Genomic DNA, 55,171 nt, shown 5'->3' on the forward strand with positions numbered 1-55,171 from the left:
TGACCTTCAATCATTCGGCTACGACACGCCGGCGCTACTAATCAGGTCCGACTCGTACACCACTCTGCTGGACGCAACCCCGCGGCGGCGATCGAACCGCCGGGTGGGTTCGATCCCCTCCGACGGGGTAACCGACTACCCACCGACGAAAGGAGCCGCAGATATGCCGAACGAACTCAATGACCGCACGATCGCGTTCCTTGCCACCGACGGTGTCGAGAAAGTCGAACTCGAGCAGCCCCGTGAGGCGGTGACGAGCGCCGGTGGCCGGGTAGAACTGCTGTCGGTGAAGTCCGGCGAGATCGACGCGCGCAACCACGACCTCGAACCCGCGGGAACGGTCCCGGTCGACCGGGAGGTCTCCTCCGCGCAGGTCGACGAGTTCGACGGACTAGTCCTGCCCGGAGGGACGGTCAACGGAGACAAATTACGCCTCGACAAGGCCGCAGTGGCATTCGTGCGCGACTTCGTGCGATCCGGAAAACCGGTAGCCGCGATCTGCCACGGACCGTGGGCCTTGGTGGAAGCCGACGTCGTCCGGGACCGGACGCTGACGTCCTACCCGAGCCTGCGAACCGATCTGCGCAACGCCGGAGCGACCGTCGTCGATCAGGAGGTGTGCATGGACGGCAATCTGATCACCAGCCGGTCACCCGCCGACCTGCCCGCGTTCTGCCAGGCCATCACGGATCAATTCGCAAACACCCCGGCGCACACCTGAATTCGAGACGGCGCGGGCCTGTTCACCTGCGCTGTGTATAACCGACGGTTATCGGGAGATGACAACCAGGCGAACAGCCAGCAGCCTAGGAGTGGCGATGAGTGCTATTTCAACGGTCTTTCGAGGCCTGACGAAGGTGGCCGATGCCACAACCGCCACCGCCGGGGCGGTGGGTGGCGCCGCGATCAACGGCGTGGTCGGCGGCGCGCAGGGTGCCGCCAACGGCGTTCGCAATGGACTGTCCAGCGGTAGCCGATCTCCGGCGGCGGCCGCTCTGACGATCGGGGCGATCGGCGCCGCCGGTCTGGTCGAGTGGCCCCTGCTGGTGACCGTCGGCGGCGCTGCGCTGGTCGTGCACAAGCTCGGTCAGCGCGCTGGCGAGGCCGTTGCCCCGGCCGCGCCCGCGAAGAAGTCCGCGCCCGCCGTCACCACCTCGCCGCAACAGAGCGCCCCCGCTCCGGCGAAAAAGGCTCCGGCCAAGAAAGCAGCGGCGAAGAAGGCACCCGCCAAGAAAGCGTCCACCCGGCCCGCCCGCAAGGCGACTTCGTCGCGGCGCACTGCCGGGAAGTGAGCTCACTGCTAGGACGCTTGGCGGGGACCGCAACCAACATCGCGGTCGCCCCTGTCACGCTCACCGTCGGAGTCGCCGCGTCCGGGCTGAGATTCGGCACGAAGGTGACGACGACCGTCGCGCGGGGGCTGGCAGGTGCTGTGCCGCCCGACGCGCGGGCGGCGGTGTCGAGCGCGACCCGTGAGCTTGTCGGAGGCACTCCGGTCCGCCGGCGGTGGCGCCACGAGGACCGCTGCTGGATCGAGGTCCGCGGCCTGACCACCGAGACCGGACCCGATCTCGACGCGGCACTGCTGCTCGATTCGGTACGAGCCGTGCCCGGGGTCCGTTGGGCTGTCCTGAATCGTCCGACCTCGAGACTGGTCGTGTCAGTGGATGCAGCCGGCCCGTCCCTGGACGAGTTGTGCCGGCTCGTCGCCGACGTCGAGGCGCAGACCGGTGACGACAACAACGACAACGACAGCGTCAGCGAGCCGACCGACCTGCCGGGTGACGGCGTGGTGTTGGGCGGTCTGCTGATCGCGACGGCGGCGAACGGCGTCGGTTTCCTCACCGCGGCGGCCGGGCGCACCCTGTTCTGGCCGGCGCTGCCCACCGGCCTGGTCGCGGCGGTGACCGCGGTCGACTACCAGCCCCGGCTGCGTGCCGTGGTCGAGAATCGGCTCGGGGGTGCCGCGGCCGACACCGCGATCGCCCTCACCGCTGCATCTGTCTACACGCTCACCCAGGCCCCGGCCTCCCTGGCCGTCGATTTCCTCAGGAACCTCAGTCAGCTCGGCGAACTCGTCGCGTCCGCCCAGGCCTGGCAGCGGCACGAGGCCGTCCTCGGCGAGGATGCGGATTCGTCGGGCGCCGGCGACGACGTCCTCCGACCGTGCCCGATCCCGCCCGGACCGATCGAGCGCCATGCACAGCGCAGCGGGGTGGCGCAAGGCCTCGCCGCCTCATCGGTCGGCCTGTTGACCGGCAGCCTCAACGCCGCCGCCACCGCCGCGGTGGTCACCGCACCCAAAGCCGCCCGCAACACGCGTGAGGCGTTCGCGTCGACGTTGGGGCGTGGGCTGGCCAAGCAACACGATGTGCTGACGTTGCGTCCGGATGCGTTGCGCCGCCTCGACCGCACCGACGCCGTTGTGGTCGATCCGCGGGTACTGCTCACCGATCGGTTACGGGTCAGCGGGCTGCGTGCAGTTCCCGAGCACGACCGGACCGCGATCTGGCAGTGGGCGCAGGAACAGGTCCACAGCGGTGTGCTGGGTGCCGGCTGGCACGACGTCCCCCGGATCGCCGGGGGTGCCCGCAACGGCCAAGTCTCACAGGTCCACGTCGGCCGTACACCGGACGCGTTGGCGGCGAACGTGGTCGCCGCAATCCGACGCGCCGACATCGAGGCGGTGTCGGTGACGTGTGAGGAACTCGGCGACCTGCGTTCGTCATTCGACGAGTTGCGCCCGGTCGCCGGATCCATCGATGCCGCGCTGCTGGCCACCGTGCAGGCGCTGCAAGCCGACGGGCGCACCGTCGCCGTGCTCTCCGGGGCCGCCGGTCAAGCGCTGGCGGCTGCGGACGTGGCCGTCGGTGTGGCCTGCCCGGGATGTCCGCCACCGCGGCAGGCCGACCTGCTGGTCTCCGAACTCGCCTCGGCATGGCGGATTCTGCACGCCCTCCCGGCCGCGCGGCACGCCAGCCGCCGTGGCGTCGAACTCGCCACCAGCGCAACGCTTCTGGGCTCCATTCTGATGATTCCCGGGGTCCGCGGTCGCGGCCCCGGCCCGGTGACCGCCGGTGCCGCCGCCGGCCTGGCCACCGGCATGTGGCTGGCCCGGGGGGTGTTCACCGACCCGGTCCCGACCCCGGCCCCGGCCCCGATCCAGGAGTGGCATGCGATGTCGGTGGACCAGGTTCGGGAGGCGCTGCCAGAGCCCAGGATCGAGGTGCGGCCACCGCGGTCGCGGCTGGCGGCATCGGCGAGTGCATCGTCCACCCTGGTCGGCAACGTGACGGGGCCGGCGATCCGACTGGTGGCGGAGTTGGGATCCGCTGTGCGTCAGGAACTGTCCGACCCGTTGACGCCGGTGCTGGCCGTCGGCTCGGCGGCCAGCGCCCTGCTGGGGTCACCGGTCGACGCGATCCTGGTCGGGTCGGTGCTCACCGGCAACGCCGTGCTGGCGGCCTCCCAGCAGGTACGCGCCGAGCGACTGTTGCGGCGGCTGCTCGCGGTCCAGGATCCGCCGGCCCGGTTGCTGCTCGACGACGACTACGAGAGCGTCAACGCGGCTCGGTTGCTTCCCGGTCAGCTGATCGAGGTCCGTTCCGGTGAAGTGATTCCGGCCGACTGCCGGATCGTGGAGGCGACCGACCTCGAGGTCGACGAGGCCGCTCTCACCGGCGAATCACTGCCAGTGCCGAAACAGGCCGAGGCCACGCCGGGCGCGGCGGTCGCCGAACGCAGCTGCATGCTGTTCGCGACGACCACGGTCGTGGCCGGAACCGCCGTAGCGGTGGTGACGACGGTCGGGTCGCAGACCCAGGTGCGCCGGGCAGCCGAGGTGGCTCCGGCACAGGGCTCAGCGGTCGGGCTGCAGTCGCAACTTCGGGAGTTGACCAATCGGGCCTTGCCGTTCAGCCTCGCCGGAGGTGCGCTCGTCAGCGGTCTCGGTCTGCTGCGGCTGGCGCCGCTGCGGCAGGCGGTGTCCAGTGGCGTGGCTGTCGCCGTCGCGGCCGTGCCGGAGGGCCTGCCGCTGGTGGCCACCCTCGCCCAGCAGGCCTCGGCGCGCCGGCTCTCCCGGGCCGGCGCCCTGGTTCGAAGTCCGAAGTCCGTCGAGGCGCTCGGCCGCATCGACGTGGTGTGCTTCGACAAGACCGGCACCCTCAGTGAGAACCGGCTCCGGGTGTCCCGCGTGCACCGCGCCGCCGATTTCAGCGACGAGCAGGTGCTGGCGTTCGCCGCGGCGGCGACCGCCCCGAAGAACGGCACCCGGCACGAGCACGCCACCGACGCCGCGGTGATCGCCGCGGCGCCGGCCGGGCTAACGGAGCACAACGGGGACACCGTGCACCTGCCGTTCAGGTCCGGCAGACCGTTCTCGGCTTCGCTCGTCGGTAGCGAGCTCGTCCTCAAGGGTGCGCCGGAAGTGTTGCTCGCCGCGAGCGTCGACCACGACGGGTCCCTCGCCGAGGCGATACACGAGATGGCCGAATCCGGCCTGCGCGTGATCGCGGTGGCACGCCGCACCGTGACCGCAGCGCAGCTCGAGGCCGCGCGCGAGCGCGACGAGGCCTTCGCGGAACTGTGTGGCGCGGACCTTCAGGTGGCGGGCCTGCTGGGCATCTCGGACACCCCGCGGCAGGAGGCTGCGGGGCTGTTGAAGGCTCTCCATGATCAGGGCATCGGCGTTCGGCTGGCCACCGGGGACCACCCGGTCACCGCCGCGGCGATCGCCGCCGAGCTGGGGCTGCCGGTGACGCTCGACGAGGTGATCAGCGGCTCCGAATGGGAGGCGTTGTCGCGCCGGGGCCAGGAAGCCGCGGTGCGTGACAAAGTGGTGTTCGCTCGGATGACACCCGAACACAAGGTCCAGGTGGTGCAGACACTGGAACGCATCGGGATGGTCTGCGCGATGGTCGGCGACGGCGCCAATGACGCGGCGGCGATCCGCTCGGCCACGGTGGGCATCGGGGTGGCGGGCCACGGCACCGACCCCGCGCGCACGGCCGCCGACGTGATGCTGCTCGACGGTCGCATCGGTTCCCTTCTGGACGCGATCGATGAGGGCCGTCAGTTGTGGCGCCGGGTGCAAGCCGCGGTGGCGGTGCTGCTCGGCGGCAACGCCGGGGAGGTCGCGTTCGCCATCGTCGGGTCCGCACTGACGGGCCGGTCGCCGCTGAACACCCGGCAGCTGTTGCTCGTCAACATGATGACCGATGCCCTGCCGGCAGCGGCCCTGGCAGTCAGTCCGGCGGTGGGCACCGATGACGGAGCAGGCCGGGGACCGGACCAGGCAGCGTTGTGGCGCACGGTGGCGATCCGCGGCACCACAACCGCGGCCGCGGCGACTTCGGCATGGTTGATGGCCGGGTTCACCCTGCAGCCGCGGCGGGCGTCGACGGTGGCGCTGGTCGCGCTCGTCTCCACCCAGCTGGGTCAAACGCTCATCGATTCGCACAGCCCCCTGGTGGTCACCACCGCAACCGGTTCGCTGGTCGCGCTCGGTGCGCTCATCAGCACGCCGGGGGTCAGCCAGCTGCTGGGATGTACGCCGCTGGGCCCCATCGGCTGGACACAGGCGCTCGGTACGGCGGGTGTGGCCACCGCGGCGGCCGCAATCGCCCCGCGGGTGCTCAGCCGGGTTCAGTCCTCGATGTCGAGCACTCCCAGCCGCCATAACACGGCGTACATTTCACGAAGCGGCATTGCGATGAAATGGGACACCACAGAGATCGGGTCCGAGGAGGCGCCGGCACCAGTGTTGGACACGCCATCCACGGTCCAGATGACCGGCGTCTAGAAAGCGAACACGCCATGACCGAAAGGCGACAAATGGCCGAATCCTCGCGGCGGACAACACCACAACGAGAAGCCGTCCAGGCGATCCGCGAAGCACAGTCGTTCGCGGTGGATCTGCCGGTCCTCGGGCGGGTCCGTCTCCCCCGGCCGGAGCAGCTGGCCTTCTACGGGGCGCTCGGCGTCCTCGCCGCCGTCGAGATCATCGAGTGGCCGGTGGCGCTGGTGTTGGCCACCGGGCACCTGCTCATCCAGGACGAGCACAACCGGGTCGCCCAGGAGATCGGTGAGGCACTCGCTGACGCATAGGCCCCGGCCTCACACTTGGGGCGGCTTCTTGGTCAGCCCCTCGATCCAGCGCTGCACACTCCGGCCGACCGATTTGGGCACGTGGTCGGGATCCATCAGGTCGTTCTCGGCCAACAGACTGGCCTCGCCGGCAATGGTCTCTTCGGTGAACCGCTGCAGCGTCCGGCCCTCTCCGCGCAACGCTTCCACCGCCTGAAGGAACGAGCCCCGGTGTTGCACGGCGTCCTGGAAGTCCTCGACCGACACCCCGAGGTGCTCGGTCACCAGGTGGTTGCGCACCGACGTGATCGTCTGGCAGAGCTGGTCGAACTCCGCGGAGTCGGGGTCGGCTTCCACGGCCACATCGCACTCACTGTCGAATCCCATCGACCGGTTGTTCAGGTTCGAGGAACCGACCCGCAACAGCCGGTCATCGATGACCATGATCTTGGAGTGGACGTAGATCGGCATGCCTTCGTCGGTCACCGGCCAGTACACGGCCAGGCGCTGGTGGGTGTCTATCGCCCAGAGCTCGTGCAGGAGACGGTATCTCGCGCTGTCCATGGCCTGTTCCTCGAGGCGACTCTCGGAGCTGCGAGGGATGACGATGACGATCTCGGGGCCGTCGGGCTCTTGCAGCCGTCGGGCGAGCGCATCGGCGAGCGTGCGGGAGGCCAGGTACTGGTTCTCGAGGTAGATCGTGTGGCGCGCCGCGGCTATCGCCGCCAGGTTCAACGCCTCGACCTCGCGGACCTCGCTGTGTTGGTCCATCTCCGGCAGGGTGCGCATGATCCCGACATCGACGTGGCGCATGATCGGTTCGAGTCCGTCCGGCCAGATCTCGTGGTCGACGACCACCTGAGCCACGTACTCGCCCGTCGCCGTCCGCCAGCGTTCCCGGGCCTGGTCGCCGAGAGCACGCGCGGCGGCGCCACTGACCACGACGGCAGCTTCGTGCCTGGGTCCGTAGGCACTGCCGCTCTCGACGCGAAACTCGCTGTTCTGCAGATGCTCTCGGGTGTCCCAACGGCCATGGGTGAGATCGATGCCGCCACAGAACGCCAGCACGTCGTCGATGACGACGATCTTCTGGTGATGCACCGCACCGGTCGGATGCGCACCGTCGATGGCGAACTGCAGCCGATCGCGGGTGAGCCAGTTCAGCAGCGCCACAGGCGTGAAGTCACCCCACATCCCCTCGAATGCCGGGAGCAGCCGCAGATTCGACCTGAGCAGGTAGACATCGAGGCCGGGCCGGACCCGCACCAGCCAGCGCAGGAAGGTCCCCAGCTGGTTCGGCCCGGCAAGGGTCTTGCCACCACGCTCGAAAGTCATCCGGGTGTCGAAGTCCCAGCCGATGAGCAGCACCCGGCGCTGGGCCTGCAGCAGCGCGGCCTTGCACTGGTAGAAGTAGTCGGCACCGTCGATGATGCACGCCAGCTGATCGGCACGCTCCACCCGCCAGCACGTCTCCCCCGGCGTCAGCAGGCGGTCGCTACTCATGGCAGTCCGTCGACGAGACTTGGCTGCTCACGGCGGTCATAGCGCAGTGTCTATCACATCGGTCCCGCGCCGACCGATGACACAAATCTGACTCACCCGCCGTCGACCGCAGAAATATGTATGTGCTATGCATATATAGTGACACAAGCCCGCTACGACCGACTCGACGACCTGCTCACCCGGATTCACCTCGCGCGGCAGCGCCCGGCCTGGCGCCGTCGCCTGCTCGACGGGGCGGATTCGGTGACGAACGTGTCGACGTTGCGTGTGCTGCGTGCGGTCGAGGAGTGCCAGCGGAGCGGGGCCGGCGCGTCGATCCGCGACGTCGCCGAGTTCATGGCAGTCGAGCAGTCCACCGCGAGCCGCACCGTGGCCGCCTCCGTCGCGGCCGGCCTGCTGACCAAGACCTCCGCCCCCGACGATCAACGGAGGTGCGCGCTGGTGCTGACCGACGTCGGCCGCAAGGCGCTGGCCACCGTGACGGACCGGCGCCGCGATCTGGTCGCCGAGACGATCGCCGACTGGCCCGACACCGATGTCGACACCCTGGTCGGCCTGCTGGACCGGCTGACCGAACGTTTCGAAGGCGCGGGGACCGAATGACCTCCGGGACCACAGAAACCACCGCGCCACCGCGGTCGCGGGGGGCGCTCGGGTTGATGTTCGACCCGGTCTTCGGTGTGCTCTTCTGGGGCAAGATGTTCTCCGTCGTCGCGGTGTGGACCCACGGCATCGTCGCGGCGATCGTGATGTACGACGCGACCCGGTCGGCGCTGATGGTCGGACTGGTCGGCGTCGTGCAGTTCGCACCGCAGCTGATCTTGAGCCCCACCAGCGGTAAATGGGCCGACACCGGCAACCCGGCGCGTCAGATCCTGCTCGGCAGGGTGTTGTGCATCGCCGGGTCCGGGTTCGTGGCGACGTGGCTGTTCCTCGAACCCGGGCTGCAGGGGACCGCCACCGCGATTCCGATACTGCTCGGCACCGGCCTGGTCGGGTTCGGCTTCGTCGTGGGCGGCCCGGCGATGCAGTCGATCGTGCCCAACCTGATCCGCCCCGGTGAGCTCTCCACGGCCATGGCGCTCAACAGCATTCCGATGACGATCGGCCGCATCGCCGGTCCGGCCACCGGCGCCTATCTGGCCGCGCACTTCGGTTCGGCCACCGGATTCGCCGTCAGCGCTGCCCTGCACCTCGTGTTCGCCGTCTTCCTGGTCGCCGTGCGGTTCCCGGCGCCGCCGGTGCGACGCTCCGGGGCCGATTACCGCGTGCGCGCGGCACTCAGGTACGTCTGGGCCGACCGTCCGCTGTTGCTGGCGCTGATCGGGGTGACGACCGTCGGCTTCGCATCGGATCCGTCGATCACGTTGACTCCCTCGTTGGCCGATGAGCTCGGGGGCGGTGCCCGCCTGGTCGGAGAGTTGTCGGCGGTGTTCGGCATCGGTGCGGCGGTCGGGATGGTGGCCCTGGCCCTGATGCGGGGGCGGATGGCCTCGGCACGGGTGTCGAGCATCGGTCTGGCGGGGCTGGCCGCGGGGTCTGGGGTGCTGGCCATCGCCGCGGGACCCGCGCTCGCGCTGGCGGGATTCGCGCTGGCAGGGCTGGGGTTCGGCTGGGCGATGACCGGGCTGAGCACGGTCGTGCAGGAGCGCGCGCCCGAGGAACTGCGCGGCCGCATCATGGCGCTGTGGCTTGTCGGCTTCCTCGGCTCACGGCCGATCGCGGCGGCGCTGCTCGGCGGGACGGCCGACCTGGTCAGCGTCCAGGTGGCGTTCGCGGTGGCCGCGGCGCTCACCCTGGCGGTGACGCTGTGGTGCCGGCCGTCGAACCTGACCGGCCCGCTGCCCGCGCAGCTGTAGCGGCGCGGCACAGGGATTCAGCGGCGCAGCACCGCCGTGAGGGCGTCCTCGCCGCAGGGCAGGATCGGTTCGACCAGGCAGCGTCGCGCACAGTTTTCGGGCGAGGTCCGGCGTGCTGAGCATTCCGCTGTACAGGTGATCAAGGGTGGCGATCGCCGAGGCGACTGTGGACACGATGTCGGGATGTGAATGCCCGAGAACCGAACTCATCTGACCGGAAGCGAAGGCGAGGATTCGCGGATCCGGTTTGGTCGTAGACGCGGCTTCCCTCCGCCCGGGTGATGATGCCTGGGACGAACGATCCCCCGTAGCGCACCAAGCGCCGGTCAGCGTCCTTCCAGAAGTGATCGGCGCTCGCCATCGGTCAGGGCTGGATGATCGTTTCGGTGTCGATGACCGACATCGCCTCCAGCAGCGCCTGCTGCTGATCCGCGGTCCCCTGCGCGTCGAGGGCCAGCAGGTAGATCCCGTCTGAACCCGGTATCACCACTGTCTTGCGCGCCACGAACACCGGCTGGCCGTCGCGGTCCAGAGTCCCGGCGATCTGGACCGAGTCAAAACCGGAAAGTTTTCCCGGGCTGCCTTCCTCGGGGCCGTCGTAGCCCGGCTGGTTCCGGACAGCGTTCGGCGCAAGCTCCAGGATTCTGGCTTGATCGACCTCGCCACCGCTGAGACGCGCCATGCTTGCGACGATCACGGGTGGGTTCGGCGAACCGGCAGCGCTTTCGAGCATGATGGCCCCGTAAGCGTCCTCGGGTGTATTCGGACCGACATCCATCCAGCCGGGCGGTACGGGCAAATTGAGCTCGGGCGCGGTGGCGTCGGCGCGAGTCACCGCGATCTGGGTGACGCCGTTGTCCTTCAGGTAATCACCGACCGTGACTGCGGACTGCTGCGCCTGCGTAGGTGTGCTCGTTGGGGCGCTGCTCGTCTCGGCCGATGACGACGTCGTGGTCTGCTCCGAAGTCGTTGCCTCCGTGCCGCTGTCCGCACCACACCCGACAACGCCCAGGCCGAGCGCCATCGCCGCAGTACCGAGAGCCACTTTTGCCGTCTGCGTTCTGATGAGCTCGTCCCCTTACCGTGTGCGGATCTTGACTAGAGCTGACGGTAGTGCATGAGAGCGCGAATGGAAGGCACCATGCGAGGTCGGGCCCCGGCGCTCACTGTCGCCCGTGGCAGCCCCATCGTCAACAGTTTGTTGCGCAGGGTTGCCCGCCGGGAACACGACTCGGTGTCCGCCGACGCCAACCGGCACCCGGTGGATGAGAACGAACTGGGGATAACCCGTGCGATTCGGGGGTCGCTACTCGGCGCCGTCGGCGTCGGCTGGCTGGTCATCTCGGCCCCCAGGCGCAGTCGTTGACGCACAACCTGTCTCGGCCGTGCGTAGGTGTCCTACCCGAGAGCCGACGCGGCAACCGTCGTCGCGTCGGGAAGTTTCCCACGTGTTTCGACGCCCAGGGTGCGGGCATCCTGCAGCATGGCATTCAAACTCACATACACCGATGGCGAAGAAGCCGAGTACGACGACAGCACAGTTTGGGAAGTGGACGACGGCGTTCTGAAAATGGGTCGTACAGAAGGGGAATGGTCGGTACTCGTCTCCCCCAGCCACTGGGCCGTCATCGAGATGGGCAGTGCGGCAGCGCGGGCAGGCAACGACACCGATGACGACCAAGAAGACAAAGAGAACAAGAAAGACGACGACGACGACGACGAATGAGCGCGACCTGGTCGCCGTCCACAGTCAAATGAGCTCTTCAGGAGGAACAAGCGTGGATCACGAGTGTGAGGGCAGCGGCCGCGAGTTGCCCGACGGCCCGCCCCCCGATCGGGCAACAGCATGCCCGGTGTGCGGACGCGAGATACGGGTCGACACCGAAGAGACCGCCAACGGCTCGAGTTTCGTCATCGGCCGGCACCAGAAGGTGACCCAGGAATCTCCCTGATACCGGAGCCCTGGTGTCACCGCCGCCGGACGTGAGGCACTCTGGTCCTCACGATGACCCCAGCCCAACCGCTGCTCGACGACCCCGGTGACCTCTCGGCCCTGCGCGCGACAGGCACCGACGCCGACGAGCTTTTCACCGCCTTCGCCGCATGGGCCGAGGGCAACGGGACCTCGCTGTACCCCGCGCAGGAAGAAGCGCTGATCGAGCTGGTCAGCGGCGCGAACGTCATTCTTGCGACGCCCACAGGTTCGGGCAAGTCGCTGGTGGCGACCGGTGCGCTGTACGCCACCTTGGCCGCCGGTCGGCGCAGCTACTACACCGCGCCCATCAAGGCGTTGGTCAGCGAGAAGTTCTTCGCGTTGTGCGAGGTGTTCGGCGCGGTGAACGTCGGCATGCTCACCGGCGACGCCTCGGTCAACGCGGACGCTCCGATCATCGCCTGCACCGCGGAGGTGCTGGCCAACATCGCGCTGCGCGAGGGAGCACAGGCCGATATCGCGCTGGTGGTGATGGACGAGTTCCATTTCTACGGCGACCCGGACCGGGGGTGGGCCTGGCAGGTACCACTCCTGGAACTGCCCCACGCCCAATTCCTGCTGATGTCAGCCACCCTCGGCGACGTCACCTTCCTGCGGGAGGACCTGACCCGGCGCACCGGCCGGCCGACAGCGCTGGTGGCCAACGCCGAGCGGCCGGTGCCGCTGTTCTACAGCTACGCGACGACGCCGATGCACGAGACGATCGGCGACCTCCTCGACACCAGACAGGCGCCGATCTACGTCGTGCACTTCACCCAGGCATCGGCGCTGGAGCGGGCGCAGGCCCTGATGAGCATCAACGTCAGCACCAAGCAGGAGAAGGCCGCGATCGCCGATCTGATCGGCGCGTTCCGGTTCTCCACGGCTTTCGGATCGACGCTGTCACGCCTGGTCCGGCACGGCATCGGTGTCCATCATGCCGGGATGCTCCCGAAGTACCGACGGCTGGTCGAACAGTTGGCGCAGGCCGGCTTGCTCAAGGTCATCTGCGGCACCGACACCCTCGGCGTCGGCATCAACGTCCCGATCCGGACGGTCGTCTTCTCGGCGCTGTCGAAGTACGACGGCACCCGTACCCGGCTGCTGAGCGCCCGCGAGTTCCACCAGATCGCCGGACGGGCCGGGCGGGCCGGCTACGACACCGCCGGCACCGTGGTCGTCGAAGCACCCGAGCACGAGGTGGAGAACCTCAAACAGTTCGCCAAGGTGGCCGACGACCCGAAGAAGCGCCGGAAGCTGGTGCGCCGAAAGGTACCCGAGGGCATGGTGCCGTGGAGCGAGAAGACCATGACCCGGCTGGTCGAGGCCGCACCAGAGCCGTTGACCAGCAACATGCGGGTGTCGACGGCGATGCTGCTCGATGTCGTCGATCGTCCCGGTGACCCGTTCGCCGCGATGCGCCGCCTGCTCACCGAGAACCACGAGCCACGCAAGCGACAACTGCAGCACATCCGTGAGGCGATCGGCATCGCTCGATCCCTGCTGCAGGCCGGTGTCGTGCAGCGGCTGGCCGCGCCCGATGCCGATGGACGCCGCTACCGACTCACCGTCGACCTGCCACCCGACTTCGCTCTCAACCAGCCGCTGTCGACGTTCGCGCTGGCTGCGGTCGGGGTGCTCGACCCGGACGCTGAAACCTATGCGCTCGACGTTGTTTCGGTGATCGAGGCGACGCTGGAGGACCCCCGCCAGATCCTGGCGGCGCAGCTGAACAAGGCCAGGGGCGAGGCCGTCGCCGCGATGAAGGCCGAGGGTATCGAGTACGACGAGCGCATCGAGTTGCTCGACGACGTGACGTATCCCAAGCCGCTCGACGAACTGCTGTCCCACACCTACGAGCTTTACCTGCAAAGCAATCCGTGGGCCGCCGACGCGCGTCTCTCGCCCAAGTCCGTAGTGCGCGAGATGTGGGAGCGGGCTTTCACGTTCAGGGAGTACATCAGCGTCTACGGGTTGACCCGGTCCGAGGGCGCGGTGCTGCGCTACCTGTCCGACGCGTTCAAGGCCTTGCGGTCCGGGGTGGCCTCCGCCGCCCGGACGGAGGAGGTCACCGACATCGTGGAGTGGCTCGGTGAGCTTGTGCGACAGGTGGATTCGAGCCTGCTCGACGAATGGGAGCAGCTCACCAGCCCCGACCAGCCCCTCGACGCGCCGGTGACGGTGCCGGCCCGTCCGCGTCCGCTGACGGGCAACGAGCGGGCGTTCACCGCGATGGTGCGCAATGCGTTGTTCCGGCGGGTGGAGTTGTTCGCGCGGCAGCGTTGGTATGACCTCGGCGAGTTGGACGGCGGTTCGGGTTGGACGTCCGAGCGGTGGGAGGAAGTCGTGCGCGCGTATTTCGACGAGCACGACGACGTGGGCACCGGCGCGGACGCCCGGGGGCCGGCACTGCTGCTCATCGACCGGCAGCCTGATCTCTGGCGGGTGCGGCAGATTCTCGACGACCCGGCCGGCGACCACGACTGGGGGTTCGACGTGGAGGTGGACCTGGAAGCCTCCGACGAGGAGGGCGCCGCGGTGCTACGCGTGGTCGACGCGGGCCGGATGGACTGAAACGCCCTACGGACCAACGCGGAGGACACACTGATATGGGTACCGTGGCTCGCGGTCATTTTGCCCTGGCCAGCAACCCGCCGGTGTCGACGAGTTCGATTCCGGCGTAGTGGATGGCGATAAGCCCCTTGCGCTCAAAGTCTTTCAGTATTTTGTTGAGCGAGGGCCGCTGGACGCCGAGCATCGCGGCCAGGGTGCGCTGCGCCAACGGGACAGCCCCGTCCAGTGACTCGTCGAGCAGCAACTGGGCGACCTGTGCCGGCAGGGGCCGACCGAGCATCGCGACCAGTCGCTCCTGTCCGGCGGAGACACGCTGCGCGACCGAGGACAGCCAGCGGCGGGCGATGTTGGGGCGAGTGGCCAGCAGGTGCTCGAATGCCGGGCGGTCCAGGTACAGGCAGGTGCAGTCGCCGAGAGCACGGGCCGTGTAGGCCATCGGCATCGCCAGCAACAGCGGGATGTCGCCATCCACATCTCCGGGGCGCAGCACATCGACCACCACCCGCCGCCGCCCCGAACCCACCGCGAGTTCAATGCGCCCCTGGCGCACGATCCAGACTCCCGCAGGCTGTTCTCCGGCGGCGAAGAGCACCTCGCCGGAGGCGAATTCTCTGGCGGCCAGCGTTCCGGCAAGCGCACTGACATCCTCGCGCAGCAGGGGGGCGGCCGGACCGCGTCCCACGCATCGGGCAACCCAGGCGGCGTGACGAATCTGCAGATCCTGTGGGCTCTCACCACCGGCGATGGCGCGCATGGCGTGGCGGATCGGGCCGTTGCGATCAGGCATGGCTCCCCTTCGGTCGTGCTGGCGATCCTGTCATCACGCTGACAATGCTGCGCGATGACTGTCAGCCTGCTGACACTGCGGCGGCGGGTCGCGGCAGTGCGCGTTCTCCTGTTCAGAGGACATATCCGTCCCCGTGAAGAAGGAGTGAGAGATGGCTACCTCATCAGAAGCACCGAGCACCCAGGCAAGGGCGAACAGCAAGGGCCCCGTCGCGGCTGCGGCGTGGGGCGCGGCCGCGGGCATCGGTGCGTCGGTGGTGATGGCGATGTTCGCGATGATCGCGGCGCTGACTTACCAGAACACCGGCTTCTTCACGCCGCTGTATCACATCGCGTCGACGCTGGCGCCCGGCGACGCGATGATGCAGTCCATGCAGTCGGCGATGGCCGGCGACTCGTTCACGTTCCTGTTGGGTCCGGCCGTACTGGGTGCCCTCATCCACATGGCGGTCGGCGCGGCCTACGGCGCGCTGTTCGGCGTCGTCGCCGGGCTGCTGCGCTGGCACGGAGCCGTCCTGGTGGGCGCGGCGGTGCTGTGGGGATTCGTGGTGTTCGCGGTGAGCGCGTGGGTCGGGCTGCCGATCGCGGCGTCGCTGTTCGGCGGCGGCGATCCGATCCGCAACATGGCCATGATGGTCGGCTACCCCACGTTCGTCGGTGAGCACCTTGCCTTTGGCGCGGTGCTGGGTCTGCTGCTCATCGCTCCGCTGCGCCGCGGCGTGATTCACTGATCTCATGCCCACCATCGATGTCGGTACCGTGGTCCAGCCACATCAACTGCACGCCATCGACGGAACCGCGGTGACGGTGCCCGATCCCCACCGGTTGGTGCACCTGCAGTTCCGCCGTTTCGCCGGGTGCCCGATCTGCCATCTGCATCTGCGGTCCGTCGTCGCGCGCCACGACGAGATCACCGCGGCCGGCATCAGGGAGGTCGTCGTGTTCCACTCTTCGGCCGATGCGCTGCGCGAGTACCAGGCCGACCTGCCGTTCGCCGTGATCGCCGACCCGCAGCGCGAGCTGTACCGGGAGTTCGGCGTGGAGTCCTCGGTGGCGTCGGTCGCCCATCCCCGCGCCTGGCTGGCCGCCGCACGCGGCGCGGCACGGCAGCGGTCGGTCACGGCGGGGCTGGGACGCGGGGAAGACCACTTCGGCAAGCCGGCCGACTTCCTCATCGGCTCCGACGGAACGGTGCTGGCGAGCAAGTACGGCGCGCACGCCGACGACCAGTGGCCAGTGACCGAGATCCTCGGTCTGGCAGAGCAGTTCACCAGCAGACAGCCAGGCGGACCCGACTAGTCTCCGGCCGCGACCAGGGACCGAAGCTGCAGGTCGGGATTGTCGCGTTGGACGTTCTCCAGGCGCCACTTGGTGGAGAACACGGCCAGGACGACACCGTCGGTGCGGGTGAACACCTCGACCGATGCCTGCTTGGCCAGCACCTCGACGTCGGCAGGGTCGGCGGCGCGGGCCACGGTGTATGGCAGTGGCTCGAGCTCGATCGGCGCGTTGAATTCCCCGGCCATCCGATGGCTGGCGACCTCGAACTGCATCGGGCCCACGGCGGCGAACACCGGAGCCTGATCCCCGCGCCGGTCCGAGCGCAGCACCTGGATGACGCCTTCCTGGTCGAGCTGTTCGATCCCTTTCCGAAACTGCTTGTGCTTGCTCGGATCGGTGCCACGCGCCACCGCGAAATGCTCCGGAGAGAAGCTCGGTATCGGCGGGTACTGCACTGGGATGTCGCGGTACAGGGTGTCCCCCGGCCGTAGCGTCGCGGCGTTGGCCAGCCCGATGACATCCCCCGGCCAGGCAGTGTCCAGTGTCGAGCGCTGCTGGCCGAAGACCGATTGCGCGTACTTGGTGACGAACGGCTTGCCGGTTGTGGCGTGAGTCAGGACGTCACCTCGTTCGAACGTGCCGGAACACACCCGGGCGTAGGCGATGCGGTCGCGGTGGGCGGAGTCCATCCCCGCCTGGACCTTGAACACGAAGGCGCTGAACGGTGTGGTGGCGTCGCGCCGATTGCCCTCGATGTCGAGCTGACCGTGCGGCGGTGGCGCCAGCTGGGCGAGCACGTCGAGGAGCTGGTTGACCCCGAAGTTGAGGATGGCCGAGGTGAAGAGGACCGGTGTCGACGTACACCGCAGGAACGATTCCCGGTCGAAGTCGGCACCGTCGGCGGACAGCAGCTCGGACTCCTCGAGCGCGTTGTCCCAGTCGCTTCCCGCGAACTCGTGGGCGCGGGAGGCATCGATGTGTTCTTCGGGCGCGGCGGTGGCACCGCCGGCGGTACGGGTGTACTTGATGTATGTACCGGTACGACGGTCGAGGACGCCCTTGAAGTCGCCGGCGATACCGACCGGCCAGGTCAACGGCGTGGTCTGCAACTGGATTCGCTCGTGGATCTCATCCATCAACTCCAGCGCGTCGCGACCCGGGCGGTCCCATTTGTTGATCACCGTGATGATCGGGATCCCGCGGTGACGGCAGACCTGGAAGAGCTTGAGTGTCTGCGGCTCCAGGCCCTTCGCAGCGTCGATGAGCATCACCGCCGAATCGACGGCGGTCAACACCCGGTAGGTGTCCTCGGAGAAGTCGGCGTGTCCGGGGGTGTCGAGCAGGTTGATGATGCAGGTATCTCCGCTATGGGTCTTGTACGGGAACTGCAGGGCCGTCGAGGTGATCGAGATCCCGCGGGCCTTCTCCATGTCCATCCAGTCGGAGACGGTGGCCCGTCGTCCGGCCTTGCCGTGAATGGCGCCCGCCTCGGTGATGGCCTTGGCGTGCAGCACGAGCGCCTCGGTCAACGTAGACTTGCCGGCGTCGGGATGGCTGATCACGGCGAACGTCCTACGACGTTGCGCTTCGGCAGAGATGCGGTCTGCCGCAGGCCCCGCGGTGGCCGTCGACACACCTGAGGCGGTATCGGTCATCAGAGCATCGATTCTATTGGCCGCGGCATCGGTAACGGTAATCGGCGACGCTCGCGTTTCGATTGCCCGTTCTGCGGCAACACTCCATCGCACGCGTCACAGACTCTGGAACCGGTGTCGACGCTGTGCAGCCGACGGAAGGATCACCACTATGGCACTCAACGACGACGACATCACCACCACCAGCGGTGGCGAAGGCCCCGCTGACGGCGGCTCCAACCCCGAAGGCCACGACGGCGGCGCCGACGGAACCGCGGGTGGCGAAGGCCCGGCCGACGGCGGCTCCAACCCCGAAGGCCACGACGGCGGCGCCGACGGAACCGCGGGTGGCGAAGGCCCCGCTGACGGCGGCTCCAACCCCGAAGGCCACGACGGCGGCGCCGACGGAACCGCCTGACCGCTTCGCGATGCTGAGCCGCTGCATCGCGACCGACCGGCACACGTTCGCCACCGAGCACTGGGGGCGTCGACCGCTGCTGAGCCGGTCCGAAACACTGCCCCGCGACTTCGTTGATCTGCTCTCGCCCGACATGGTCGATGAGCTGCTCGCCGAGCGCGGGGTGCGTGCTCCGTTCATCCGCCTCGGCCGCGACGGTGACCTGCTGGCCCGCGACTGCTACCTCGGTCCGGCGGGCTTCGGCGCGGAGATGGGTGATCAGGTCGATTCGGCAAAGGTGCTGGGCGAGTTCGCTTCCGGCGCAACGCTGGTACTGCAGGGACTGCACCGACTGTGGCCACCCCTGATCGACTTCGTCCGCCAGGCGGTCGACGACCTCGGGCATCCCGTTCAGGCCAACGCCTACATCACCCCACCGGGCAACCGCGGGTTCGATCCGCACTACGACATCCACGACGTGTTCGTCCTGCAGACGTCCGGCCACAAGCGCTGGGTCGTGCACGAACCGGTGCACACCCATCCCCTGCCGTCGCAGCCGTGGACAGATCACCGCGCCGCGATCACCGCGCGGGTGGCCGAGGACCCCGTCATCGACACCGTGCTGAACCCCGGGGACGCGCTGTACCTACCGCGCGGCTGGGTGCACTCCGCCCAGGCCATGGACATGACATCGATCCATTTGACGATCGGTGTCTCGGCTGTGACCGGTTTCGACGTGGCCCGCGCGGTCATCGATCAATTGGCGACCGTGGAGGCGTTCCGGGAGTCGCTGCCGCTCGGGCTCGATCCGACCGATCAGGATGAGATGCTGGCGACGGTGACCAAAGTGATGGCAGAGGTGGTCGGCACCCTGCGTGACGACGCAGCCGCACTCAGTGGTGGAGCCGCCGCCCGATTGGCGCGCCGGCACGCCGAGCGGACCCGGCCGGTCGCGGTTCGTCCGCTCGCCTCACTCGCCGCATCGGAGTCGGCCGGGACCACGCGTGTTCAGTGGCGACACGGACTCGTCGGCACCGTCGAGGATTCCGGCGACCGCGTGCTGCTGCGACTGCCCGACCGCGTCATGACGTTCCCGGCGTCGTGTGCGCCCGCTGTGCATGCGCTTCGCACCGGCGGCAGCACCGACGCCGGTTCTCTGCCGGGCCTCGACCGCGCCGACGCGACAGTGCTGATCCGCAGACTGCTGCGCGAGGCCGTCGTGGTTCCGGCGGCCGACCGCTGATGGGGACGACGAAGAGAATGCCGTGCAGTGACCAGTCGCTGGCTCGCGACGATCCGATGTACGGCACTGCATCGGCGGGATCGTCGTGGGTGCTTCTCGAATTGAGCGGGGGTTGGGGGCATTCCGCGTTCCTCAACTCACCGGCGGTGGTCGACCCCGCGCTGGGACGGGCCATCGTGCGTCGTGTGGAGAAGGCGGGCATGCGGATCGCCGCGATCCGCCGGCACGGTCGTCGTGACGGAGCGCCGCGGTGGAGGTGGTTCATCGCGCGGTCCGGTCTGGGAGACGAGGCGCTCTACGCCGGCGAGGTCGGTGGTCCGCACGACTACCTCGACCTCGCTCTCGACGGAACGGACGGGGCCCTGGTCAGCGATCCGGTGGTCGCCATCTGCGCACACGGTAAGCATGATCAGTGCTGCGCTGTCCGTGGGCGCGCTGCGACCGCGGCCATCGCCGCCGAGTTCCCCGAAATCACCTGGGAATGTTCCCATTTGGGTGGTGATCGGTTCGCAGCGACCATGCTGGTACTGCCGGAGGGGCTGTGCTACGGAAGGGTGGACACCACCGATTCGGCCGAGCTCGTCCGGCTCTATCTCGACGGTCGGTTGGACAACAGGCATCTCCGTGGGCGCACCAGCCTGCCGCATGCGGCGCAGGCCGCGCAGTACTTCGCCCGGGAGAAATACGGCGACGACCGCATCGCCGGATTGCCTCCGCTCGACGTCGAGCGCACCGATGGCGGGATCCGGGTGATGCTCGGTGGGGACGCAGGCCCGATCGAAGTCCGACTCCACGAGGAACTCACCGAACCGCTTCTGTCGCAATGCTCCGCGAAGGTCGCGGGTGCGGTCCGGGTGTTCACCCTGGCGGCCATCACGCAGGGGTAGGTCTTCTAAGCCCGCTTGACCTCCAGCGTCCGCTTGCGCAGACCCTTGGTGGCGGTGTCCATCAGCCCTTTGGCGCCCTGCCTGATCAGGAATCCCGGGAGCGGCGCAATCAGGTCGACGGTGAGCTCGAAGCGCACCAGCGTGGACGCATCACCGTGCGGCGTCAGGGTGTATCGCCCGCGCTGCGCGCGTTGCTGACCGGAGCTGACCAAGGTCCAGCTGACTCCCCCGTCGTCGAATACGTACTCCAGAACCTGCTCATCGCTGACCCCGACGATCTTGACAACCTGACGGGCTCTGGTCGGGCGGCCTTCGGCGTCCCGTTCGAGGATGTCGATCTCCTGATGGGCCGAAGACCACTGGGGCAGCGACTCCATGTCGACCAGCACGCTCATCACTTCGTCCGGTGTCGCCTCGATGGTCACTTCGCGGACTTCGGTGATGGCCATGCCGAGACCATAGCCGGGGCAATGCGGGCCCCAACAGTGGATTGCCTAGCATCGGGCAGATGGGAATACCCGCGGTCGACCCGACGTCCGGCTCGGCGTTGTTGCGAATCGGCGCGCGGCTGACGGGCAACACCCCTGGGCGGTGGGTGGCTCGCCGGGTCGCGCCCCGAGTCGACCGGCATCTGCTCCGGTGGAGCCGGGGACGGGTGTCGTCGGCCGTGGTGACCCCAGAACTATTGCTGGTGAGCACCGGCGCGAAGACCGGCCGGCGCAGGACCACCCCTCTGACGTACTTCACCGACGGTGACCGGGCCGTCGTGGTGGCATCGAACTACGGCGGCTCGCGCCACCCGGCGTGGTACTACAACGTGCTGGCCAACCCCCGCGTCACGATCTCCGCCGGCGGGTACACCGGGACGTTCGTCGGGCACGAGGCCTCCGGGGCGGAGCGGGATCGACTGTGGAACCTTGCGAAGAGCTTCATCCCCTCGTATGCCGACTACGAGCGGCTCGCGGGCGGACGGACGATCCCGGTGCTGACGTTCACCGAGACCGACTGACCGGCACCGCGTCGCGCTGTTGTCAGAATGCTTGTCGGAGAGCCGAACACTGCGTGACGACTCGGGGCGCGGGGAGACCACCGAGGAATCGTTGCGCGCCTTCGCCAAGGCTCTCGCGCTCATCCCGTGGACGATCAACGATGCCGCCATCATGCACGCACAGGTCGATGCGGGCGCAGACGGCATCATCATTGATTACCCGAGCCGGTTGCGTTCGGTGACGGCCGAGTGGGGACCAATATCGTCAGTGCCACAGCAAATTCCGCGATCCCGGCTCAGCCGACGGCTGACCGCGCTAACCTACGGCCACCAGAGAAATCGAGCCGCAGAGGGTCGGCCCATGAGTAGCGCCGCAGAACGTGCCGCCCAACTCGATCTCGTCGCGCGTCTCAAATCCGCGTATCCCGAGCTGCCCGATGCGCCGACTCCCGACCTTGTCGATCACGACCGCTTCGTCGCCTACATGAAGCCGGTGCACGACGTCGGTGGTGAACCCGACGCCCCGATGAAGTATGAGAACAAGGACTACGAGTACTGGGAGCACATGACCTATGTGATCTGCGAAGTCCTTGCCTGGCGGGGCATCTGGCTCTCGGAGGAGCGGCGCCGGATCGGCAACGTCGACGTGGGCCGCGCGGTGTACCTGGGTTTCCCGTACTACGGTCGCTGGCTGTTGTCCGTGGCGCGGGTGCTGATCGAGAAGCACCACATCGGCCTCACCGAGCTCAGTGAGCGGATGGCCGAGGTCAAAGAGCGTTATGCCGGTGGGCTCGAGGGGAAGACCCTACGGGCGCGCCCCAAGGGCGAAGGCGACGGCGCTGCGGTCAGACGCAACAGTCACATCGTCCACGCGGTGGGCAAAGGTGATCCGCAGGTGTACGCCGGGATGGCCGGTGAACCCAAGTTCAAGGTGGGAGATCCCGTCGTCGTGCGGGAGTTGCCGGTGCTGTTCTACACCCGCACGCCGGAGTATGTGCGCGGCGCCAACGGGGTGATCGACGCGGTGGCCTACGAGAGCCCGGCTGCCGAGGACGAGACGTGGGACATCCCCGACGCCAAGCCCGAATGGTTCTATGTCGTCCGGTTCCGGATGTCCGAGTTGTGGAACGACTTCAACGGGCCGGCCTCCGACAGCCTCCGCACAGAGATACCGGAGCGCTGGCTGCAGGCCGGATGAGCGGAGGAACATGACAGACCACAACCACAACCACAACCACAACCACGACCACGACCACGACCGCACCGTGAAGCCGATGGTCGACGAGATCACCGACTTCGAGGTCCTGGAGATCGCGCTGCGCGAGCTGTGCATCGAAAAAGGCATCTTCACCGCCGAAGAGCACCGCAGGTTCACCGAATTCGCCGAGCAGATCGGCCCCAGCCCTGCTGCCCGCCTTGTCGCCCGCGCCTGGCTCGACCCGAACTTCAAGAGGCTTGCCCTCACCGAGCCGATGACGGCCAGCAAAGAGGTCGGTGTCGATTGGCTCGAGCCGACCGGCTTCGGCACCCCGAGCGATTTCACGGCGTTCCAGATCCTCGAAGACACCCCGACGGTGCATCACGTCATCGTGTGTGCGCTCTGCTCGTGTTATCCGCGCCCCATCCTCGGCAACTCACCGGAGTGGTACCGCACGCCCAATTACCGGCGACGCCTTGTGCGTTGGCCGCGACAGGTGCTGGCGGAGTTCGGCCTCTACCTGACCGACGACGTGGAGGTCCGCGTACAGGACTCCAACCAGAAGCACCGCTTCATGGTCATGCCGGTCCGTCCCGAAGGCACCGACGGCTGGACCGAGGATCAGCTGACCGAGATCGTCACCCGCGACTGCCTGATCGGCGTGGCACTGCCCAAGCCCGGCGTGACGACCAATGTCATCACCGACACCCGCGCCGCCGTGCACCCGGCAGGTGACTGACCGTGGAGCCGAACGTGGACAGCGAGGCACTGAAACAGATCGTCGCGGGCCATCAGGTGTGGCCGACGGTGGCGGCCAAGTACGGCGTCGAGAACCCGGTGCCGCCGTGGAAGACCAGCCTCGACGGTCTCTGCGATGCGCTGGACCGGGCTGCCTGTGACACCCCGGCACCGAGTTTCAAGGAGCGTCGCGACGAGGAGGACGTGCTCGCGGCGACAGTGTATTCCGACCTTCCCTACCCGGAGAGCCAGCTCGTTTCCCTGGCCCACTCACTGATGGCCCGCGGTCTGATCACCGAATCAGAACTGCAACAGAAACTCGCCGCGATCCGGGCGCGGCTCGAGGCCTGAAGGTCAGGCCCGTCACCCCTGTCGGAGTGTTAGCACGGTGATCTCGCTGGGGGCGAACACCCGGAACGGCGGCCCCCAGAACCCGGTGCCCCTGCTGGTGTAGAGCTGGGTGCGTTCGCCGTGGGCGCTCAGACCGGCGACCACCGGCTGATCGAGTCGGACCAGGAAGTTGAACGGCCAGATCTGCCCGCCATGGGTGTGCCCGGAGATCTGCAGATCCACGCCGGCGCTCACCGCGCTGGTGATCTGTTTGGGCTGGTGTGCGAGTAGCAGCACCGGCAACGCGGGATCACAATCTGCCAGCGCCACCTCAAGATTCTCACCGTGCCCGTCGACGCCGGATGCGTGAGCGGTCGCGTCGTCCACCCCGGCGATCACGAGCTGATCGCCGCCCCGTTCGACGAGGATGTGCCTGTTGTGCAGCGCATCCCAGCCGATTCGCGCCATGTAGTCCAGCCAGCCCTGCGCCTCGCTGAAGTACTCATGGTTGCCGGTGACGTAGACCCGCGCGAGCTCACCTCGCGCCGCGGCCAGTGGAGCCACCTGCTGTTCGCGCACCGCCACGGCACCGTCGGCCAGATCGCCGACGTGGCACACGATGTCTGCGTCGAGCGAGTTGACCCGCTCCGCCACGGCTGCCGACCAGCGGGCTCGGTCGATCGGTCCATAATGGGTGTCGGTGATCATCACCACCCTCAGACCGTCCAACCCGCCGCCGAGCCTGGAGATCCTGACGTCGACGTTCTTGATCCGTGGCACCCGCATCGCTTCGACGTAGCCCCACACGAGCAGCACCGCGACCACGACGAGAACCGAGGCGGCCACCACGCGCGCTCTGAGGGGATCCTCGACGCCCGATGCCAGCAGCCCCAGCCGCAGCAGCAGCGACAGCACCGACCAGACGAACAACACCCAGACCACACCCAGCAGTGCGTCGCCGATCCTGGCTGCCCAATCCCGATGCCTCGGGCCGTGTCCGGCGATCACCGCTGCCGGCAACGCCACGAATGCAGCCAGGAACACCAGCGAGCCGGCCACCACCACGGCGCCGGGCCATTGCGTTCCCGCCGACAGCAGCGTCCACCACGGCACCCCGAACAGGGTCACCATGATCGTGGACACGACGATTCGGCGCAGCCAGCGCCGACGCGACCGCCGTCGCGCGACGGGTCTGGTCTGAACCGAGTGCGACTCTGGCATGGCGGGGCGCCTCATTCTCTGTCTGCGGGGTCATCGACGACGCTACCTGCATCCCCGCACCGGCGACTTCGGCGTGGTTCTCGCCGCTCAGCGACGACGAACACGCCCGAGTCGCGGCGCCTTGGTCATCGAGTGCCGATGAAGTTCCACGAACCGGCGAGAACCGCGACGGTGATCGCCGTGGCCGCGACGCCGACGCCGGCGAGCACCAGGGCGACCTCGCGGACCCCGAAGACCGACGGACGCGCCCAGGTACGGTCGGTGCGCGCCCCGAATCCGCGCGCCTCCATCGCGGTGGCGAGCTTCGACCCACGGCGCACCGCGAACACCAGCAACGCGAACGCCTGTCCGGCGAAGCGCCGGATCCGGCCGTCGTCACCGATTCCCCGCGCCCGGCGCGCATGGCCGAGGTACTGCCAGTCCTGGTTGAGCAGTCCGACCAGACGCATTCCGGCGAGCGCGCCCAGCACGAATCGGGCGGGCAGCCGCAGTGTCTGGCCGAGACCGTCGGCGAGTTCGGTGGGCTGCACGTCGACGAACAGGAACACCGACGGCAGGGCGATGGCCAGTACCCGTAGAAACGTGGCGACCGCCAGCGTGATCGAGCCGTCGCTGACGTTCACCAGCAGGAAATGCCAGTACACCGTGCCGCTCGGTTGGCCGTAGAGCAGGATTGTGACAGCAGTGAGTCCCGCAGCGACAACGATCAACGCACCGCGAAAAAGCAACGTACGCAACCGAACACCGAGCACCAGGATGAGCACGAGCTCGAGAACGAGCGCGGTCAGCGCCGAGACCCAGTCCACGCTGAGCACCAGAGCAGCCGCAATCACCAGGGCGGTGAGCAGCTTGGCGACCGGGTTGAGCGCACGTCCGGCGTCGGAGTCCGGGGGCGCGCCACTGGGGGCCGTCATCGCGGCGGCTCCACGACGGCTTCGGTTTCTCCCGCGGTCAGTTCGATGTGGTGGTCGGCCAGCAGGTCGACAAAATCGAGGTCGTGGGTGATGGCCACGACCGCGGTGCCCCGGTCGGCAATCTCGGCGAGCAGCCGGATCAGTTCCTCCCAGGTGCGCCGGTCCTGCCCGAACGTGGGCTCGTCGAGGATGATCAGCTTCGGCGCGGTCGCGAGCACCGTGGCCACCGACAGCCGACGCTTCTCACCTCCGGACAGCGTGAACGGATTTGCCTGGGCGAGGTGGGCCAGGCGCATCCGCTCGAGGAGCGTGTCGGTGAGCGCGAGCGTCTCCGAACGGCCGCGGCGGAGCGTACGCGGCCCCAGTGCGACCTCCTCTCGCACTGTGCCGGTGAGGAATTGGTGTTCCGGGTCCTGGAACACGCTGCCGATCCGGCTCAGCAGCTCCCTGGACCGCCAGCGGATGGGTTCGCGACGGTCGGGTTGCGGCGACATCGCGACGGCCGCCTCGAGTCGACCTGCCAACGGCGCTAGCAGGCCCCCGACCGTCAGCGCCAGCGTGGTTTTGCCGGCACCGTTCGGTCCGGTGATCACCGTCGTTCGGGCACTGGACATCTCGAAGTGCAGCCCGGAGTGGACGGGCATGCCGGCGTGGTGTCCGAACGCCAGCCCGGCAGCCGTCATCAGCGATTCGGTGTGCACCATCCGACTACGGTTGATCTGCGGACGTGGCGCACCCGGCACCCACACGCCCGAACGCACCAGATGATCGTGCTCACGCCGCAACGTCTCGTCTGGTGTGCCGTCGGCGAGCACCTGACCATCGGCACCGAGCACGATGACCCTGTCGATGACGGGAAGCCAGGCCTCGGTCCGGTGTTCGATGACGACCAGCGTCGCCCCCGACTGTTCCACGGTCGCGGCGATCGCGTCGCGCACTTCGATGACACCGGCGGGGTCCAGGTTGGCGGTCGGCTCGTCCAACAGGATCAGGCCAGGGTTCATCGCGATCACCCCGGCCAGCGCCAGGCGCTGCTTCTGACCGCCGGAGAGCTCCGATGTCGATCTCGACAGCGGCTGGCTCAGACCCACCGTGTGCAGCGCCTCGGCGACTCGGGGCCAGATCTGCTCCCGCGGAACGCCGAAGTTCTCCATTCCGAACGCGACGTCGTCACCGACACGCGACAGGATCACCTGTGAGTCGGGATCCTGCAGCACCATGCCGGCACGTTCACGCCGCTGCCCGGGGGCTGCCCCGTCGATCAGCAGGCGCCCGGCCTCGTGTCCTTCCTCGGAACCCCCGAGTAACCCGGCCAGACCGTGCAGGAGCGTCGACTTTCCCGCCCCCGATGGGCCCAGCAGCAGCACCCGCTCGCCAGGCTCGATCGAAAGGTCGAGGTGGCGCACGGCCCAGTCGGGCCGCCCGGCGTGACGCCAGCCCCAGTCCCGGGCCGTGACGGCGGCCCCGCCGCGGGGTGAGTTCATCGGAGGTCGCGTTGCGCCACCCTGCCCGAGTCGAATCGGCTCAGCGCGCCGGTCTTGGCCAACGCCCGCACGCCCAGCCAGGACAGCAGGCCGGCGAGCACGACGCCGGAGATGACGCCCGAGATCGTGTAGATCACAGCGAACGCGGTGGCCGCGCCCGGGTACCAGAGAATCAGTTCGTTGACGGCCATGGCGAGGCCGGCGGCGGCTCCTGCCAGCAGCGCCACCGGCAGATTCCACCGGCGGTAGAGGAACAGCGCGAACACCAGCTCGGCAGCCAGGCCTTGGACCAGGCCTGATTCCAGCGTGAGCACGCCCCACTGGTTGCCGACCAGAGCCGAGACGGTGGCGGCCACCATCTCCCCGTACAGCGCCGCGCCCGGTTTACGGATGACCAGCGCGGTGAGCACCCCGGCGAAGAGCCACACACCGCCGATACTGGCTTGCAGGCCGGGAAGCAGCGCCGCCAGCGGGGCACCGATCGGGTTGGATGCGATGTTCCACAGCACGAAGATCAGCCCCGCCGCCACCGCCAGCACACTCGCGACGACGATGTCGACGACCCGCCACCGCATCGAGCGTGGGCCGGCCGGCGCCGGGTCGTCCAGCCCAGCCGATGGTTCGGGCTGTCGATCGCTCACGCGGACTCCTTCACTGACACCGTGGGTGAGCGCTCATTATGGACCGCCGCCGGATCCCCGTGTAGGCGCCGTCGGGTGCGGCCGAGGGAGCATGATGAATTGCAGCGGCGGCCGCTCGCCCGCCCGACCACCCGAGGAGGCTTGTGACGGACTGGATAGTCGGGGTCGCCGGCGCCCTGATCGTGGCCGCGGTGATGCGCGACGTGTTCCACACGTTGTTCCACCCGATCGGTCACGGCAGCATCGCTCCCAAAGTGATGAAGTTCGTCTGGTGGCTACTGCGGGTGTTCCACCCGGATCGCCGGATCGCCTCGATGACGGGTCCGCTGGGCATCGCGTTGGTGGTGCTGACATGGGGCGCAATGGCAGTCCTGGGCTGGGCGATGCTGTATTTCGCACTGATGCCGGAGGGTTTCGCCTTCAGCTCAGAACTCAGCCCTGCCGAACGCAACCCGGTGTTCGACTCACTGTATGTATCGCTGGTCACCATCGGCACCCTCGGGTTCGGGGACATCGTGCCGACGTTGCCGTGGCTTCGGGTGATCGTGCCGCTGGAGTCGCTTTTCGGGTTCATGCTGCTCACCGCAGCCGTGTCCTGGGTGCTGCAGATCTATCCCACGCTTCACCGCAGACGCGTGGTGGCGTTGCAACTCTCGACGCTGCGCGAGGCCCGCCGGGCGCAACCCAGCCTGGGAATAGACAGCGTTCCCACCGGCGTCCTCACCGGGCTGGCCAGCGCGATCGTGGAGGTCCGCAACGATTTCAACCAGGACGGGGCAACGTACTACTTCCGCGATCTCGAAGCTGACGCATCGCTGGCCGTGTCGATCCAGTACGCCACCCAGCTCGCCGACGAGGCCGCCGAGAGCGAGCATCCGCAGATGCGTCTGGCAGGCGCGCTACTCGCGGCCGCGGTCGACAGCCTCGCCGGCCTATTGGACGCGGAGTTCCTGCAACTCGGCGGCGACACCGCGGCCGTGATCAAGGCCTACGCCGCGGATCACCGACACCCCGGCTGAACTGTTCAGTCGGCGGTGTGTCGAGTGAGTCGGACTCCGGTGACGGCGTTACTGCTCACCGACGTCACTTCGAGGGTGAAGCCCGGCAGAGCGACGTGGTCGCCCGGGGCTGTCGGGATGCGCCCCAGGTCCGCCACCACCAACCCGGCGATCGTTGCGAAGTTGCCTTTCGGGACGTTGTCGAGGTCGACGCCGAGGTCCGGCAGGTCGTGGACGGGAAAGGTCCCCGGCAGGAGCAGCCTGCCGTCGGGCATGGTCTTCACCGACCAGATGTCACGGTCCGCCTCGTCGTAGATCTCACCGACGATCTCTTCCAGCAAGTCCTCGAGTGTGACGATCCCGGCCACCCCGCCTCGTTCGTCGATCACCATTGCGAAGTGCTCGTGCGCATCCATGAACGTGCGCAGGGCCGCGCTGACGCGCAGGCTGTCCGGCAACCTGACGACGGGATGCATCACATCCGCCACGGTGCCCGACGAGCCGAGGAGGTCCCGCAGATGCACGACGCCGAGAACATCGTCGAGGTCGCCGGAGGAGACCACCGGCGCCCGGACATGACCCGAGTCTGCGAGGTCCCGCCGAGCCTGTGCCACCGGCAGTCCCGCGTGCAATCTCCACACCGCCGGCCGCGGCACCACAACCTCCCGGAGCAACCGTTCGTGTATCTCCAGCGCTCCGGTGATGATCGTCCGCTGCTCGGTGGACAGGCCGCGGTGGGCGGTGATCAGCTGCCGTAGTTCCTCGACCGTCAACTCTTCTCTGCCGACGTGTGGATCACCCCCGAGCAATCGCACGACCACGTCGGTGGCCTTGCCCAGGAACCACACCACAGGTCGGGCGGCCACGGCCAGCACTTCCAGTGGCATCGCCACCACGACGGCCCACCGGCGGGCGTGCTGCATGGCCAACCGCTTGGGTGCAAGCTCGCCGACCACCAGCGTGAGGATCGCCACCAGGAGGGTGACCACGGTGATACCCACAGCTTCGGCGGCCTCGCCGAGGAAGGACAGGCGAGCGACAAGCGGTTCCGCCAGCGTCACCGCCGCCGTGGCCGAGGCGAGGAATCCCGCCAGCGTGATACCCAGTTGAATCGTGGCCAGAAATCGGTTCGGCTCGCGCGCCAGACGCACGACCACACGCTCGCGGCCCCTGCCGCGGCGTTCGAACTCGCGCAGCTGCCCCTCTCGCAGAGAGATGTACGCGGCTTCGCTTCCGGCCAGCAGACCGTTGACCACGATGAGCACCAGCACCAGGGCGACCTGCGGCCAATAGTCGGTCATCTACGGGCCCGAAGCCACTTCTCCGCGCCCACCACCACGCTGACGACCATCGCGATCGCGAAGATGCGCAACCAGCCACCGGCGTCCAGCGGCGCTGTCTGGAACACCGAGTTCATGGCAGGCAGGTAGGTGATCAGGAGTTGTGCAACGGCTTGCACCATCACCCCGACAACCAGGAGGCGATTCGTGAAAAGGCCGATGCGCCAGGCTGACTGGGTCAGGGACCGGCAACTGAAGAGGTAGAACGCCTCCACCACGACGAACAGGTTCAGCGCCGCGGTGCGCGCCTCGGGTAGCGTGGCGCCGTTCGCCAGCTCCCACTCGAACAGCCACCACGAGCCGGCGACGAGAAGTCCGGACACCAGCAGAATTCGGCCGACCAGGGCGCGAGTGAGCAGCGGCTGACCCGGATCGCGCGGTGGTCGGGTCATCATGCCGGCTTCTTTGGGTTCGAAGGCGAGCATCAGCCCGAGGGCGACAGCGGTGGTCATGTTGATCCACAGGATCTGGGTCGGCAGGATCGGCAGTGCCGAACCCAGGGCGATCGCCACCAGAATCACCAGTCCCTCACCGATGTTGGTGGGCAGCGTCCACGTGATGAACTTGGTCAGGTTGTCGAAGACGCCGCGGCCTTCCTCCACGGCGGCTTCGATGGTCGCGAAGTCGTCGTCGGTCAGCACCATGTCGGCTGCGTCCTTGGCGACCTCGGTTCCGCTCCGCCCCATGGCGACCCCGATGTTCGCCTGCCGCAGGGCCGGCGCATCGTTGACGCCGTCGCCGGTCATCGCGACGACGTGTCCCCTGTCCTGTAACGCCTCGACCAGTCGCAGCTTCTGCTCCGGAGACACCCGGGCAAAAACGCTCGCCCGCTCGACGGCGTCCGGGAACTCCTCAGGAGGTAGCGCGGCCAGGTCTGCGCCGGTGAGGACAGCGCGATCGTCGGCCGCGCCGTTGTCGAGCACCCCGACGGCACCGGCGATCGCGCTCGCGGTGCTGGCGTGGTCGCCGGTGATCATCTTCACCGCGATACCTGCGGTGTGGCAGGCCGTCACGGCCGGTGTGGCCGCCGCCCGGGGTGGATCGAGCATGGCCTGAAGTCCGGTCAGAGTCACCGCGCCGGGGAGGGCTTCCTCGCTGAAATCAGCCGGGTCCGCGGGTGTGCGGACCCCGGTCGCCAACACTCTCAGGCCTTCGGCGGCAAGAGTTTCGACTGCCTTCAGCACGGCCGGGCCGTCGATGGGTTCGATCGCACCGTCGGCGCGCATCTGGGTGCTGCACAGTTCGAGCATCCGCTCCACCGCACCCTTGACCAGCACGACGTGTCCGTTGCCGGACCTGTGCAAGGTGGCCATGTACTGGCGTTCCGAGCTGAACGTGATCGTGTCGACACGGGGTTGGGCTTCGACGAGAGCCTCCGGTGTGAAGCCGGCCTTGACCGCGACGACCAGCATCGCCGCTTCGGTGGGGTCTCCGACGATGTCCCACCGATCGCCGGCCGATGTCAGGACCGCGTCATTGCATGCCGCACCGGAAAGGAGTGTCCATCGCAGGGCGGCATTCGTCTCGAGGGAGACCGGAGTGCCACTTCGCGACAGCAACGCTCCGTCGGTGGCATAACCGGCGCCCGTCACGACCACCGGCTCGTCGGGAGTCCAGATTTCTCGCACAGTCATCTGGTTCTCGGTCAGCGTGCCGGTCTTGTCGGCACAGATCACCGTGGTGCCGCCAAGGGTCTCCACCGCGGGTAGCCGGCGAATGACCGCTCTGCGCTTGGCCATCCGTGAGACTCCAATGGCCAGCGTGATCGTCACAGCAGCGGGCAACCCTTCCGGGATGGCGCCCACGGCGAGCGCGACCGCCGCCGTGAAAGTCTCCACCGCATCCTGGTTTCGCAGCAAGCCGATGGCGAATGTCAACGCGGCGAGCGCCAGGATCCCGACGGTGAGCACCCTGCTGAACCGAGCGAGTTTCTCGGTCAGCGGTGTCGCCAATATCGTCGCGGTACCGACAAGCCGGTGGATCTCCCCGATCTCGGTTTCGGCACCCGTGGCCACCACCACCCCCGCGCCGGATCCGGCGGTCACCAGGGTCCCGGAGTGGGCCATGTTGTGCCGGTCCGCGACGGGAGTCGCGTCGGGGAGAACGACTTCATTCTTCGCCACGGGCACCGACTCGCCGGTCAAGGCCGACTCGTCGACGCGCAGGTCGACCTCTCGGAGCAACCGGATATCGGCAGGCACCTTGTCGCCGGCCTCGACCAGTACCAGATCACCCGGCACCAGTTCTTCGGATGTGATGACCCGCTCGTGCCCGTCACGAACCACTTTGGCGTCGGTACGGACCAGCGCGCGCAGGCTCTGTAGCGCAGCCTCCGCCTTGGACTCCTGAATGAAGCCGACGGCGGCGTTGACGATCACCACGGCAAAGATCACGACGGAGTCGACATACTCGCCCAATAGCGCGGTGACGGTGCCGGCAATCAATAGGACGTAGATGAGTGGGTGGTGGAACTGACCCAGGATTCGCAACAGCAGACCAGCTCCCCGCTGTGCGGGAAGGAGGTTGCGTCCGTACCGTTTCAACCGCTGGGCGGCTTCGTCACCGCTGAGGCCGCGGTGGGGGTCGGTCTCCAAAAGCAGAACGATCTCGTGGCCGGAGATCCCGTGGTGCGTGCTCGCCTCGAAAGACGTCGGTGCAGCCATCAGGTGTTTGCGGCGTCTGGTTCGATGACGAGCACCGGTACCGACGAGTGCTCGATGATGTCAGCCGACACGCTACCGAGCAGCCGGGTGGACAGGCCCTGGCCGCGGCGGCCGACGATCAGCAGGTCCATATCCTGCTGATCGGCGAATCCGCGTAGCGTCGGCCCGGGCGCTCCGGCCAGCACCTCGGTGTGAACCACGCCCCAGATCTCAACGCCTTCGGCCAAATCGGTCAGGCGCCGCTCGGCGGCGTCGATGTCGGCACTGGAGGCTGATTCGGCCGCTTCGTAGTGCACGACCTCGGCCAGCACCAGCAGGGCGCAATGTGGCCCGAACAGCCGTAGCGCGGTTGCCAGCCCGCGCGCGGACTCAGCCGACCCGTCGAGGCCCACCAGCACGCGCAATCCCGTTGCGCCCTCAGCCCGTTGTGGCGGCGCACCCTTGGAGCCGAATCTGACCAAGCCGGGACGGCGTTGCACCCGTTCCACCGCGATCGGCACGAACAACGGCCCCAGGACCACAGCGATCAGCGTCCATAACGGGTCGTGGCCGTGGCGTGCCATCCACAGTCCGGACAGCAGTCCGACGAGGATCCAGGCAACGATCAGTGCGACGACCAGTGTTGTGCTCACACTTTCCACCGTCCCAGACTGACGCGTATCGAGCCAGGGACTTTGTGCCTTGGCCGGGCTTCGTTCGTCAGTCGGCCGAATCCTGCAGGCTCGGGTCGACCGCTTGGCCGAACACCATGCCGGCACCAGGCTTGATGAGAGCGCTCAGCGCCCAAGCGAGAACTGCTGCGACGAAGGAAAACCCGAGCCTCCAGCAGGCCGAAGACGAGGCCCGCGATTGCGGCGATGCCGATCTGGAGCGCAGGATGTGACAGCGACTTCATGCGTTCCTCCAGGTAGGCAGCGTCGGACCACACGAACGTAGGCCGCCGGGGCTACCTGGAGGTGCCCGCCGTAATTCGGGCACGTTGCCGCTGATCTGGCAGACGCGATTACGCCGGTGTGGCCGCCTTCCGTGCCGCGATCTTGGCGCGGACCTGGTCCATGTCGAGCGCCTTCACCCTGGTGATGAGGTCCTCCAGCGCGGCTGCCGGCAGAGCCCCGGCCTGGCTGTACACCAGCACGCCGTCGCGGAAGGCCATCACGGTCGGGATCGACCGAATGTCCAGGGTGGCGGCCAGATCACGCTCGGCCTGGGTGTCGACTTTGGCGTGTACCACGTCGGGGTGTGACTGCGAGGAGCGCTCGAAGACCGGGGCGAAGGCGCGGCACGGGCCACACCATGACGCCCAGAAGTCGACGAGCACGATGGGATTGTCGACGATGGTGGACTCGAAGTCGTCGTAGGAGAGGTTCTTGGTGGTCATATTCTTGATTGCCATGGCGGTGTCCTTTCTCGGTATGTTGCTGTGTGACCGTAGGAACTTTCAGGCCCGACCCTTGAGCATCAGGTTCCAGTACATGAACGGCAGCCCATATTTCTTGAGGTACCAGTAACTGCGGTGCGGCTTGGTCGGGTCGATCAGCGGGATGGACGGTGTCAGGTTCAGGTCGTAGTCGAACTCTGCTAGCAGCATCGAGTGCGATGACGTCACGATCGGGCACGAGCCGTACCCGTTGTACGACGCGCCGAGGGGGCGGCCGTCGAGATAGGACTCGATGTTGTCGACCACCACCGGGGCCTGCTTGCGGATCGCCGCACCGGTCTTGGAGTTCGGCGATGATCCGGCGTCGCCGAGACTGAATACGTTGGGGTAGCGCGCATGCTGCATGGTGTGCTTGTCGATCTCGACGTATCCCCCAGCGTCACCGGTCGACAGCGGGCTGGACTTGATCCAGTCCGGCGCCGACTGCCGAGGCACCGCATGCAACACGTCGTAGGACAGCATGGTGTCGGTCCCGCCGGCGGCGACGCTGGTAACCCCGACCTTGTGTGCCGCCGCGTCGACGGAGGTCACCTCCGCGTTGGTGTGCACGGTGATGCCGTAGTCCGCGGCGACATCATCGAGGTTGTCCGCGATCGCCGGGATCCCGAACAGCCGCGGTGTCGGCACCACCAGGTGAACGTCGATGTCTTTGAGCACACCCTGGGATCGCCAGTAATCCGACGCCAGGTAGGCGATCTTCTGCGGCGCCCCAGCACACTTGATCGGACCGGACGGCATCATGAAGACCGCACTTCCCGAACGCATGCCGCGGATGTACTCCCAGGTGCGCGGAGCCAGGTCGAACCGGTAGTTCGACGACACCCCGTCCTTGCCGAGGCTCTCCTGCAATCCTTCGGTGCGACTCCAGTCGAGTTGGATCCCGGGGCAGACCACGAGCACGTCGTACTCGTATTTCGCCCCGTCGGCGCAGCTGACTGTGTTGTTGTCCGGGTCGACGGCCGTCGCGGCGTTCTGAATCCATCGCGCCCCCTTGGGCATCACCGAGGCTTCCGGCCGTGCGGTCGTCGAGGCCTTGGCCTGACCACCGCCGACCAGGGTCCACAGTGGCTGGTAGTAGTGCGTGTCGGAGGGCTCGATGACGGCGACGTCGTCGTGTCCCTTGCGCTGCAGGCGCGCGGCGACGGTGATTCCAGCGGTGCCGCCGCCGACGATGACGACCCGATGCTTGGCGGTGATCATGGCTACTGTTCCTATTCTGTTGTCGGCTAGGCGTTCTGGTGGGTGTCGTCCCAGGCGCCGTAGCCACCCAGAATGTCGCTGACATCGGCGAAGCCGTTCTGCCGCAGCAGGCTCGCGGCCACCGAGGACCGGTAGCCACCGGCGCAGTACACGACGGTCGGCTTGGCCGGGTCCAGTTCGTTCAACCGGCTCGGCAGCTGACCCACCGGGATCGCGCTCGCGTTCGCAATGGTTCCTGCCGCCACTTCGCTCGGGTTTCGGACGTCGACGACCTGCAGGTCTGCTAGTTCTGAAGCTCGCTCATCGAATGCCTTGGCGGTCAGACGCGAAGCGATCTGGACGTCACCTCGATGGGCGAACATCACCTCGAACGGTCGGTCCAGGTAGCCGATCACCCGGTCGAAACCGATTCGGGCGAGCCGGTTCTTACCTTCAAGCTCCTGTCCCGGCTCGGTGAAGAGCACGATATCGACGTCCGAGGGCAGGATCGACCCGGCGAACTCGGCATAGCGGCCCTCGAGCCCGATGTTGACCGCGTGGCGCAGATGGCCGAGGGCGAACTCCTCGGGGGTGCGCCCATCCACGAGGACGGCGCCTTCCTCGATGGCCTTTTGCACCTGCTCATAGGACATCGGTGTGGGCTTCTTGGTCTCGTCGAGCAATTCACGATCCTTGCGGTTGAGGATCGCGTCGTAGACGAAGTAGCCGGGCGCCGGCGGCTGCCCTTCGGTGACGAGGTCCATGAAGGTGGCCTTGTCGGGTGCCCGCAGGGCGTAGTTGGTCGCCTTCTGCTCCCCCATCGTCGACCACAGGTCGGTGGACAGGTTCTTCCCGCATGCTGAGCCGGCTCCGTGGGCCGGGTACACCCGGGTCGCGTCGGGCAGCGTCATCAGCTTGTTGTGCAACGAGTCGTAGAGCTTGTCGGCCAGTTCCTCGCGGGTGAACCCGATCGAGGCCAGCAGGTCTGGTCGGCCGACATCGCCGATGAACAACGCATCGCCGGTCAGGACACCGTAGGGAACCTCGTCACCGGGATGCTCGTACACCACGATGCTCAACGACTCGGGCGTGTGACCCGGAGTGTGGCGGAATTCCAGCGTCACCTCACCGAGCGAATAGCGCTCGCCGTCGGCGACACCCATCGACTCGAACTCGGTCTCGGCGACCGAGGAGTACACGATCTTGGCGCCGGTGGCCTTGGCCAACTCCAGGTGGCCCGACAGGAAGTCGGCGTGGAAGTGGGTCTCGATGACGAGTTCGATCGTGTAGCCGAATTCCTTGGCGTCGGCCAGATACTCGGCCACATCACGCTGCGGGTCGACAACAACTGCGCGTCCGGTGCTTTCGTCGGCAATCAGATACGACGCATGGGACAGGCAATCCAAGTAGTACTGGATGAACTTCATGTCTGCAGACCTTTCGTTGGCGGTGGGTGTCGGCGGTGGCGACAACTTCTGCTTCACACTGTGCCTATACCCCTGTGGGTATGTCAAGTACCCCTGGGGGTATAAATATTTCCACTTGCTATTACCCCAGGGGGTATGTGTACCCTGGGATCCAGATATACCCCCTGCGGTATGAGGAGTGGCCCGTACCGCCCGCTGAAAGGACCACAGATATGACCGCGCCAGCCATCATCGATCCGCAGAACCTCAGTGACCTGCTCGGTTCGGCGACGCCCCCTCGGGTGCTCGACGTCCGCACCCCGGGTGAGTTCGAGACCGCGCACATCGCCGGGGCGTACAACGTGCCGCTGGATCTGCTACGGGAACACCGCGACGAGATCATCAAGCACCTCGACGAGGACGTCGTGCTGGTCTGCCGCTCCGGTCAGCGCGCCGCCCAGGCAGAGGAGACGCTGCGCAGCGCCGGGCTGGGCAACGTGCACATCCTCGACGGCGGCATCACCGCCTGGGAAGCCAGGGGCTTCGCGGTCAACCGTGGCGCCCAGCGTTGGGACCTCGAGCGACAGGTCCGCCTGGTCGCCGGCTCCATCGTGCTCTCCAGCATCCTGGCCAGCGTCGCCCTACCCAAAGCCAAGTGGCTGGCCGCCGCGATCGGCGGCGGGCTGACCTTCGCGTCACTGACCAATACGTGCGCGATGGGCATGGCGCTGTCGAAGCTGCCGTACAACCGCGGCGCCACCTGTGACGCGCCGACCATCGTGTCCCAGCTCGTCGCCGCTACTCCCACAGCCCAGAAAGCGAGCTGACCGGCCATGATTGCGCTCACCATCGGTCTCGCCGTCTTCGTCGGCATCTCGCTGGGGCTGCTGGGCGGCGGTGGCTCCATCCTGACCGTGCCGCTGCTGGCTTATGTGGCCGGGATGGACGCCAAACAGGCCATCGCCACCTCGTTGCTCGTCGTCGGCGTCACCAGCGCGATCGGCGCCATTTCGCACGCGCGGGCCGGCCGGGTGCAGTGGCGCACCGGCCTGATCTTCGGCGGGGCAGGCATGGCCGGCGCCTACGCCGGCGGCGTGCTGGCCCGCTTCATCCCGGGGACCGTGCTGCTCATCGGCTTCGCCGTGATGATGATCGCCACCGCCATCGCGATGCTGCGCGGCCGTAAGAATGCCGAGACCTCCGACGGCGGACACCGGCTGCCGATGCCGAAGATCGTCGCCGAGGGCCTGGTGGTCGGTCTGGTGACCGGCCTGGTCGGCGCCGGCGGCGGCTTCCTGGTGGTGCCGGCCCTCGCGCTGCTCGGCGGGTTGCCGATGCCGATCGCCGTCGGCACCTCGTTGATCGTCATCGCGATGAAGTCGTTCGCCGGCCTGGCCGGGTATCTGTCCAGCGTCCAGATCAACTGGACGCTCGCGTTGGCCGTCACCGCCGCCGCAGTTGTCGGCGCTCTGCTCGGAGCCCGCCTGACCGCAAAGGTCGACCCCGACGTGTTGCGGAAGGTTTTCGGCTGGTTTGTGCTCACGATGTCCTCGGTTGTCCTAGGCCAGGAGATCCACCCGGGCGTCGGGATCGCCGCTGCGGCACTCACTGCGGTCGCCGCCGCCATGACCTTCGTGTGCACCCGGTACGCCCACTGTCCGCTGCGACGCCTGACCCGGCAGATCGGCGCGGCAGCCGCATGATCACCCCAGGGAATACCCCCACGGGTACCATGGCTATATCGTCCGGAGAGAGGAGCAACACCATGGTCGGTGACGAGGACGCAATCGCCGCGGTACTCAACAGGCTGCGCAGAGCCCAGGGCCAGCTGGCCGGGGTGATCTCGATGATCGAACAGGGCCGAGACTGCAAGGACGTCGTGACGCAGTTGGCCGCGGTGTCGCGGGCACTGGACAAGGCTGGGTTCAAGATTGTGGCAACCGGTTTGCGGGAATGCCTCACCGGAGAGGCCGCCGAAGGCCAGCAGCCGATGACCGAAGCCGAGCTGGAGAAGCTGTTCCTGGCCTTGGCATGACCGAGCCGCAACGACATCGAGTAACACGAGATCGGGAGGGAACGATGAGCTACGCATTGTCGACGACACTGCACACCACGTTTGAGGACGCGGTGGACAAGACCCGTAAAGCACTGGCCGATCAGGGTTTCGGAGTGCTGACGGAGATAGACATGAAGGCCACCCTGAAGGCCAAGCTGGGCGAGGACATGGAGGACTATCTGATCCTCGGCGCTTGCAATCCGCCGCTGGCGCACCGCGCGGTCAACGCCGATCGCCAGATCGGGCTGTTGTTGCCCTGCAACGTCGCCGTGCGCACCGACACCACCAGCGAGGGTGCGGTGATCGTCGACGCGATGGACCCGCAGGTGATGGTCCAGCTCTCCGATCAGCCGGGGGTCCGCGAAGTCGCCGACGAAGCCGCAGCCAAACTGCGGGCCGCAATCGAATCGCTGGAATCCGCCGACGCGCGGTAAGACAAGGAGTTCGAAGTGGACATCAATGTAGATGTCAAGATCGACATCGCCATCATCGAGACCACCGGGTTGGGTGATCGCAGTTACCTGATCAGCGCCGGCGGTGACGCCGTCGTGGTCGACCCGCAACGCGACATCGACCGGGTGCTCGACCTGGCCCGCGAGCGGGGGGTGCGGATCACCCACGTGCTGGAGACGCACATCCACAACGACTACGTGACCGGCGGACTCGAACTGTCCCGAAGCACAGGAGCCGAGTACGTGGTCCCCGCCGGTGATGACGTCGGCTACCAACGACGTGCTGTCAGCGACGGCGACGAGATCCGCTCCGGTTCGCTGCGGTTCGAGGTCATGCACACCCCCGGCCACACCCACAATCACGTGAGCTATGTGCTACGGGATTCCAGCGGCACTGTGGCCGGCGTGTTCACCGGCGGTTCGATGCTGCACGGGACGACCGGACGCACCGACCTGCTCGGCGCGGAGCAAACCGAGGAACTCAGTCACGCGCAGTTCCACTCGGTGCGTCGGCTCGTTGCGGCGCTTCCGGATGAGACCGAGGTGTATCCCACCCACGGGTTCGGCAGCTTCTGCTCGGCAACCCCGGCCAGTGGTGACTCATCCACAATCGCCGATCAGCGCAGGGACAATCCGGCGCTGACCCAGGACGAGCAGAGCTACGTCGACGAGCTGATCGCGGGACTGTCGGACTACCCGGCCTACTACGCGCACATGGGTGTCATCAACACCGAAGGTCCGGCCCCCGTCGATCTTTCGTTACCACAACCGGTTGATCCGGACGAACTGCGCCGGCGGATCGATGCCGGCGAATGGGTGGTGGACCTGCGCACCAGAACGGCCTTCGCGGCCGGGCACCTCGGCGGCACCCTGGGCTTCGAGTTGTCCGACTCGTTCGTCACCTACCTCGGATGGCTCTACTCATGGGGTTCGCCGCTCACTCTCATCGGGGAGACCAAGGATCAGATCGCCGATGCCCGGCGTGAACTCGCGCGCATCGGTGTCGACAACCTGACCGGGGCGGCAGTCGGCGAGATCACCACGCTGGCCGGCGACGCCCCGCTGCGGTCCTATCGTGTCGCCGACTTCGCCGGCCTTGCCGCGGAGATCGACAAGAACACTTCTACCGTCCTCGATGTCCGTCAGAGCGGTGAGTACGACGACGGCCACGTCCGCGGCGCGCTCAACATTCCGTTGCACGAACTCAGCAAGCGCATCGATGACGTCCCCGGCGGCGAAGTGTGGGTGCACTGCGCTTCCGGGTACCGCTCCTCGATCGCCGCGTCGATGATCGACCGGCCCGGCCGCACAGTCGTCCTCGTGGACGACACCTTCGACAACGCCGAGAAGCTCGGGCTGGTCGGCTAGCCGAGTGCCGCCGAGTACAGCAGCGCCACCACGATCGCCGCAGCGAAGCCGACGGTGGCACCGCCGATCATGAGTACCTCGGAGCGCGGGGCGAGCATGACAACTCGCCCCGCGACGACCGGGCTGGCACTGATCTGCCGCGATCTCCGGTAGCCGATACCGAGGACGAGCAGCGCGAGCAAGGTGGCGGTGAGTGCGAGTGCCGTCCGTCCAGGGCCGAGCGGGCCGTGTTGCCGCAGCATCACCAGCGCGCCCCCGATCAGGAATCCGAATGCGCTTCTCTCCCAGGACAGTAGCGTGCGTTCGGCTGGAAGCCCGGGCTTCTGCGGCTCCCGGCGGGGCATCTCACGCCCCCGCCGGCGGCCAGATGACCAGGATCACGAGCACCACGACGGTCACTGCGAATATCGATGCGCCGAGCAGCAGCGGCACGTGTGTGGGCGGCAGATCCTGGTCCCTCCGCATCGCGGTCTGCACATGCTGCCAACGCCGCACCGCAAGCGCCGCCAGCACACCACCCCCTGCGGTCAGCACCACACTGAGACCGTGCCGTACACCGGGGATTCCGAAGGACGGCACGAACTGTACGACGGCGATGCCTCCGGCGATCAACGCCAGCGCCGTTCGTATCCACGCCAGGAAAGTGCGCTCGTTGGCCAGTGTGAAGCGGTAGTCCGGCTCTTCCTCACCGGTCGGTTCGGACGATCGTTCGTGACCGGCAGAACCCATCGGACCGTATCCCCTCGAGCGAACGTTGTTCGTGACAGCCTAAGCCGCCGTCGTGCCTCCCTGAAGCACTAGGGCCCACCAGTTGAGGACCAATGCCTCCAGACGTGACGTCGTGCGGCGACCTAGCGTCAGGGTCATGACGGATCCGATTGCCCGGGGAATCGTCGTCGCCGTCGACGGTTCAGCCTCGTCGACCGCAGCGGTCGAATGGGCCGCTCGCGACGCCGAGCTGCATCACGTTCCGCTCAAGGTGGTGCACGTCGTCGCTCCCCTGACATTCGTCGCCGAGGGGTGGTCGGCGTTTCCGAGCGAGGTCTACTCCCAGGCCCAGGAGGACGAGGCAGCTCGAATCCTGGAACAGGCTCACAAGGTAGCCGTCGAGGCGGCCGCCCCTGACAGGGCCTCGCAGGTGACCAGTGAGGTGCTGCACGAACCGATCGTGCCGGGCCTTGTCGACCTCTCCAAGACCGCCGGCATGGTCGTGGTGGGCTGCCGCGGCGAAGGCGGGGTGGCGGGCGCGCTGCTGGGCTCGGTCAGCTCCGGGCTGGTGCACCACGCGCACTGCCCGGTGGCGGTGATCCACGACGAGGACCCGGCTCCCCAACCGTCCCAGGCCCCCATTGTGGTGGGCGTCGACGGCTCTCCCACCTCGGAACTGGCCACCGGCATCGCGTTCGATGAGGCCTCCCGGCGCGGGGTGGAGTTGGTGGCGCTGCACGCGTGGACCGACATGGGTCCGCTGGAGTTTCCCCGCACGAACTGGGCGCCCATCGAATGGCGGAACTACAAGGAGCAGGAAGCGGAGGTGCTGGCCGAGCGGCTCAGCGGATACCGGGAGCGCTACCCCGATGTCGCCGTCCGCAAGGTGGTGGTCAGCGACAGACCGGCGCCTCGCCTGCTCGAGCAGGCCGAGGATGCGCAGCTCGTCGTGGTGGGCAGTCACGGCCGCGGTGGCTTCACCGGCATGCTGCTGGGATCGGTAGCCCGGGCGGTCGTGCATTCGTCGATGGTTCCGGTGATCGTCGCCCGCACGCCCGAACACCGATGATCTGAAATACAATTCGCGGTACCCGACGTCTGAGAGGTTTTCGCCGGTGGCAGTTCGTGTGGTGATGGGATATGACGGCTCGCAGGAGTCGGGCACCGCGATCGACGTCGGGGTGTCGTTGTTTCCAGGGGCGCACGGTTGGATCACCTATCTGTGGGTCCCGCCCTTCGCCAGCGAAAAGGTGCGGCAGCGGTTGCGCTCGCGTGCCCGCGACACCGACGAGCTGGTCGCGTTGGTCGAGCAGGAGGGGGAACGCGAGGCCCAGCGTGTCGTCACCACGGGTGTGACGTTGGCCGGTGCCGCCGGGTGGGACGCCGAGCCCCTGTTGAAGCGGACCTGGGGAGGGGAAGGCTGGCGCATCGCACAGGTCGCCGAGGAGGTCGACGCGGACCTGGTCATCGTCGGCTCTCGCGGGCTGGGGGGCGCCAAGGCGTTTCTGGGCAGCGTTTCGGACCTGGTGGTGCACTACTGCGCGCGGCCGATGGTCGTCGTGCCGCATCCGATGTTGTCCACCGAACACGAGGCACTGGCCGGCGGGCCGGTGATCGTGGGCTGGGATGGCTCCGCCGGTGCCGAGAAGGCGCTCGAGGCAGCCATGCGCTTGCTCCCGGACAGGGATCTGTTGCTGGTCTCGGTCGACAACGATGACCCTGTCGACGAACCGGCATCTGTCGACGCCGAGGTGTTGGGCAGCCGAAAGGTCGAGAGGCTCAGGGTCGAACGTGGTCACGGCTTCCCCGCTCACGCATGCGCGGATGCATTGATCAGCGCTGCGCGAGACCACGACGCGGCGGTCATCGTGGTCGGTTCGCGCGGCCGCTCAGCGGCACGGAAGATCCTGCTGGGCAGTGTCGCCATGGCCACGCTGCACAACGCTGAGCGGCCGGTCATGGTCGTTCCCAGCGAGTGGGAAGTTCCGTAAGCCACCACCCCGATCAGCTGCGAATAGCACGCTCGACGTCGCCGGCCGAGAGTTCTGAGAACGGCCGCGTCCGGTCCATCGGTGCTGGGCTGGGAGATCCGCGGACAGAGCCCGGAAAGCATTCTGCTGGGCTGTGATTCGCGGATCGGGATGCCGGGCGAGTGGTTCTTCTCACTGCGGCCCGATGGCCGGTCCCGCTGCCGCCTCGGGCCAGCGGTGGTGACCGACAAGCATCATCAGTATTCTGCGTTTTGGACAGAGATCGTGCGGGTAAACCCTCGCCGTCCGTCGGGGAGCAACGACGCCGGCCTCGGGTCAGATACGAGAACAGGCGGTCCAGATGAACAGAATCGGTCGTTGGTTTGCAGGAGTCGCCTCCGTGGTGGTGGCCGCCGCGGGTTCGGTCGTCGTCGCGGCACCGTCGTACGCCGCCCCGTGTCCCGACGTCGAGGTCGTGTTCGCCCGCGGCACATTCGAACCGCCCGGGATCGGCGCCACCGGCCAGGCGTTCGTGGATTCGCTGCGATCGAAGACCAACGGCAAGTCCGTCGATGTCTACGCGGTGAATTACCCTGCCTCCCTTGACTTCGCCGCCGCCGCCGACGGAGTCATCGACGCGAGCAACCGGGTCGTGGACATGGCGGCGAACTGCCCGAACACCGACATCGTCCTCGGCGGCTTCTCGCAGGGGGCGGCGGTCGCTGCCTACATCACCGAGGACGCCATTCCCGAGGGCTACACACCACCTCCCGGTATGACCGGACCGATGCCGCCGTCGGTGGCCGATCAGGTGGCCGCGGTGGCGCTGTTCGGAAAGCCGTCCACTGGTTTTCTGCAGATGCTCAACACCGGCGCTCCTCCCATCGTCGTCGGGCCGGCGTACGAGTCCAAGACGCTCGACCTGTGCATCCCGGAAGACCCGGTGTGTTCTCCGTCCGGCGGCGACGGCGGCGCGCACAGCGCCTACACGCTGCGGGGCCTGACGGACCAGGCGGCGGACTTCGCGGCGAGCAAGCTGTAAACCCCAGTTTTTGACACCCGTCAACACTGTGATCGGGCTCACTGCTAGGTTCGTCGCGTGGCTCGCCCTGCAGACCTCCTCATCGAACGTCCCGCCGACCTCAGCGCCGACTGGTTGACCGCAATCCTCGGTCAAGGCCGCATCTCGGGGTTCACCACCGAGCGGATCGGCACCGGCCAGATGAGCGAGTGCTACCGCGTCGCTCTGACGTATGCCGACACGGGCGCAGGCGGCCCCACGTCGGTCGTGCTCAAAGTCGCCGCAACCGATCCCAACAGCAGGCAGACCGGGATGGCACTCGGTCTCTACGCGCGCGAGGTCCGTTTCTACACCGACATCGCGCCGGGGCTGCCCGGCCCGGTGGCACCGTGTCATCACGCCGCCTACGACCCGGAGACCGGCGCCTTCGATCTCCTGCTCGGTGACGCGGCGCCAGCCGTCGTCGGCGACGAAATCCGCGGCGCGACAGCGGACCAAGCGGAGCTGGCGGTCGCCGAACTCGGCCGGGTTCATGGTCCGCTACTGAGCGACACCACGCTGGCCGGCGCCGACTGGCTCAACCGCGAGTCGCCGGTGAACCAGGCGCTGCTGGCCCAACTGTGGGCCGGCTTCTCCGAGCGCTTCGGCACCGCGATCGACCCGGTACACCGCGAGGTGTGCGAACGGCTGGTCGCTGCATTCGACGCGTACGTCGCCGCCGAGGCCGACGGGCACCGGGTCCACGGCCTGGTGCACGGTGACTACCGCCTCGACAACATGCTGTTCGGCCAACCCGGCGCGGACCGGGCGCTGACCGTGGTGGATTGGCAGACGGTCACATGGGGGCCGGCGTTCACCGACGTCGCCTACTTCCTCGGCTGCGCCCTGCCGGTCGAGGTACGCCGCGACAACTACGACCGGCTACTGCGCGCCTACCACCGAGCACTGGGTCCCGAGACACCCGTCGACCTGGACGCCGTCCGCGACGGGGTTCGCCGCCAGAGCTTCTTCGGCGTGATGATGGCGATCATCTCGTCCATGCTCGTCGAGCGCACCGAGCGCGGCGACCAGATGTTCATGACGATGCTGGCCCGGCACTGCGAACACGTGCTGGACACCGGGGCGCTGGCCGTACTGCCGGAAGCCGTGCTGCCCGAACCACTCTCGCCCCTTGCCGGGGATGAGGGTCCGCACCCGCCGACCGCTGAAGAGCTGTGGAACGAGAGCTGGTACTTCGATTTCGCCGACGCCGGCCAGGATGTCGGCGGGTGGGTGCGCCTCGGGCTGGTGCCGAACCAGAAGACCGCCTGGATCAACGCGCTGGTGTGCGGGCCGGACATGCCCACGGTCGCCATCGTCGACTTCGCCGCGCAACTGCCGGCCGACCCGTCAGAGATCCGCACCGAGTCGGCGCACCTCACATTCGACGCCAGCGAACCACTGCAGACCTACCGGGTGACCGTCCACGGCCGCGGTGAGGTTTTCGACGACCCGGCGGACCTGCTGCGCGGTGAGCGCGGCCGGCCGACGGAGTTGACGATGGACCTCGTCTGGACCACCGCGGGCACTCCCTATCAGTACCGCATCACCCCGCGCTACGAGATCGCCTGCACCGTAACCGGGGCCGTGACCGCCGACGGCCGGGCGTACCACTTCGACGCGGTCGCCGGTCAGCGGGATCACTCGTGGGGAGTCCGCGACTGGTGGGCCATGGACTGGGTGTGGCACGCCCTGCATCTCGACGACGGCACCCATCTGCACGGCGTCGACCTCCGCATTCCCGGCATGCCCCCGATGGGCATCGGCTATCTGCAACCACCGGGGTCGCCGCTCACCGAACTAACGACGGTCAGCGCCGAGGCCACCTTCGCCGACAACGGGTTGCCCGTCTCGACGTCGCTGACCCTGCAGCCCGGCGATGTGACCGTCGACGCCGAGATCCGCGGGCACGCCCCGGTCCGGCTGGGTGCCGACGACGGGCGTGTCAGCTACTTTCCGCGCGCCTGGGCGACCGTCACCACCGGCGACGGCCGCACCGGCATCGGCTGGCTGGAGTGGAACCGCAACGCAGGCTGACGCCGGGTCACTTCCGCGCGCTGCGGGTTCCCTTCTTGACCAACCCCCGCTTGCGGGGTGCCGCGGTGGATTTCGGCCGCTTCGAGGGTGGCACCTCAGACGCCATCACCGCATCGGCGCGCGCCCAAGCCCGGTGCAGACCCAGCGCGGCAACAAGTTCCGCAGAGAAGGACTTGTCGGCGTCGCTACTGATCAGCACACCGGGGGCGCCCCGGTCGATCCCGGCGGCGTCGAGCAACGAGACCCCGTCCCCCCAGGCACCCATCGCCTTACAGTGCCGGAAGAGCTCCTGCAGCATCACCACGACCTTGATGTCGGTGGTCGGTGTGGTGCCTGCCGCGACGACGATCGCGTCGAACTCGATCGAGCGGGCTGTGGTGAAAGTGCGCTGCACCACCACCGAGCGGCGTCCCGACTTCAGGGTGCCGCCGACGGGTGCGGTGACCAGCACCTCGACGCCCAGCTTCTCCAGAGCCTTGGTCAACGTCGTGACGCCGGCCAGATCCGATCCCGCGTCGGCGATCACCGCCACCTTGCGACCGGCGACCGGCCCCGGCTCGGTGACGACCTGGGACAGCGCCGCCGAGGTGGTGACGTCCTCGGGCGGGTTTCCCTTGGGTGCAGGAAGTCCCAGACCGTCCGCGACCTGCCTGCACAGTTCGGAGTCGACGTTGGCGAGCACCTCGAGTTCGCGTTCCTTGATGGATTGCTCGTAGCACTTGCCCAGCTCGAAGGTGAACGCCTCGATGACGTGCACCTGCTCGACCTTCGTCAGGCTGCGGTAGAACATCGCGGCCTGGGTGAAGTGGTCGCTGAACGAGACCGGCTCCGCGCGCTCGACTGGACCGTCGACAGCGCGGGGCGTGGGAACGTAGCCGCCTTCCTCGGCGGTGGCGACCAGCGGTTCACCCCCGTCGATGCTGTTGCGCAGGTACGGCGCCTGCCCGGTGTGCACGGCGGTCTGGTGCATGCCGTCGCGCAGCATGTCGTTGACCGGGCAGTGCGGCCGGTTGATCGGTAGCTGCGTGAAGTTGGGTCCGCCAAGCCGCGTGAGCTGGGTGTCCAGATAGGAGAACAGCCGGGCCTGCATCAGGGGGTCATTGGTGACCTCGATCCCCGGTACCAGGTTGCCGGTGTGGAACGCGACCTGTTCGGTCTCGGCGAAGTAGTTGGTGGGGTTGCGGTCCAGGGTCAACTTGCCGATCAGCTGCACCGGCGCCAGCTCCTCGGGCACGATCTTGGTCGGGTCCAAAAGGTCGATGCCCTCGAAGGTTTCGGTGCCGTCGTCGGGCATCACCTGGATGCCCAGTTCGTATTCCAGGGGAGCGCCCGCCTCGATCCCGTCGGCCATGTCGCGGCGGTGGAAGTCCGGATCAACCCCGGCGGTGATCTGTGCTTCCTCCCACACCAGCGAATGCACCCCGGCGACCGGCTTCCAGTGGAACTTCACCAGGCTGGTCTTGCCCTTGGCATTGACGAGCCTGAAGGTGTGTACGCCGAAGCCTTCCATGGTCCGGTACGAGCGCGGGATGCCGCGGTCACTCATGTTCCAGAAGACGTGATGGGTGGCCTCGGTGTGCAGTGACACGAAGTCCCAGAACGTGTCGTGCGCCGACTGCGCCTGCGGGATCTCGCGGTCGGGGTGGGGCTTTCCCGCGTGGATGATGTCGGGGAACTTGATGCCGTCCTGGATGAAGAACACTGGGATGTTGTTGCCGACGAGGTCGAAGTTGCCCTGGTCGGTGTAGAACTTCACCGCAAAACCGCGGGTGTCGCGGACGGTGTCGGCCGAGCCGCGCGATCCCAGGACGGTGGAGAAGCGGCAGAATACGTCGGTGCGCTTGCCCTTGTCGGCGAGGAACTCCGCTTTCGTGACGTTGGCCGCGTTGCCATAAGCCTCGAAGGTGCCGTGCGCGGCGGCGCCACGGGCGTGCACCACGCGTTCCGGGATGCGCTCGTGGTCGAAGTGGGTGATCTTCTCGCGGAGGTGGAAATCCTCCATCAGCGTCGGTCCCCGGTTGCCGGCCTTGAGTGAGTGGTCCGTGTCGGGCAGCCGCAGGCCTTGCGCAGTGGTCAGGTAGCGGCCGGTCTGCGCGCGCGAATCCATGTGTCCTGCCGCATCTTCGGGCGCACCGGCAGGTCCAACGGCGGGCGGGGCGGTCTGGTCTCGATTGCGTGAGGGGGGCATCAGTGCTCCAAGCGATACGTCGATTGCGGCGGCTACATCGGGCGGGCCATGGCCGGCGCAGGGGCTACGCGCCGATCACGTGGTACCCGCTCGCTGAGCCGACAAACACCTACGGCAATCAGCTCTCGGCCCGCTCCGCCTGCCGGTTGGCCTTCTCGGTCTCCGCCAACTCTTCGACCCGATCGGCGCGCGCCCGTTTGGCGGCCGCGGTCCCGCGCTTGTCGGACGCAGCCTCCAGCGTCGCCTTCGCCCCCTCCACGACCGTGCGTTCATCGGCCAGGATCGCCTCGTGCGCATCTTTTCTGGCCGCCTCGACTGCAGACGCCTTCTGGGTGGCGGCGGCCTGGGCCTCCTGCTTGAGCGCAGTGGTGCGCTGCTGCGCGTTCTCGGCCGCGTCGCCGGCACGCTTGCGTGCCGCCCGGCGGGCCTCCTGCGTCTCCTGCTGGCGCGTCTCGTGCGCTTCCTGCTGTTCCTCGACCGCCTCGGTGAGGTCGGATCTCAGTGCCGCATCAGCCTTCTCGCGCTTGGCGTCCGCAGCTGCATCCAGCCTGGCCGCGCCCGCCAACGCATCGCTGCGGTCCACCAACGCGGTACCACTGGCCTGAAGGTTCACGTCTCCGAGCACTGACCCGACCGCCGCGTCGAGAGTGCCCAGCGAACGCTCGTAGAACAGACGTGCCGGTGTGTCTTCATCGAGCCGGGTCATCACCCGATCCTCGATGAGCTGCAACGGCAACCGAGCCAGCCGATACTGCAGCCTCAAGATGACGACCGGCACATTGACGATGTTCATGGTCCACTCCTGTGTCCGGATGGCGTTCACGGCAAGTCGGCTTCTTCGGTGATCGACTCGGCGCGCTGACGGAGCCGCTCGGCCTCCTGCTTGGCGCTCTCGGTCACCTTCACCGCGGTATCGTGCTCAGCGGCGGCTGCCACCAGGTCCTCCTGCGCCGCCTCGACCTCAGCGTGTTCCCGGTTCTTCGCCTGATGGACCTCATGTTGCGCCTCCGCCTGAGCCGCCACCGCCTCCCGGGCGACGGCGCTGCGGGCCGCCTGCTCGGCGAGGTGCTGCTCGTCCTGCTTCTGGGCCTGGATGTCGCCCTTGGCTTCCACGGCCTCGGTGTCCACCTCGACGCGTACCCGGGCGAGATCCGCTTCGGCCTTCGACAACTCGGTCAAAGCCTCGGTCGTCTCGGCGTCTGCGACGGTTTCGGCGACGTTGGCTTCCTTGCGCTCGCGCGCCTGGGTCTGCTCCAGCTGCCCCTCTGCGGTCAGCGAATCGTTTCCGATCACCGCGCCCGCGATCTCCTTCGCCTTGCCTTTGACGGAATCGATCAGACCCTCGCGGGCCTGTCCGGACTTGTCACGGTCTGTCATCGGTGAAACTCCTCTCGCCGGCCAACTGCTGATTGGCTGCCCCCGAGGCATTCCCCGCTGCGCCCGTCTCAATCTTCATGTGACCAATCGCGCCCCGCCGACCTCTGCGCCGACGGGTTGTGGGGCCACAATGGTTGTCATGGTGGTTTCGGACATCGGCGCCGTTCGCCGACAACTCGGTCAGGCGGTGTTCGGCATGGTCGCCGGACCGGAGGGGCCCGCGAACCGGGCGCGGATCCACAACTCGCCGGGACCCAGGTGGTTCGGCGAGGAGCGGCCGATTCGACGGGTGCACGGCGACGCGTCGATGTTCGTCGGTGGTCTGCGCGCGCTGTTGCTGCAGTCAATGCATCCGCTGGCGATGGCCGGGGTCGCCGAGCACTCCGATTACCGGGGCGACCCGTGGGGCCGACTGGCCCGCACCAGCACGTTTCTGGCCGAGACCACCTTCGGCACGGCCAGCGACGCGCAGCGCGCGGTCGACCGGGTGCGAGGCATCCACACCCGGGTGCGCGGAACGGCCCCGGATGGTCGGCCCTACCGGGCGACCGATCCGCATCTGCTCGAATGGGTGCACATCGCGGAGGTCGACAGCTTTCTGCACGCCCACCAGCTCTACGGAGCCGCTCCGCTGGACGCACAGGGCCAAGACGAGTACGTCGCCGACACAGCTCGGGTGGCGATGGCGTTGGGGGTGCCGGACCCGCCGCGCAGCCAGCGGGAACTCACCGAGCGGATCGAGGCCTACCGGCCGGAGCTGAAGAGCACCGCTGCCGCCCGGGAGGCAGCACGGTTTCTGCTGCTGACCCCGCCGCTGCCCCTGATCGCCCGAGGTCCCTATGCGGTCCTGGCCGCCAGTTCGGTCGCGATGCTGCCCTCGTGGGCGCGGGCACCCCTGTGGTTGCCGTACCTGCCCCCGGTGGAGACGACGGTGGTGCGCGCGACCGGGAGGATCTTGGTCGGCGGTATCCGCTGGGCGTTGGCTGCAAACGCCTGATCCCCGTTTCGTCGGCGGCAGACCGGGAACAGCACCGGTATGTCATCCGGAGAGTCTTTGCGTGTCGCGGTCACCGGGCCCACCGGGGAGATCGGTCTCTCGACGATCACGGCGCTGGAGGCACATCCCGACGTGACCCACATCGTCGGGATGGCGCGCCGGCCGTTCGATGCGGCCGCGCAGGGCTGGACAAAGACGACCTACCGGCAGGGCGACATCCTGGACCGAGAGTCCGTCGACGCCCTCGTCGACGACGTGGACGTGGTGGTGCACCTGGCGTTCATCATCATGGGGTCACGGGAGGAGAGCGCCCGGGTGAACCTGGCGGGCACCCGCAATGTCTTCGAGGCCACCGTGGCCGCCCGACGGCCACGTCGGCTCGTGTACACCTCGTCGGTGGCGGCCTACGGGTATCACTCCGACAATCCGGTTCCCATCACCGAAGACGTCCCCGTGCGGGGGTCGTCGGAGCACTACTACTCCGAACAGAAGGCGGAGTGTGAGGCAGTCCTGGCCGAGGTCACCTCGCAGTCGTCGCTCGAGGTGTATGTGCTTCGGCCCTGCATCGTCGCCGGGCCGAAGGCCACGGCACTGTTCGACGCCATGCCCTGGAATCAGCTTCCCAGGCCGGTCCGCGGGCTCACCCAGGCGCTGCCGCTGCTCAAGCCGCCGTTCCCGGACCCGGGCACCCCGCTGCAACTGGTGCACCACGACGACGTCGCAGCCGCCATCGCGTTGGCGGTGACCACGGGATCGGCCCCTCCGGGGCCCTACAACATCGCCGGCGACGGCGTGCTGTCGATGTCGGAGGTCGGGGAGGCGCTCGGCGCCCGTCCGGTCAAGGTGCCCCGCAGCGCAGCGGTGGCCACCTCGGAGGTGATCTCGCGGCTGCCGTTCGTCCCGTCGGCGCTCGAATGGCTGCATGCGGGGCGCACCTCTGTGGTGATGGACACCGCCAAGGCCAGAACGCAGCTCGGATGGACCCCGAAATACTCTGCAGCACAGACACTTTCCTTGCTGGCCAGCAGCGTCCGTTGAATTCCGAAACATCTGTCAGGAGTGATTTCATGACATCAGTTGTGATCGTGGGTAGCGGGTTCACCGGTTTCCAGTGCGCCCGTCGCCTGGCCCGGACCCTGCGCAGGAACGACGCCTCGGTGGACGTCACCATCATCTCCCCGGTGGACTACATGCTCTACACACCGCTGCTCCCCGAGGTGGCCGGTGGTGTCGTCGACGCTCGGTTCGTCACCATCCCACTCGCCAACGGGCTCGATGGAGTGCGAGCCGTGCGCGGGCGGGTGGAATCCGTGGATTTCGACCGGCACACGCTCTGTTACACCGACCCCGAGGATCGTTCGCGCGAGATGTCCTGGGATCGGCTGGTCCTGACACCCGGTTCGGTCACACGGCTGTTCGACATCCCGGGTCTCGCCGAGCACGGCCGCGGTTTGAAGTCCACGGCCGAGGCGCTGTATCTGCGTGACCATGTGCTCGAGCAGTTCGAGCTGGCCAATATCGACGACGATCCGCAGCGCATTCGCGCCCGCCGCACGATCGTGATCGTCGGCGCGTCGTACTCGGGCACCGAACTCGCCGCGCAGTTGCGCGCGCTGGCCGATTCGGCGGCCGCACAGATGGGATTCGACCCGGCCGAGGTCCGCGTCGTGCTCCTGGACATGGCCGAACAGGTGATGCCGGAGGTCGGTGACAAACTCGGGGCGGCCGCCATGCGCGTGCTCGCCGACCGCGGGATCGAGGTCCGGCTCGGCACCACGCTGAACGAGGTCCACGCCGACCACGTGATCCTCAGTGACGACTCGCGCCTCGACGCCCACACCGTGGCGTGGGTGACCGGTGTCACCGGGGCACCGCTGATCGCCGACCTCGGATTGGACACCGAGCGAGGTCGGCTCAAGGTGGACACCGAGCTACAGGTACCCGGCCATCCCGATGTCTTCGCGGCGGGCGACGCCGCCGCGGTCCCCGATCTCACGCAGCCGGGCAAGATCACCCCGCCCACCGCGCAGCACGCGACCAGGCAGGGAAAGGTGCTGGCCCGAAACGTCGCCGCCAGTCTCGGCTACGGCTCGAAGAAGCGCTACAAGCACCGCGACATGGGGCTGGTGGTCGACCTGGGTCCGCGCTACGCGGTCGCGAACCCGCTGGGCATCCAGCTTTCCGGATGGCCGGCGAAGTTCGTCACCCGGGCCTATCACCTCCATGCCATCCCGAGATCGGTGAACCGATGGGCGGTGTCACTGGCCTACCTCACCGACGCGGTGTTCGATCGGTCGGTCGTCTCGATGGGGCTGTCGACACAGGAGGACGCGAAGTTCGCCACCAGTGAAGGCATCCCGATGCCGAAGGCGAACTGATCCGTCCGGTTCGCCCAGGTCACCGGGCCGTCGGGCAAGATGGTCGCCGATGCCCTCCTCGCTCGGCGACGTGCTCGCCTCCCTGCAGCTCCAACGCGTCGACCCGGCGGTCTTCGTCGGCCGGCAACTGCCCGCCCCGGCCAACCACATCCTCGGCGGGCACATCTCGGCGCAGGCCCTGTTGGCGGCCAGCCACACCGCGCCGGGCCGGGCACCGCACAGCGTGCACACCTATTTCCTCCGCCCCGGTGACGCCCGTCGGCCGGTCGAGTTCGACGTGGCTGATCTGCAGGAGGGCCGGACGTTCTCGGCGCGCCGGGTGACCGCCCGCCAGGACGGTCAGATCCTGCTCGAAGCGATGTCCTCATTCAAGGTCGCCGACCCCGAATCCGCGCAGGTGGTGTATCAGCCACCCATGCCCCGGGCGCCGGCTCCGGAGTCGTTGCCCTGGGTGGCACCACACTTCGCCGAGTCCGAGGAGGTCACCGAGGGGCAGTGGGCCAGTCTGCGCTGGTTCGAGCGGCGGATCGTCGACGCCGAGCAGGCACCGCCGGCGCGGTCCCGGATCTGGTGGCGGCCGGACGGTGAGGTGCCCGACGACCCGGTGCTGACGGGGACGCTGGTTGCGTATCTGTCCGCCGTGACGTTGACCGAACCGGCCTACGCGGCCCGCGGCAGCATCGGGGTCTCGGCGCAGCGCGACCATTCGGTGTGGTTCCACGCCCCTGCCGTGCTGTCGGATTGGCTTCTCTACGACCAATCCTCACCCAGTAGCGCCGATTCCCTGGCGCTGGCGAGCGGGACGATGTTCAACCGGGACGGCGGTCTGGTCTGCACGGTGCGCCAGGAGATGTACTTCCCGCCGCCTCGGCGCTGACGCACTACCCGAAATCGATGACCTGCCGCACCGCTTTGCCGTCGGCCAGATCGTCCATCGCGGTGTTGATCTGGTCCAGGGTGATCGTCGAGGACACCAACGATTCCACGGGCAACCGACCCTCGCGCCACAACTGCACGAAACGCGGAATGTCACGAGCCGGAACCGACGAACCCAGGTAGCTTCCGATCAGCGAGCGGCCCTCGGCGACCAAACCCAGTGGGGACAACGCGATCTGGGCGTCCGGGCGAGGTAGCCCGACGGTGATGGTGCGGCCCCCCGGCGCCGTCAACGCGATCGCGGTCTCCAGCGCAGCGGGGTGGCCGACGGCCTCGATCACCACCGCGGCCTTGAGCCCGCGTTCGGTCGCTTCGTCGGGGGTGCAGGCGTCGTGCACACCCACCGCGCAGGCACGCTCGAGTTTGTCGGCCAACGGGTCGACCCCGACGACGCGGACGTCGTCGTGGGCCAACGCGGTGAGCACCGCGGCCATCCCGACACCGCCCAAGCCGACCACGACGACGGTCTGGCCCGGACCCGGCCGGCCGGCGTTGAGCACCGCGCCGCCACCGGTGAGCACCGCGCAACCCAGCAGCGAGGCGACCACCGGCGGCACGTCGGCGTCGACGGGAACCACTGACCGCCGGTCGACGACCGCGTGGCCGGCGAAACCGGACACCCCGAGGTGGTGGAGCACCGGCGCGCCGTCGCGGCTCAACCGGGTGCCACCGTCCATCAGCGTGCCCGCACCGTTGGCGGCGCTGCCGGGGATGCACGGTGCCAGTCCATCGGTCGCGCAACCGGCGCAGTGCCCGCAGCGTGGCAGGAAGGTCAGCACCACCCGCTGACCGGGTGCCAGATCGGAATCACCGCCAACCGCCTCGACCACTCCGGCCGCTTCATGGCCGAGCAGCATGGGCACCGGCCGCACCCGGTTACCGTCGA

At 67.8% G+C, this 55,171-nt stretch carries 54 protein-coding genes and 1 pseudogene (1 of these 55 cut by a window edge); 34 read left to right on the forward strand and 21 right to left on the reverse strand.

Annotated elements, in window-relative coordinates; translation table 11 throughout:
* Positions 1 to 163: 163 nt before the first annotated feature.
* From BEMPMBAN_RS18695 to BEMPMBAN_RS18710, 4 genes are all read left to right on the forward strand, one after another.
* Entirely contained in the window at positions 164 to 721 is a 558-nt protein-coding gene (locus tag BEMPMBAN_RS18695; RefSeq protein WP_159232756.1) for a type 1 glutamine amidotransferase domain-containing protein, read from the forward strand.
* Between the two features lie 97 nt (positions 722 to 818).
* Positions 819 to 1,292: a hypothetical protein gene (locus tag BEMPMBAN_RS18700; protein WP_159232757.1), complete on the forward strand. Its 474-nt coding sequence runs from the start codon at positions 819 to 821 to the stop codon at positions 1,290 to 1,292.
* Positions 1,293 to 1,309: 17 nt separating this feature from the next.
* Complete coding sequence (locus BEMPMBAN_RS33195; RefSeq protein WP_425294990.1) at positions 1,310 to 5,800, forward strand: cation-translocating P-type ATPase; 4,491 nt, start codon at positions 1,310 to 1,312, stop codon at positions 5,798 to 5,800.
* 32 nt (positions 5,801 to 5,832) lie between these two features.
* A complete protein-coding gene (locus tag BEMPMBAN_RS18710) occupies positions 5,833 to 6,105 on the forward strand; it encodes a hypothetical protein (RefSeq protein ID WP_159232759.1) in 273 nt (90 codons plus the stop codon).
* A gap of 9 nt (positions 6,106 to 6,114) precedes the next feature.
* Here BEMPMBAN_RS18710 and BEMPMBAN_RS18715 read toward each other — a convergent pair whose 3' ends face one another.
* Positions 6,115 to 7,587: a phospholipase D-like domain-containing protein gene (locus BEMPMBAN_RS18715; RefSeq protein ID WP_159232760.1), complete on the reverse strand. Its 1,473-nt coding sequence runs from the start codon at positions 7,585 to 7,587 to the stop codon at positions 6,115 to 6,117.
* Between the two features lie 120 nt (positions 7,588 to 7,707).
* Here BEMPMBAN_RS18715 and BEMPMBAN_RS18720 point away from each other — a divergent pair, with 120 nt between their 5' ends.
* Both BEMPMBAN_RS18720 and BEMPMBAN_RS18725 read left to right on the forward strand, forming a co-directional pair.
* On the forward strand, positions 7,708 to 8,190 hold the full coding sequence (locus tag BEMPMBAN_RS18720) for a MarR family winged helix-turn-helix transcriptional regulator (RefSeq protein WP_159232761.1): 483 nt from the start codon (positions 7,708 to 7,710) through the stop codon (positions 8,188 to 8,190).
* Complete coding sequence (locus tag BEMPMBAN_RS18725; RefSeq protein WP_159232762.1) at positions 8,187 to 9,446, forward strand: MFS transporter; 1,260 nt, start codon at positions 8,187 to 8,189, stop codon at positions 9,444 to 9,446. Before BEMPMBAN_RS18720 ends, BEMPMBAN_RS18725 begins: the two co-directional genes overlap by 4 nt.
* A gap of 364 nt (positions 9,447 to 9,810) precedes the next feature.
* Here the strand turns inward: BEMPMBAN_RS18725 and BEMPMBAN_RS18730 are convergent, their stop codons facing one another.
* Positions 9,811 to 10,470 carry an LpqN/LpqT family lipoprotein gene (locus BEMPMBAN_RS18730; protein WP_159232763.1) on the reverse strand — a complete coding sequence of 220 codons (660 nt, stop codon included), beginning with the start codon at positions 10,468 to 10,470 and terminating at the stop codon, positions 9,811 to 9,813.
* Between the two features lie 117 nt (positions 10,471 to 10,587).
* Here BEMPMBAN_RS18730 and BEMPMBAN_RS18735 point away from each other — a divergent pair, with 117 nt between their 5' ends.
* The 4 genes from BEMPMBAN_RS18735 (at position 10,588) to BEMPMBAN_RS18750 (ending at position 13,992) form a co-directional block, all read left to right on the forward strand.
* A complete protein-coding gene (locus BEMPMBAN_RS18735; RefSeq protein ID WP_159232764.1) occupies positions 10,588 to 10,812 on the forward strand; it encodes a hypothetical protein in 225 nt (74 codons plus the stop codon).
* A 117-nt stretch (positions 10,813 to 10,929) separates the two neighbouring features.
* Positions 10,930 to 11,172 (forward strand): hypothetical protein, encoded by a 243-nt coding sequence (locus BEMPMBAN_RS18740; RefSeq protein WP_159232765.1) that lies wholly within the window; start codon positions 10,930 to 10,932, stop codon positions 11,170 to 11,172.
* Positions 11,173 to 11,224: 52 nt separating this feature from the next.
* Positions 11,225 to 11,398: a hypothetical protein gene (locus BEMPMBAN_RS18745; RefSeq protein WP_234897561.1), complete on the forward strand. Its 174-nt coding sequence runs from the start codon at positions 11,225 to 11,227 to the stop codon at positions 11,396 to 11,398.
* Between the two features lie 53 nt (positions 11,399 to 11,451).
* On the forward strand, positions 11,452 to 13,992 hold the full coding sequence (locus BEMPMBAN_RS18750; protein WP_159232767.1) for a DEAD/DEAH box helicase: 2,541 nt from the start codon (positions 11,452 to 11,454) through the stop codon (positions 13,990 to 13,992).
* A 55-nt stretch (positions 13,993 to 14,047) separates the two neighbouring features.
* Here the strand turns inward: BEMPMBAN_RS18750 and BEMPMBAN_RS18755 are convergent, their stop codons facing one another.
* Entirely contained in the window at positions 14,048 to 14,779 is a 732-nt protein-coding gene (locus tag BEMPMBAN_RS18755; RefSeq protein ID WP_159232768.1) for a Crp/Fnr family transcriptional regulator, read from the reverse strand.
* Between the two features lie 151 nt (positions 14,780 to 14,930).
* Between BEMPMBAN_RS18755 and BEMPMBAN_RS18760 the strand changes: the two genes are divergently transcribed.
* Together BEMPMBAN_RS18760 and BEMPMBAN_RS18765 are read left to right on the forward strand one after the other, a co-directional pair.
* Entirely contained in the window at positions 14,931 to 15,509 is a 579-nt protein-coding gene (locus tag BEMPMBAN_RS18760; RefSeq protein WP_234897562.1) for a hypothetical protein, read from the forward strand.
* A 4-nt stretch (positions 15,510 to 15,513) separates the two neighbouring features.
* A complete protein-coding gene (locus tag BEMPMBAN_RS18765) occupies positions 15,514 to 16,077 on the forward strand; it encodes a peroxiredoxin-like family protein (protein ID WP_159232769.1) in 564 nt (187 codons plus the stop codon).
* Here BEMPMBAN_RS18765 and BEMPMBAN_RS18770 read toward each other — a convergent pair.
* Positions 16,074 to 17,714 carry a peptide chain release factor 3 gene (locus BEMPMBAN_RS18770; RefSeq protein ID WP_159232770.1) on the reverse strand — a complete coding sequence of 547 codons (1,641 nt, stop codon included), beginning with the start codon at positions 17,712 to 17,714 and terminating at the stop codon, positions 16,074 to 16,076. The genes BEMPMBAN_RS18765 and BEMPMBAN_RS18770 overlap by 4 nt on opposite strands.
* A gap of 151 nt (positions 17,715 to 17,865) precedes the next feature.
* Between BEMPMBAN_RS18770 and BEMPMBAN_RS18775 the strand changes: the two genes are divergently transcribed.
* From BEMPMBAN_RS18775 to BEMPMBAN_RS18785, 3 genes are read left to right on the forward strand one after another with little or no spacing between them, the layout of a single operon-like run.
* Positions 17,866 to 18,111 (forward strand): BatC protein, encoded by a 246-nt coding sequence (locus BEMPMBAN_RS18775; RefSeq protein ID WP_159232771.1) that lies wholly within the window; start codon positions 17,866 to 17,868, stop codon positions 18,109 to 18,111.
* A gap of 10 nt (positions 18,112 to 18,121) precedes the next feature.
* Positions 18,122 to 19,333, forward strand: a complete 1,212-nt coding sequence (locus BEMPMBAN_RS18780; protein ID WP_159232772.1) for a cupin domain-containing protein — start codon at positions 18,122 to 18,124, stop codon at positions 19,331 to 19,333.
* Complete coding sequence (locus BEMPMBAN_RS18785) at positions 19,333 to 20,220, forward strand: ferredoxin family protein (RefSeq protein WP_159232773.1); 888 nt, start codon at positions 19,333 to 19,335, stop codon at positions 20,218 to 20,220. Before BEMPMBAN_RS18780 ends, BEMPMBAN_RS18785 begins: the two co-directional genes overlap by 1 nt.
* 5 nt (positions 20,221 to 20,225) lie before the next feature.
* On the opposite strand, the gene BEMPMBAN_RS18790 is transcribed toward BEMPMBAN_RS18785, so the two are convergent.
* Complete coding sequence (locus tag BEMPMBAN_RS18790; RefSeq protein WP_159232774.1) at positions 20,226 to 20,669, reverse strand: SRPBCC family protein; 444 nt, start codon at positions 20,667 to 20,669, stop codon at positions 20,226 to 20,228.
* Positions 20,670 to 20,728: 59 nt separating this feature from the next.
* Between BEMPMBAN_RS18790 and BEMPMBAN_RS18795 the strand changes: the two genes are divergently transcribed.
* The 5 genes and pseudogenes from BEMPMBAN_RS18795 to BEMPMBAN_RS18815 all read left to right on the forward strand — a co-directional run bounded on the left by BEMPMBAN_RS18795 (position 20,729) and on the right by BEMPMBAN_RS18815 (position 23,495).
* Positions 20,729 to 21,229 carry a nitroreductase/quinone reductase family protein gene (locus tag BEMPMBAN_RS18795; protein ID WP_159232775.1) on the forward strand — a complete coding sequence of 167 codons (501 nt, stop codon included), beginning with the start codon at positions 20,729 to 20,731 and terminating at the stop codon, positions 21,227 to 21,229.
* Between the two features lie 112 nt (positions 21,230 to 21,341).
* Positions 21,342 to 21,458: pseudogene (locus BEMPMBAN_RS18800) on the forward strand (glycerophosphodiester phosphodiesterase); the annotation flags it as partial.
* A 111-nt stretch (positions 21,459 to 21,569) separates the two neighbouring features.
* Complete coding sequence (locus BEMPMBAN_RS18805) at positions 21,570 to 22,406, forward strand: SH3-like domain-containing protein (RefSeq protein ID WP_159232776.1); 837 nt, start codon at positions 21,570 to 21,572, stop codon at positions 22,404 to 22,406.
* Positions 22,407 to 22,416: 10 nt separating this feature from the next.
* Entirely contained in the window at positions 22,417 to 23,145 is a 729-nt protein-coding gene (scnC, locus tag BEMPMBAN_RS18810) for a thiocyanate hydrolase subunit gamma (RefSeq protein WP_159232777.1), read from the forward strand.
* 2 nt (positions 23,146 to 23,147) lie between these two features.
* Positions 23,148 to 23,495: a thiocyanate hydrolase gene (locus BEMPMBAN_RS18815; protein WP_159232778.1), complete on the forward strand. Its 348-nt coding sequence runs from the start codon at positions 23,148 to 23,150 to the stop codon at positions 23,493 to 23,495.
* 12 nt (positions 23,496 to 23,507) lie between these two features.
* Here the strand turns inward: BEMPMBAN_RS18815 and BEMPMBAN_RS18820 are convergent, their stop codons facing one another.
* The 4 genes from BEMPMBAN_RS18820 to BEMPMBAN_RS18835 form a co-directional block, all read right to left on the reverse strand.
* Complete coding sequence (locus BEMPMBAN_RS18820) at positions 23,508 to 24,695, reverse strand: metallophosphoesterase (RefSeq protein WP_159232779.1); 1,188 nt, start codon at positions 24,693 to 24,695, stop codon at positions 23,508 to 23,510.
* 125 nt (positions 24,696 to 24,820) lie between these two features.
* Complete coding sequence (locus tag BEMPMBAN_RS18825; protein ID WP_159232780.1) at positions 24,821 to 25,609, reverse strand: energy-coupling factor transporter transmembrane component T family protein; 789 nt, start codon at positions 25,607 to 25,609, stop codon at positions 24,821 to 24,823.
* Positions 25,606 to 27,093 carry an ABC transporter ATP-binding protein gene (locus BEMPMBAN_RS18830; protein WP_159232781.1) on the reverse strand — a complete coding sequence of 496 codons (1,488 nt, stop codon included), beginning with the start codon at positions 27,091 to 27,093 and terminating at the stop codon, positions 25,606 to 25,608. Before BEMPMBAN_RS18830 ends, BEMPMBAN_RS18825 begins: the two co-directional genes overlap by 4 nt.
* A complete protein-coding gene (locus tag BEMPMBAN_RS18835; protein WP_159232825.1) occupies positions 27,090 to 27,668 on the reverse strand; it encodes an ECF transporter S component in 579 nt (192 codons plus the stop codon). The genes BEMPMBAN_RS18830 and BEMPMBAN_RS18835 overlap by 4 nt, the downstream gene beginning before the upstream one ends.
* 209 nt (positions 27,669 to 27,877) lie before the next feature.
* Between BEMPMBAN_RS18835 and BEMPMBAN_RS18840 the strand changes: the two genes are divergently transcribed.
* Entirely contained in the window at positions 27,878 to 28,753 is an 876-nt protein-coding gene (locus tag BEMPMBAN_RS18840) for a potassium channel family protein (RefSeq protein WP_234897563.1), read from the forward strand.
* Between the two features lie 5 nt (positions 28,754 to 28,758).
* Here BEMPMBAN_RS18840 and BEMPMBAN_RS18845 read toward each other — a convergent pair whose 3' ends face one another.
* From BEMPMBAN_RS18845 to BEMPMBAN_RS18870, 6 genes are all read right to left on the reverse strand, one after another.
* Entirely contained in the window at positions 28,759 to 30,033 is a 1,275-nt protein-coding gene (locus BEMPMBAN_RS18845; RefSeq protein WP_159232782.1) for a hemolysin family protein, read from the reverse strand.
* Positions 30,030 to 32,735 carry a cation-transporting P-type ATPase gene (locus BEMPMBAN_RS18850; protein ID WP_159232783.1) on the reverse strand — a complete coding sequence of 902 codons (2,706 nt, stop codon included), beginning with the start codon at positions 32,733 to 32,735 and terminating at the stop codon, positions 30,030 to 30,032. Before BEMPMBAN_RS18850 ends, BEMPMBAN_RS18845 begins: the two co-directional genes overlap by 4 nt.
* Entirely contained in the window at positions 32,735 to 33,367 is a 633-nt protein-coding gene (locus tag BEMPMBAN_RS18855; RefSeq protein WP_234897564.1) for a universal stress protein, read from the reverse strand. The genes BEMPMBAN_RS18850 and BEMPMBAN_RS18855 overlap by 1 nt, the downstream gene beginning before the upstream one ends.
* A gap of 371 nt (positions 33,368 to 33,738) precedes the next feature.
* Positions 33,739 to 34,113: a thioredoxin gene (gene trxA, locus BEMPMBAN_RS18860; protein WP_159232828.1), complete on the reverse strand. Its 375-nt coding sequence runs from the start codon at positions 34,111 to 34,113 to the stop codon at positions 33,739 to 33,741.
* A 60-nt stretch (positions 34,114 to 34,173) separates the two neighbouring features.
* Positions 34,174 to 35,373, reverse strand: a complete 1,200-nt coding sequence (locus tag BEMPMBAN_RS18865) for an NAD(P)/FAD-dependent oxidoreductase (RefSeq protein ID WP_159232784.1) — start codon at positions 35,371 to 35,373, stop codon at positions 34,174 to 34,176.
* Between the two features lie 26 nt (positions 35,374 to 35,399).
* Positions 35,400 to 36,779, reverse strand: coding sequence for an MBL fold metallo-hydrolase (locus tag BEMPMBAN_RS18870; RefSeq protein ID WP_159232785.1), 1,380 nt, complete (start codon positions 36,777 to 36,779; stop codon positions 35,400 to 35,402).
* Positions 36,780 to 36,991: 212 nt separating this feature from the next.
* Here BEMPMBAN_RS18870 and BEMPMBAN_RS18875 point away from each other — a divergent pair, with 212 nt between their 5' ends.
* The 5 genes from BEMPMBAN_RS18875 (at position 36,992) to BEMPMBAN_RS18895 (ending at position 40,634) form a co-directional block, all read left to right on the forward strand.
* Positions 36,992 to 37,585, forward strand: a complete 594-nt coding sequence (locus BEMPMBAN_RS18875) for a rhodanese-like domain-containing protein (protein WP_159232786.1) — start codon at positions 36,992 to 36,994, stop codon at positions 37,583 to 37,585.
* Positions 37,586 to 37,591: 6 nt separating this feature from the next.
* The gene (locus BEMPMBAN_RS18880; RefSeq protein WP_159232787.1) at positions 37,592 to 38,461 is read left to right on the forward strand and encodes a sulfite exporter TauE/SafE family protein; all 870 of its coding nucleotides are present in this window, start codon (positions 37,592 to 37,594) and stop codon (positions 38,459 to 38,461) included.
* A 62-nt stretch (positions 38,462 to 38,523) separates the two neighbouring features.
* On the forward strand, positions 38,524 to 38,793 hold the full coding sequence (locus BEMPMBAN_RS18885; protein ID WP_159232788.1) for a metal-sensitive transcriptional regulator: 270 nt from the start codon (positions 38,524 to 38,526) through the stop codon (positions 38,791 to 38,793).
* Positions 38,794 to 38,837: 44 nt separating this feature from the next.
* Positions 38,838 to 39,248 (forward strand): DUF302 domain-containing protein, encoded by a 411-nt coding sequence (locus BEMPMBAN_RS18890; protein ID WP_159232789.1) that lies wholly within the window; start codon positions 38,838 to 38,840, stop codon positions 39,246 to 39,248.
* Positions 39,249 to 39,287: 39 nt separating this feature from the next.
* A complete protein-coding gene (locus tag BEMPMBAN_RS18895) occupies positions 39,288 to 40,634 on the forward strand; it encodes an MBL fold metallo-hydrolase (RefSeq protein ID WP_159232829.1) in 1,347 nt (448 codons plus the stop codon).
* Here BEMPMBAN_RS18895 and BEMPMBAN_RS18900 read toward each other — a convergent pair.
* Positions 40,631 to 40,978 (reverse strand): DUF202 domain-containing protein, encoded by a 348-nt coding sequence (locus tag BEMPMBAN_RS18900; RefSeq protein ID WP_159232790.1) that lies wholly within the window; start codon positions 40,976 to 40,978, stop codon positions 40,631 to 40,633. The genes BEMPMBAN_RS18895 and BEMPMBAN_RS18900 overlap by 4 nt on opposite strands.
* Before the next feature lies 1 nt (position 40,979).
* Entirely contained in the window at positions 40,980 to 41,363 is a 384-nt protein-coding gene (locus BEMPMBAN_RS18905) for a YidH family protein (RefSeq protein ID WP_159232791.1), read from the reverse strand.
* Positions 41,364 to 41,499: 136 nt separating this feature from the next.
* On the opposite strand from BEMPMBAN_RS18905, the gene BEMPMBAN_RS18910 reads away from it, so the two are divergent.
* The 4 genes from BEMPMBAN_RS18910 (at position 41,500) to BEMPMBAN_RS18925 (ending at position 46,409) form a co-directional block, all read left to right on the forward strand.
* The gene (locus BEMPMBAN_RS18910; RefSeq protein WP_159232792.1) at positions 41,500 to 42,411 is read left to right on the forward strand and encodes a universal stress protein; all 912 of its coding nucleotides are present in this window, start codon (positions 41,500 to 41,502) and stop codon (positions 42,409 to 42,411) included.
* A gap of 46 nt (positions 42,412 to 42,457) precedes the next feature.
* Entirely contained in the window at positions 42,458 to 43,333 is an 876-nt protein-coding gene (locus tag BEMPMBAN_RS18915; RefSeq protein ID WP_159232793.1) for a universal stress protein, read from the forward strand.
* Positions 43,334 to 43,673: 340 nt separating this feature from the next.
* Positions 43,674 to 44,354, forward strand: coding sequence for a cutinase family protein (locus BEMPMBAN_RS18920; RefSeq protein WP_159232794.1), 681 nt, complete (start codon positions 43,674 to 43,676; stop codon positions 44,352 to 44,354).
* A gap of 57 nt (positions 44,355 to 44,411) precedes the next feature.
* Positions 44,412 to 46,409 carry a DUF7064 domain-containing protein gene (locus BEMPMBAN_RS18925; RefSeq protein WP_159232795.1) on the forward strand — a complete coding sequence of 666 codons (1,998 nt, stop codon included), beginning with the start codon at positions 44,412 to 44,414 and terminating at the stop codon, positions 46,407 to 46,409.
* Positions 46,410 to 46,416: 7 nt separating this feature from the next.
* On the opposite strand, the gene BEMPMBAN_RS18930 is transcribed toward BEMPMBAN_RS18925, so the two are convergent.
* From BEMPMBAN_RS18930 to BEMPMBAN_RS18940, 3 genes are all read right to left on the reverse strand, one after another.
* On the reverse strand, positions 46,417 to 48,597 hold the full coding sequence (locus BEMPMBAN_RS18930) for a catalase (RefSeq protein WP_159232796.1): 2,181 nt from the start codon (positions 48,595 to 48,597) through the stop codon (positions 46,417 to 46,419).
* Between the two features lie 118 nt (positions 48,598 to 48,715).
* Positions 48,716 to 49,390 (reverse strand): IF2 family translation initiation factor, encoded by a 675-nt coding sequence (locus tag BEMPMBAN_RS18935; protein ID WP_159232797.1) that lies wholly within the window; start codon positions 49,388 to 49,390, stop codon positions 48,716 to 48,718.
* 26 nt (positions 49,391 to 49,416) lie between these two features.
* Entirely contained in the window at positions 49,417 to 49,974 is a 558-nt protein-coding gene (locus BEMPMBAN_RS18940) for a CsbD family protein (RefSeq protein WP_159232798.1), read from the reverse strand.
* A gap of 139 nt (positions 49,975 to 50,113) precedes the next feature.
* Here BEMPMBAN_RS18940 and BEMPMBAN_RS18945 point away from each other — a divergent pair, with 139 nt between their 5' ends.
* Genes BEMPMBAN_RS18945 through BEMPMBAN_RS18960 form a run of 4 tightly spaced genes read left to right on the forward strand, consistent with a single transcriptional unit; the run spans position 50,114 to position 54,226 of the window.
* Positions 50,114 to 50,971: an oxygenase MpaB family protein gene (locus BEMPMBAN_RS18945; RefSeq protein ID WP_159232799.1), complete on the forward strand. Its 858-nt coding sequence runs from the start codon at positions 50,114 to 50,116 to the stop codon at positions 50,969 to 50,971.
* 39 nt (positions 50,972 to 51,010) lie between these two features.
* Positions 51,011 to 52,009 carry an NAD-dependent epimerase/dehydratase family protein gene (locus BEMPMBAN_RS18950; protein ID WP_159232800.1) on the forward strand — a complete coding sequence of 333 codons (999 nt, stop codon included), beginning with the start codon at positions 51,011 to 51,013 and terminating at the stop codon, positions 52,007 to 52,009.
* Positions 52,010 to 52,038: 29 nt separating this feature from the next.
* Positions 52,039 to 53,349, forward strand: a complete 1,311-nt coding sequence (locus BEMPMBAN_RS18955) for an NAD(P)/FAD-dependent oxidoreductase (protein ID WP_159232801.1) — start codon at positions 52,039 to 52,041, stop codon at positions 53,347 to 53,349.
* A 49-nt stretch (positions 53,350 to 53,398) separates the two neighbouring features.
* The gene (locus tag BEMPMBAN_RS18960) at positions 53,399 to 54,226 is read left to right on the forward strand and encodes an acyl-CoA thioesterase (RefSeq protein ID WP_159232802.1); all 828 of its coding nucleotides are present in this window, start codon (positions 53,399 to 53,401) and stop codon (positions 54,224 to 54,226) included.
* A 4-nt stretch (positions 54,227 to 54,230) separates the two neighbouring features.
* Here the strand turns inward: BEMPMBAN_RS18960 and BEMPMBAN_RS18965 are convergent, their stop codons facing one another.
* Positions 54,231 to 55,171, reverse strand: partial view of an alcohol dehydrogenase catalytic domain-containing protein gene (locus BEMPMBAN_RS18965; RefSeq protein WP_159232803.1) — the 3' portion only. It continues 163 nt past the right edge of the window; 941 of the gene's 1,104 nt are visible here — the last part of the coding sequence; its start codon lies off the right edge, out of view; its stop codon occupies positions 54,231 to 54,233.

The organism is Mycolicibacterium austroafricanum, assembly GCF_902705885.1.
Classification (GTDB): domain Bacteria; phylum Actinomycetota; class Actinomycetes; order Mycobacteriales; family Mycobacteriaceae; genus Mycobacterium; species Mycobacterium vanbaalenii_A.

Bases quoted from the DNA above. Each gene is read 5' to 3' on its own strand.
- BEMPMBAN_RS18710 (WP_159232759.1), top strand. From the start codon at position 5,833: ATGGCCGAATCCTCGCGGCGGACAACACCACAACGAGAAGCCGTCCAG.
- BEMPMBAN_RS18890 (WP_159232789.1), top strand. From the start codon at position 38,838: ATGAGCTACGCATTGTCGACGACACTGCACACCACGTTTGAGGACGCG.
- BEMPMBAN_RS18950 (WP_159232800.1), top strand. From the start codon at position 51,011: ATGTCATCCGGAGAGTCTTTGCGTGTCGCGGTCACCGGGCCCACCGGG.
- BEMPMBAN_RS18735 (WP_159232764.1), top strand. From the start codon at position 10,588: ATGCGAGGTCGGGCCCCGGCGCTCACTGTCGCCCGTGGCAGCCCCATC.
- BEMPMBAN_RS18875 (WP_159232786.1), top strand. From the start codon at position 36,992: ATGACCGCGCCAGCCATCATCGATCCGCAGAACCTCAGTGACCTGCTC.
- BEMPMBAN_RS18825 (WP_159232780.1), bottom strand. From the start codon at position 25,609: ATGACGGCCCCCAGTGGCGCGCCCCCGGACTCCGACGCCGGACGTGCG.
- trxA (WP_159232828.1), bottom strand. From the start codon at position 34,113: ATGACCACCAAGAACCTCTCCTACGACGACTTCGAGTCCACCATCGTC.
- BEMPMBAN_RS18790 (WP_159232774.1), bottom strand. From the start codon at position 20,669: ATGGCCATCACCGAAGTCCGCGAAGTGACCATCGAGGCGACACCGGAC.
- BEMPMBAN_RS18955 (WP_159232801.1), top strand. From the start codon at position 52,039: ATGACATCAGTTGTGATCGTGGGTAGCGGGTTCACCGGTTTCCAGTGC.
- BEMPMBAN_RS18905 (WP_159232791.1), bottom strand. From the start codon at position 41,363: ATGGGTTCTGCCGGTCACGAACGATCGTCCGAACCGACCGGTGAGGAA.
- BEMPMBAN_RS18935 (WP_159232797.1), bottom strand. From the start codon at position 49,390: ATGAACATCGTCAATGTGCCGGTCGTCATCTTGAGGCTGCAGTATCGG.
- BEMPMBAN_RS18775 (WP_159232771.1), top strand. From the start codon at position 17,866: ATGGCACTCAACGACGACGACATCACCACCACCAGCGGTGGCGAAGGC.
- BEMPMBAN_RS18760 (WP_234897562.1), top strand. From the start codon at position 14,931: ATGGCTACCTCATCAGAAGCACCGAGCACCCAGGCAAGGGCGAACAGC.
- BEMPMBAN_RS18920 (WP_159232794.1), top strand. From the start codon at position 43,674: ATGAACAGAATCGGTCGTTGGTTTGCAGGAGTCGCCTCCGTGGTGGTG.
- BEMPMBAN_RS18725 (WP_159232762.1), top strand. From the start codon at position 8,187: ATGACCTCCGGGACCACAGAAACCACCGCGCCACCGCGGTCGCGGGGG.
- BEMPMBAN_RS18885 (WP_159232788.1), top strand. From the start codon at position 38,524: ATGGTCGGTGACGAGGACGCAATCGCCGCGGTACTCAACAGGCTGCGC.
- BEMPMBAN_RS18945 (WP_159232799.1), top strand. From the start codon at position 50,114: ATGGTGGTTTCGGACATCGGCGCCGTTCGCCGACAACTCGGTCAGGCG.
- BEMPMBAN_RS18880 (WP_159232787.1), top strand. From the start codon at position 37,592: ATGATTGCGCTCACCATCGGTCTCGCCGTCTTCGTCGGCATCTCGCTG.
- BEMPMBAN_RS18865 (WP_159232784.1), bottom strand. From the start codon at position 35,373: ATGATCACCGCCAAGCATCGGGTCGTCATCGTCGGCGGCGGCACCGCT.
- BEMPMBAN_RS18700 (WP_159232757.1), top strand. From the start codon at position 819: ATGAGTGCTATTTCAACGGTCTTTCGAGGCCTGACGAAGGTGGCCGAT.
- BEMPMBAN_RS18795 (WP_159232775.1), top strand. From the start codon at position 20,729: ATGGGAATACCCGCGGTCGACCCGACGTCCGGCTCGGCGTTGTTGCGA.
- BEMPMBAN_RS18900 (WP_159232790.1), bottom strand. From the start codon at position 40,978: ATGCCCCGCCGGGAGCCGCAGAAGCCCGGGCTTCCAGCCGAACGCACG.
- BEMPMBAN_RS18765 (WP_159232769.1), top strand. From the start codon at position 15,514: ATGCCCACCATCGATGTCGGTACCGTGGTCCAGCCACATCAACTGCAC.
- BEMPMBAN_RS18960 (WP_159232802.1), top strand. From the start codon at position 53,399: ATGCCCTCCTCGCTCGGCGACGTGCTCGCCTCCCTGCAGCTCCAACGC.
- BEMPMBAN_RS18740 (WP_159232765.1), top strand. From the start codon at position 10,930: ATGGCATTCAAACTCACATACACCGATGGCGAAGAAGCCGAGTACGAC.
- BEMPMBAN_RS18780 (WP_159232772.1), top strand. From the start codon at position 18,122: ATGCTGAGCCGCTGCATCGCGACCGACCGGCACACGTTCGCCACCGAG.
- BEMPMBAN_RS18845 (WP_159232782.1), bottom strand. From the start codon at position 30,033: ATGACCGACTATTGGCCGCAGGTCGCCCTGGTGCTGGTGCTCATCGTG.
- BEMPMBAN_RS18785 (WP_159232773.1), top strand. From the start codon at position 19,333: ATGGGGACGACGAAGAGAATGCCGTGCAGTGACCAGTCGCTGGCTCGC.
- BEMPMBAN_RS18755 (WP_159232768.1), bottom strand. From the start codon at position 14,779: ATGCCTGATCGCAACGGCCCGATCCGCCACGCCATGCGCGCCATCGCC.
- BEMPMBAN_RS18750 (WP_159232767.1), top strand. From the start codon at position 11,452: ATGACCCCAGCCCAACCGCTGCTCGACGACCCCGGTGACCTCTCGGCC.
- scnC (WP_159232777.1), top strand. From the start codon at position 22,417: ATGACAGACCACAACCACAACCACAACCACAACCACGACCACGACCAC.
- BEMPMBAN_RS18870 (WP_159232785.1), bottom strand. From the start codon at position 36,779: ATGAAGTTCATCCAGTACTACTTGGATTGCCTGTCCCATGCGTCGTAT.
- BEMPMBAN_RS18715 (WP_159232760.1), bottom strand. From the start codon at position 7,587: ATGAGTAGCGACCGCCTGCTGACGCCGGGGGAGACGTGCTGGCGGGTG.
- BEMPMBAN_RS18830 (WP_159232781.1), bottom strand. From the start codon at position 27,093: ATGAACTCACCCCGCGGCGGGGCCGCCGTCACGGCCCGGGACTGGGGC.
- BEMPMBAN_RS18695 (WP_159232756.1), top strand. From the start codon at position 164: ATGCCGAACGAACTCAATGACCGCACGATCGCGTTCCTTGCCACCGAC.
- BEMPMBAN_RS18835 (WP_159232825.1), bottom strand. From the start codon at position 27,668: ATGCGGTGGCGGGTCGTCGACATCGTCGTCGCGAGTGTGCTGGCGGTG.
- BEMPMBAN_RS18720 (WP_159232761.1), top strand. From the start codon at position 7,708: ATGTGCTATGCATATATAGTGACACAAGCCCGCTACGACCGACTCGAC.
- BEMPMBAN_RS18730 (WP_159232763.1), bottom strand. From the start codon at position 10,470: ATGGCGCTCGGCCTGGGCGTTGTCGGGTGTGGTGCGGACAGCGGCACG.
- BEMPMBAN_RS18805 (WP_159232776.1), top strand. From the start codon at position 21,570: ATGAGTAGCGCCGCAGAACGTGCCGCCCAACTCGATCTCGTCGCGCGT.
- BEMPMBAN_RS18850 (WP_159232783.1), bottom strand. From the start codon at position 32,735: ATGGCTGCACCGACGTCTTTCGAGGCGAGCACGCACCACGGGATCTCC.
- BEMPMBAN_RS18770 (WP_159232770.1), bottom strand. From the start codon at position 17,714: ATGACCGATACCGCCTCAGGTGTGTCGACGGCCACCGCGGGGCCTGCG.
- BEMPMBAN_RS18820 (WP_159232779.1), bottom strand. From the start codon at position 24,695: ATGCCAGAGTCGCACTCGGTTCAGACCAGACCCGTCGCGCGACGGCGG.
- BEMPMBAN_RS18940 (WP_159232798.1), bottom strand. From the start codon at position 49,974: ATGACAGACCGTGACAAGTCCGGACAGGCCCGCGAGGGTCTGATCGAT.
- BEMPMBAN_RS18930 (WP_159232796.1), bottom strand. From the start codon at position 48,597: ATGCCCCCCTCACGCAATCGAGACCAGACCGCCCCGCCCGCCGTTGGA.
- BEMPMBAN_RS18910 (WP_159232792.1), top strand. From the start codon at position 41,500: ATGACGGATCCGATTGCCCGGGGAATCGTCGTCGCCGTCGACGGTTCA.